This window comes from uncultured Sphingomonas sp. (assembly GCF_913778135.1).
Classification (GTDB): Bacteria; Pseudomonadota; Alphaproteobacteria; order Sphingomonadales; family Sphingomonadaceae; genus Sphingomonas.
In genome coordinates, this window is sequence record NZ_CAJYVU010000017.1 from 1 (window position 1) to 51,391 (window position 51,391).

54 protein-coding genes and 1 tRNA gene are annotated in these 51,391 nt (G+C 66.8%); 32 read left to right on the forward strand and 23 right to left on the reverse strand.

Annotation, left to right across the window (positions count from 1 at the left end):
• The first annotated feature begins 77 nt into the window (after positions 1-77).
• From secB to QZ847_RS01525, 4 genes are all read left to right on the forward strand, one after another.
• Positions 78-590 carry a protein-export chaperone SecB gene (secB, locus tag QZ847_RS01510; protein ID WP_294352451.1) on the forward strand — a complete coding sequence of 171 codons (513 nt, stop codon included), beginning with the start codon at positions 78-80 and terminating at the stop codon, positions 588-590.
• 29 nt (positions 591-619) lie between these two features.
• Positions 620-2,209 carry a murein biosynthesis integral membrane protein MurJ gene (gene murJ, locus QZ847_RS01515; RefSeq protein ID WP_294352453.1) on the forward strand — a complete coding sequence of 530 codons (1,590 nt, stop codon included), beginning with the start codon at positions 620-622 and terminating at the stop codon, positions 2,207-2,209.
• 5 nt (positions 2,210-2,214) lie between these two features.
• Entirely contained in the window at positions 2,215-3,222 is a 1,008-nt protein-coding gene (gene trpS, locus QZ847_RS01520; RefSeq protein ID WP_294352535.1) for a tryptophan--tRNA ligase, read from the forward strand.
• 154 nt (positions 3,223-3,376) lie between these two features.
• Positions 3,377-3,679 (forward strand): PspC domain-containing protein, encoded by a 303-nt coding sequence (locus QZ847_RS01525; protein ID WP_294352455.1) that lies wholly within the window; start codon positions 3,377-3,379, stop codon positions 3,677-3,679.
• Positions 3,680-3,684: 5 nt separating this feature from the next.
• Here QZ847_RS01525 and dnaA read toward each other — a convergent pair whose 3' ends face one another.
• The 3 genes from dnaA to mutM form a co-directional block, all read right to left on the reverse strand.
• The gene (gene dnaA, locus QZ847_RS01530) at positions 3,685-5,148 is read right to left on the reverse strand and encodes a chromosomal replication initiator protein DnaA (RefSeq protein WP_294352537.1); all 1,464 of its coding nucleotides are present in this window, start codon (positions 5,146-5,148) and stop codon (positions 3,685-3,687) included.
• Positions 5,149-5,590: 442 nt separating this feature from the next.
• The gene (rpsT, locus tag QZ847_RS01535) at positions 5,591-5,854 is read right to left on the reverse strand and encodes a 30S ribosomal protein S20 (RefSeq protein ID WP_093002412.1); all 264 of its coding nucleotides are present in this window, start codon (positions 5,852-5,854) and stop codon (positions 5,591-5,593) included.
• 96 nt (positions 5,855-5,950) lie between these two features.
• Positions 5,951-6,793 (reverse strand): bifunctional DNA-formamidopyrimidine glycosylase/DNA-(apurinic or apyrimidinic site) lyase, encoded by an 843-nt coding sequence (gene mutM, locus QZ847_RS01540; protein WP_294352458.1) that lies wholly within the window; start codon positions 6,791-6,793, stop codon positions 5,951-5,953.
• Positions 6,794-6,915: 122 nt separating this feature from the next.
• Between mutM and QZ847_RS01545 the strand changes: the two genes are divergently transcribed.
• Genes QZ847_RS01545 through QZ847_RS01575 form a run of 7 tightly spaced genes read left to right on the forward strand, consistent with a single transcriptional unit; the run spans position 6,916 to position 12,984 of the window.
• Entirely contained in the window at positions 6,916-7,653 is a 738-nt protein-coding gene (locus QZ847_RS01545; RefSeq protein ID WP_294352460.1) for a class I SAM-dependent methyltransferase, read from the forward strand.
• A complete protein-coding gene (gene ubiB / locus QZ847_RS01550; RefSeq protein ID WP_294352462.1) occupies positions 7,650-9,188 on the forward strand; it encodes a 2-polyprenylphenol 6-hydroxylase in 1,539 nt (512 codons plus the stop codon). Before QZ847_RS01545 ends, ubiB begins: the two co-directional genes overlap by 4 nt.
• Before the next feature lie 38 nt (positions 9,189-9,226).
• Positions 9,227-10,216, forward strand: a complete 990-nt coding sequence (locus QZ847_RS01555) for a hypothetical protein (RefSeq protein ID WP_294352464.1) — start codon at positions 9,227-9,229, stop codon at positions 10,214-10,216.
• A gap of 24 nt (positions 10,217-10,240) precedes the next feature.
• Positions 10,241-11,419 carry a bifunctional phosphopantothenoylcysteine decarboxylase/phosphopantothenate--cysteine ligase CoaBC gene (gene coaBC / locus QZ847_RS01560; RefSeq protein WP_294352466.1) on the forward strand — a complete coding sequence of 393 codons (1,179 nt, stop codon included), beginning with the start codon at positions 10,241-10,243 and terminating at the stop codon, positions 11,417-11,419.
• On the forward strand, positions 11,409-11,858 hold the full coding sequence (gene dut, locus QZ847_RS01565) for a dUTP diphosphatase (RefSeq protein WP_294352468.1): 450 nt from the start codon (positions 11,409-11,411) through the stop codon (positions 11,856-11,858). Before coaBC ends, dut begins: the two co-directional genes overlap by 11 nt.
• On the forward strand, positions 11,858-12,217 hold the full coding sequence (locus tag QZ847_RS01570) for a hypothetical protein (RefSeq protein ID WP_294352470.1): 360 nt from the start codon (positions 11,858-11,860) through the stop codon (positions 12,215-12,217). The genes dut and QZ847_RS01570 overlap by 1 nt, the downstream gene beginning before the upstream one ends.
• A complete protein-coding gene (locus QZ847_RS01575; RefSeq protein WP_294352539.1) occupies positions 12,214-12,984 on the forward strand; it encodes a HesA/MoeB/ThiF family protein in 771 nt (256 codons plus the stop codon). Before QZ847_RS01570 ends, QZ847_RS01575 begins: the two co-directional genes overlap by 4 nt.
• A gap of 4 nt (positions 12,985-12,988) precedes the next feature.
• On the opposite strand, the gene galU is transcribed toward QZ847_RS01575, so the two are convergent.
• Entirely contained in the window at positions 12,989-13,858 is an 870-nt protein-coding gene (gene galU, locus QZ847_RS01580; RefSeq protein ID WP_294352471.1) for a UTP--glucose-1-phosphate uridylyltransferase GalU, read from the reverse strand.
• Positions 13,859-14,073: 215 nt separating this feature from the next.
• Between galU and QZ847_RS01585 the strand changes: the two genes are divergently transcribed.
• Positions 14,074-14,766: a metallophosphoesterase family protein gene (locus QZ847_RS01585; RefSeq protein WP_294352473.1), complete on the forward strand. Its 693-nt coding sequence runs from the start codon at positions 14,074-14,076 to the stop codon at positions 14,764-14,766.
• Between the two features lie 106 nt (positions 14,767-14,872).
• Positions 14,873-15,112, forward strand: a complete 240-nt coding sequence (locus QZ847_RS01590; RefSeq protein WP_294189913.1) for a hypothetical protein — start codon at positions 14,873-14,875, stop codon at positions 15,110-15,112.
• A 454-nt stretch (positions 15,113-15,566) separates the two neighbouring features.
• On the opposite strand, the gene QZ847_RS01595 is transcribed toward QZ847_RS01590, so the two are convergent.
• The 3 genes from QZ847_RS01595 to QZ847_RS01605 form a co-directional block, all read right to left on the reverse strand.
• Positions 15,567-16,121, reverse strand: a complete 555-nt coding sequence (locus QZ847_RS01595) for an FKBP-type peptidyl-prolyl cis-trans isomerase (RefSeq protein ID WP_294352475.1) — start codon at positions 16,119-16,121, stop codon at positions 15,567-15,569.
• A 105-nt stretch (positions 16,122-16,226) separates the two neighbouring features.
• Entirely contained in the window at positions 16,227-16,433 is a 207-nt protein-coding gene (rpsU, locus tag QZ847_RS01600) for a 30S ribosomal protein S21 (protein WP_007404630.1), read from the reverse strand.
• A 111-nt stretch (positions 16,434-16,544) separates the two neighbouring features.
• Positions 16,545-17,369, reverse strand: a complete 825-nt coding sequence (locus QZ847_RS01605) for a carbon-nitrogen hydrolase family protein (RefSeq protein ID WP_294352477.1) — start codon at positions 17,367-17,369, stop codon at positions 16,545-16,547.
• A gap of 105 nt (positions 17,370-17,474) precedes the next feature.
• On the opposite strand from QZ847_RS01605, the gene cysS reads away from it, so the two are divergent.
• The 12 genes from cysS (at position 17,475) to QZ847_RS01665 (ending at position 28,311) form a co-directional block, all read left to right on the forward strand.
• Positions 17,475-18,902 (forward strand): cysteine--tRNA ligase, encoded by a 1,428-nt coding sequence (cysS, locus tag QZ847_RS01610; RefSeq protein ID WP_294352479.1) that lies wholly within the window; start codon positions 17,475-17,477, stop codon positions 18,900-18,902.
• Positions 18,899-19,837 (forward strand): D-2-hydroxyacid dehydrogenase, encoded by a 939-nt coding sequence (locus tag QZ847_RS01615; RefSeq protein WP_294352481.1) that lies wholly within the window; start codon positions 18,899-18,901, stop codon positions 19,835-19,837. Before cysS ends, QZ847_RS01615 begins: the two co-directional genes overlap by 4 nt.
• 753 nt (positions 19,838-20,590) lie before the next feature.
• Positions 20,591-21,961 carry a class II 3-deoxy-7-phosphoheptulonate synthase gene (locus QZ847_RS01620; RefSeq protein WP_294352483.1) on the forward strand — a complete coding sequence of 457 codons (1,371 nt, stop codon included), beginning with the start codon at positions 20,591-20,593 and terminating at the stop codon, positions 21,959-21,961.
• 109 nt (positions 21,962-22,070) lie between these two features.
• Positions 22,071-22,145, forward strand: a tRNA-Glu gene (locus QZ847_RS01625).
• A 96-nt stretch (positions 22,146-22,241) separates the two neighbouring features.
• Positions 22,242-22,946 carry a response regulator transcription factor gene (locus QZ847_RS01630; RefSeq protein ID WP_294192332.1) on the forward strand — a complete coding sequence of 235 codons (705 nt, stop codon included), beginning with the start codon at positions 22,242-22,244 and terminating at the stop codon, positions 22,944-22,946.
• Entirely contained in the window at positions 22,915-24,489 is a 1,575-nt protein-coding gene (locus QZ847_RS01635) for an ATP-binding protein (protein ID WP_294352485.1), read from the forward strand. Before QZ847_RS01630 ends, QZ847_RS01635 begins: the two co-directional genes overlap by 32 nt.
• The gene (locus QZ847_RS01640; protein ID WP_294352487.1) at positions 24,486-24,926 is read left to right on the forward strand and encodes an HPr kinase/phosphorylase; all 441 of its coding nucleotides are present in this window, start codon (positions 24,486-24,488) and stop codon (positions 24,924-24,926) included. Before QZ847_RS01635 ends, QZ847_RS01640 begins: the two co-directional genes overlap by 4 nt.
• A 2-nt stretch (positions 24,927-24,928) precedes the next feature.
• Positions 24,929-25,828, forward strand: a complete 900-nt coding sequence (gene rapZ / locus QZ847_RS01645) for an RNase adapter RapZ (RefSeq protein WP_294352541.1) — start codon at positions 24,929-24,931, stop codon at positions 25,826-25,828.
• A gap of 17 nt (positions 25,829-25,845) precedes the next feature.
• The gene (locus QZ847_RS01650; RefSeq protein ID WP_093003730.1) at positions 25,846-26,253 is read left to right on the forward strand and encodes a PTS sugar transporter subunit IIA; all 408 of its coding nucleotides are present in this window, start codon (positions 25,846-25,848) and stop codon (positions 26,251-26,253) included.
• Complete coding sequence (locus QZ847_RS01655) at positions 26,250-26,519, forward strand: HPr family phosphocarrier protein (protein WP_294189509.1); 270 nt, start codon at positions 26,250-26,252, stop codon at positions 26,517-26,519. The genes QZ847_RS01650 and QZ847_RS01655 overlap by 4 nt, the downstream gene beginning before the upstream one ends.
• 22 nt (positions 26,520-26,541) lie before the next feature.
• Positions 26,542-27,339, forward strand: coding sequence for an RNA methyltransferase (locus QZ847_RS01660; RefSeq protein ID WP_294352489.1), 798 nt, complete (start codon positions 26,542-26,544; stop codon positions 27,337-27,339).
• Between the two features lie 48 nt (positions 27,340-27,387).
• A complete protein-coding gene (locus tag QZ847_RS01665; RefSeq protein ID WP_294352491.1) occupies positions 27,388-28,311 on the forward strand; it encodes an arginase family protein in 924 nt (307 codons plus the stop codon).
• A 3-nt stretch (positions 28,312-28,314) separates the two neighbouring features.
• Here QZ847_RS01665 and rmuC read toward each other — a convergent pair whose 3' ends face one another.
• From rmuC to recR, 3 genes are all read right to left on the reverse strand, one after another.
• Positions 28,315-29,733, reverse strand: coding sequence for a DNA recombination protein RmuC (gene rmuC / locus QZ847_RS01670; RefSeq protein ID WP_294352493.1), 1,419 nt, complete (start codon positions 29,731-29,733; stop codon positions 28,315-28,317).
• 161 nt (positions 29,734-29,894) lie between these two features.
• Positions 29,895-30,452 (reverse strand): peptide deformylase, encoded by a 558-nt coding sequence (gene def, locus QZ847_RS01675; RefSeq protein ID WP_294352495.1) that lies wholly within the window; start codon positions 30,450-30,452, stop codon positions 29,895-29,897.
• Positions 30,453-30,485: 33 nt separating this feature from the next.
• Positions 30,486-31,082: a recombination mediator RecR gene (gene recR / locus QZ847_RS01680; RefSeq protein ID WP_294352496.1), complete on the reverse strand. Its 597-nt coding sequence runs from the start codon at positions 31,080-31,082 to the stop codon at positions 30,486-30,488.
• A gap of 81 nt (positions 31,083-31,163) precedes the next feature.
• On the opposite strand from recR, the gene fmt reads away from it, so the two are divergent.
• Positions 31,164-32,078 (forward strand): methionyl-tRNA formyltransferase, encoded by a 915-nt coding sequence (gene fmt, locus QZ847_RS01685; protein WP_294352498.1) that lies wholly within the window; start codon positions 31,164-31,166, stop codon positions 32,076-32,078.
• Positions 32,075-32,812, forward strand: a complete 738-nt coding sequence (truA, locus tag QZ847_RS01690; RefSeq protein WP_294352500.1) for a tRNA pseudouridine(38-40) synthase TruA — start codon at positions 32,075-32,077, stop codon at positions 32,810-32,812. The genes fmt and truA overlap by 4 nt, the downstream gene beginning before the upstream one ends.
• On the opposite strand, the gene QZ847_RS01695 is transcribed toward truA, so the two are convergent.
• The 11 genes from QZ847_RS01695 to dapA all read right to left on the reverse strand — a co-directional run bounded on the left by QZ847_RS01695 (position 32,806) and on the right by dapA (position 44,885).
• Positions 32,806-33,978, reverse strand: coding sequence for a class I SAM-dependent RNA methyltransferase (locus QZ847_RS01695; protein WP_294352502.1), 1,173 nt, complete (start codon positions 33,976-33,978; stop codon positions 32,806-32,808). The genes truA and QZ847_RS01695 overlap by 7 nt on opposite strands.
• A 31-nt stretch (positions 33,979-34,009) precedes the next feature.
• Entirely contained in the window at positions 34,010-35,392 is a 1,383-nt protein-coding gene (locus QZ847_RS01700; protein WP_294352504.1) for an NAD(P)H-hydrate dehydratase, read from the reverse strand.
• Positions 35,389-35,799: a hypothetical protein gene (locus QZ847_RS01705; RefSeq protein ID WP_294352506.1), complete on the reverse strand. Its 411-nt coding sequence runs from the start codon at positions 35,797-35,799 to the stop codon at positions 35,389-35,391. The genes QZ847_RS01700 and QZ847_RS01705 overlap by 4 nt, the downstream gene beginning before the upstream one ends.
• On the reverse strand, positions 35,780-37,501 hold the full coding sequence (gene ilvD / locus QZ847_RS01710) for a dihydroxy-acid dehydratase (protein WP_294352508.1): 1,722 nt from the start codon (positions 37,499-37,501) through the stop codon (positions 35,780-35,782). The genes QZ847_RS01705 and ilvD overlap by 20 nt, the downstream gene beginning before the upstream one ends.
• A gap of 91 nt (positions 37,502-37,592) precedes the next feature.
• On the reverse strand, positions 37,593-37,940 hold the full coding sequence (locus tag QZ847_RS01715) for a response regulator (RefSeq protein ID WP_093002355.1): 348 nt from the start codon (positions 37,938-37,940) through the stop codon (positions 37,593-37,595).
• A gap of 63 nt (positions 37,941-38,003) precedes the next feature.
• Positions 38,004-40,376, reverse strand: coding sequence for an ATP-binding protein (locus QZ847_RS01720; RefSeq protein WP_294352510.1), 2,373 nt, complete (start codon positions 40,374-40,376; stop codon positions 38,004-38,006).
• A gap of 13 nt (positions 40,377-40,389) precedes the next feature.
• Complete coding sequence (locus QZ847_RS01725; RefSeq protein WP_294352512.1) at positions 40,390-42,441, reverse strand: M13 family metallopeptidase; 2,052 nt, start codon at positions 42,439-42,441, stop codon at positions 40,390-40,392.
• A gap of 72 nt (positions 42,442-42,513) precedes the next feature.
• The gene (locus QZ847_RS01730) at positions 42,514-43,047 is read right to left on the reverse strand and encodes a DUF2062 domain-containing protein (protein ID WP_294352513.1); all 534 of its coding nucleotides are present in this window, start codon (positions 43,045-43,047) and stop codon (positions 42,514-42,516) included.
• A gap of 14 nt (positions 43,048-43,061) precedes the next feature.
• A complete protein-coding gene (gene smpB / locus QZ847_RS01735) occupies positions 43,062-43,544 on the reverse strand; it encodes an SsrA-binding protein SmpB (protein ID WP_093002347.1) in 483 nt (160 codons plus the stop codon).
• Positions 43,545-43,645: 101 nt separating this feature from the next.
• Positions 43,646-43,951 carry a hypothetical protein gene (locus tag QZ847_RS01740; RefSeq protein ID WP_294352516.1) on the reverse strand — a complete coding sequence of 102 codons (306 nt, stop codon included), beginning with the start codon at positions 43,949-43,951 and terminating at the stop codon, positions 43,646-43,648.
• Positions 43,952-44,003: 52 nt separating this feature from the next.
• On the reverse strand, positions 44,004-44,885 hold the full coding sequence (dapA, locus tag QZ847_RS01745; RefSeq protein WP_294352519.1) for a 4-hydroxy-tetrahydrodipicolinate synthase: 882 nt from the start codon (positions 44,883-44,885) through the stop codon (positions 44,004-44,006).
• Positions 44,886-44,973: 88 nt separating this feature from the next.
• On the opposite strand from dapA, the gene QZ847_RS01750 reads away from it, so the two are divergent.
• The 5 genes from QZ847_RS01750 to QZ847_RS01770 all read left to right on the forward strand — a co-directional run bounded on the left by QZ847_RS01750 (position 44,974) and on the right by QZ847_RS01770 (position 50,259).
• On the forward strand, positions 44,974-46,959 hold the full coding sequence (locus QZ847_RS01750; protein WP_294352521.1) for a lytic transglycosylase domain-containing protein: 1,986 nt from the start codon (positions 44,974-44,976) through the stop codon (positions 46,957-46,959).
• A 32-nt stretch (positions 46,960-46,991) separates the two neighbouring features.
• Positions 46,992-47,474, forward strand: a complete 483-nt coding sequence (locus QZ847_RS01755) for a GreA/GreB family elongation factor (protein WP_294352523.1) — start codon at positions 46,992-46,994, stop codon at positions 47,472-47,474.
• A 48-nt stretch (positions 47,475-47,522) separates the two neighbouring features.
• Positions 47,523-47,750 (forward strand): hypothetical protein, encoded by a 228-nt coding sequence (locus tag QZ847_RS01760; protein ID WP_294352525.1) that lies wholly within the window; start codon positions 47,523-47,525, stop codon positions 47,748-47,750.
• Positions 47,751-47,824: 74 nt separating this feature from the next.
• Positions 47,825-48,634: an NYN domain-containing protein gene (locus QZ847_RS01765; protein WP_294352527.1), complete on the forward strand. Its 810-nt coding sequence runs from the start codon at positions 47,825-47,827 to the stop codon at positions 48,632-48,634.
• The gene (locus tag QZ847_RS01770; RefSeq protein ID WP_294352529.1) at positions 48,634-50,259 is read left to right on the forward strand and encodes a M28 family metallopeptidase; all 1,626 of its coding nucleotides are present in this window, start codon (positions 48,634-48,636) and stop codon (positions 50,257-50,259) included. Before QZ847_RS01765 ends, QZ847_RS01770 begins: the two co-directional genes overlap by 1 nt.
• 6 nt (positions 50,260-50,265) lie before the next feature.
• Here QZ847_RS01770 and QZ847_RS01775 read toward each other — a convergent pair whose 3' ends face one another.
• Together QZ847_RS01775 and QZ847_RS01780 are read right to left on the reverse strand one after the other, a co-directional pair.
• Entirely contained in the window at positions 50,266-50,652 is a 387-nt protein-coding gene (locus QZ847_RS01775) for an Hpt domain-containing protein (protein ID WP_294352531.1), read from the reverse strand.
• A partial coding sequence (locus tag QZ847_RS01780; protein WP_294352533.1) for a response regulator transcription factor occupies positions 50,649-51,391 on the reverse strand: 743 nt, incomplete at its 5' end. The genes QZ847_RS01775 and QZ847_RS01780, both read right to left, overlap by 4 nt.

Sequence of the window (51,391 nt, forward strand, 5' to 3'; positions counted from 1 at the left end):
CTGCTAATCGCGCCGCAACTGGGCCAGGCGCGCGGCATTCGGCGCGACGGCGCTCTTTTCTCGCAAGGATCAGGATCATGGACGAGCAGGACAACGGCGTAACGCAGGACGGCAACCCGTTCGAGAACGGCGCCGACCAGACGCCCACCGCCGGGCTCATCTCGCAGTACGTGAAGGACCTGTCGTTCGAGAACCCGAATGCGCCCGCGATCTACCAGAACGAGACCCCGCCCGAGATCAACGTCCAGTTCGATATCGGTGCGAACCAGGTCGGCGAGGAAGTGCACGAGGTCGTGCTGAAGATCGAGGTCAAGGCGACCTCGAACGGGCAGACCGCCTTCATCACGGAACTTAGCTACGCCGGCCTGTTCGGGTTGCGCAACATCCCGGCCGAGCATGTTCAGCCGTTCCTGCTGGGCGAAGGGCCGCGCCTCCTGTTCCCGTTCGCGCGCCGCGTCGTGTCGGATGCGATCCGTGACGGCGGCTTCCCGCCACTGGTGCTCGAGCCGATCGACTTCAACGCGCTGTTCCTGCAGCAGGCGCAGCAGCAAGGCATCCAGTTCGGCGACGGTCAGGTCGGCCACGCCTGATTCCTGACGGGCCGGGAGCGACGTAGGCGATGAACCTGGCCCGTGCCCTCGGCTCGGTCGGCGGGCTGACGCTTGCCAGCCGCGTGCTGGCGCTGGTGCGCGACACGTTGCAGGCGACCTATGTCGGCGCGAGCTTCGCGTCGGACGCCTTCTTCGTCGCGTTCCGCCTGCCCAACATGTTTCGCGCGCTGTTCGCGGAAGGTGCCTTTTCCGCCGCGTTCATTCCGCTGTTCAACCGCAAGGTGGCGGACGGCGGCGGTACCGCGGCCGGTGTCGACTTCGCCGAGCGCGCGCTGGCAGTGCTCTTCCCGGTGCTGGTCGCGTTCACCGCGATCATGCTGATCGCCGCTTACCCGATCACCTGGGGGCTGTCGGGTGGGTTCGAGCGGCAGCACCCGACCTCGGCGCAATTCGCGTTCGCGGTGACGCTGTCGCGCTTCACCATCCCGTATCTGATGCTGATCTCGCTGGTGTCGCTGCTGGGCGGCATCCTCAACTCGCTCAACAAGTTCTGGGTCAACGCCGCGGCGCCGATCCTGCTCAATGTCGCGATGATCGCCGGGCTGCTGTTCTTTCACGGCGACAATGCGTACGAGACCGCGCGCGCACAGGCGATCTCGGTCACCGCGGGCGGCGCGCTGCAGCTTCTTTGGTTGATGTGGGCGTGCCGGCGCGCTGGCGTGTCGCTGCGGCTGCGCTTCCCGAAGCTCGACGACGACGTGAAGCAGCTGATGAAGCTGATCGTGCCCGCCGCCGCTGGTGCAGGTGCGGCGCAGATCAACCTCGCTATTTCCACCGCGCTGGCAGGCGGGTTGCTGTCGGCAGGGTCGATTTCGGCAATCTATTATGCCGACCGGTTGAACCAGTTGCCGCTTGGCATGATCGGGATCGGCCTCGGCACCATCCTGCTCCCGGTCGTATCGCGTCTGCTCAGTGAGGGGCGTGAGGCCGAGGCGCTGGAGACGCAGAACCGCGGCCTCGAACTCGCGCTGTTCCTCACCCTCCCCGCCACCGCCGCCTTCGTCTTCGCGGCCGAGCCGATCGTGCGCGGGCTGTTCCAGCACGGCGCCTTCGACGCCGCCGACACGGCGCGCGCGGCGCTGGCGCTGTCGGCCTTCTCGATCGGCCTGCCGAGCTACGTGCTGGTCAAGGTGCTGACCCCCGGCTTCTACGCGCGCGCGGATACGAAGACGCCGGTGCGGCTGGCGCTATGGTCGGTCGCGATCAATCTGGTCGGCAATCTGATCCTGATCCCGGTGCTGGGCCGCTACGACATCGGGCAGGTCGGACCGCCGCTCGCCACTGCGATCGCGTCGACCGTCAACGTCACCTCGCTCTACGTCACGCTGGCGCGACGCGGTCACTTCACGCTTGACGCGCAGGTGCGGCGGAAGGCTCCGCGCCTGGCGATCGCCGCCGCGCTGATGGGTGCGACGCTGCTGCTCGTCACGCGGCGGATCGATCCCTATCTGACGGGAAGCCTGCTGACGCGTGGACTAGCTTTAGCGGTGCTGGTCGGCGCGGGCGTCCTCGTCTACGCGCTCGCCTGCTTCGCGACCGGCGCGTTCCGCGTCGCCGATCTTCGCTCCCTCCTTCGCCGCAGAGCCTCCTCCCGATGACGAATATGCGCGTTGTTTCCGGCATCAAGCCGACCGGCAACCTCCACCTCGGCAACTACCTTGGCGCGGTGAAGCAGTGGGTCGCGATGCAGGATCAGATCCTGTCGCAGGGCGGCGAGACGATGTATTTCATCGCCGACCTTCACGGCCTGACCGAGTGGATCGCGCCCGCGGACCTGCGCGCCAACACGATCGAGATGACCGCGACCTTGGTCGCCGCCGGGATCGATCCCGAACGTTCGATCCTGTTCAATCAGGCGCGGGTGCCGCAGCACAGCGAGCTGTCGTGGCTGCTGAACAACGTCGCGCGCGTCGGCTGGCTGAACCGCATGACACAGTTCAAGGACAAGGCGGGGAAAAACCGTGAAGGCGCGAGCGTCGGGCTGTACGACTATCCCGTGCTGATGGCCGCCGACGTGCTGCTCTACAATGCGACGCACGTTCCGGTGGGCGAGGATCAGAAGCAGCACCTCGAGCTCGCGCGCGACATCGCGACGAAGTTCAATGTCGATTACCAGACCGAACTCTTCACCCTGCCAGCTCCGCTGGTGAGTCAGGCTGCGCCCCGGATCATGAGCCTGCGCGACGCGGGCGCCAAGATGTCGAAGTCGAACCCGTCGGAGCAATCCGTCGTCAAACTGATCGACTCGGACGAGTTAATCGCGGACAAGTTCCGCCGCGCGAAGACCGACCCCGACCTGTTGCCCGAAACGTGGGAGGAGCTGGAGGGTCGACCCGAGGCGCGCAACCTCATCACGATCTTCGCCGCACTGGCAGACCGCACGACGGCCGAGGTCGTGGCGGATTATGCCGGCAAGGGGTTCGGCCAGTTCAAGCCCGCGCTTGCCGACCTGGCGGTGGCGAAGCTCGGACCGATCCGCGACGAAATGACGCGGCTTCTCGCTGATCAGGGCGCGATCGACGCGATCCTCGAGCGCGGGGCGGAGCGTGCGCGGGACCTGGCCGCACCGCTGCTTTGGCGGGCACAGGAGGCGATGGGGCTGCTCATCTGAGCGTGTCCACACGCCAGATATTGGCGCATCGCACCACATCAAATTCCGCAAACGCCTGTCATTACCGGTGAGTCAATGACTTAGCGACTTGGCACGATTGGTGCTCAGCAATCCGCATCGAGGCTGCGGCCTCCCATGATGCGGAGCGAAGACCATGACCGATCAGGCGAACTCGACTAGCGTAAAGCCCGGACGCGACAGCATCTTCGGCGTCTGCGCCGCGCTTGCCGCCGATTTCGGCTTCAATCCGCTGTGGCTGCGCCTCGCGATCGGGGCGGGACTGATGGTGAACATGGAAGCAGCGCTCGCTGCTTATGTAGTGTTAAGTGCGATCGTGGTGATCAGCCGCGTCGCTGCGCCCGATGCCAAGACGCGCCCGACGCCTGCCTCGAACGTTGCCGCAGTCGCCTCGCCCGAGCAGGACGTCGAAGAAGTATCGCTCGCCCGCGCCGCCTGAGCGCGTCAGGCCTCGAGCTGGTGGATCAGCGTGCGCACCGCACCGTCGACGTCGCGGTCGGTGTCGCGCAATTCCTCGATCCGGCGGACCGCGTGGATTACCGTGCTGTGATCGCGTCCGCCGAACTTGCGGCCAATCTCGGGCAGCGAGCGCGTCGTCATCCGCTTGGCGAGGTACATCGCGATCTGTCGCGGCCGAGCAACGGCGCGCGCGCGGCGGGCGGAGAGCAGGTCGATCTGCTTGATCTCGAAATGCTCGGATACGAGCTTCTGGATCTCATCAATCGTTACCCGTCGCTGAACGCCGCGCAACGTGTCGCCGAGCACGCTCTGCGCGAAGCCGAGATCGATCACCTCGCCGGTGAGCGAGGCATAAGCGACGACACGGTTGAGCGCACCCTCGACTTCGCGAATCGAGGAAGCGATCCGGCACGCGATCATGTCCACGACCTCTTCGGGCACGATCGCGTCGGGTAGCTCGGCCAGGCGCTGCGCCAGCACGGCGCGGCGCAACTCAAGCGTCGATCCCTTCACGTCGGCGACCAGCCCCGCGCTCATCCGCCCGAGGATGCGCGACTCGACCCCGTCGAGTGCCTGTGGCGCGCGATCAGCGGAAATCACCAGCCGCTTGCCCGCAGCCATGATCTCGTTGATCGTGTGGAAGAATTCCTCCTGCGTCGCATCCTTGCCGGCGATGAATTGAAGATCGTCGATCAGCAGCAGGTCGCAGCCGCGCAGGCGAGACTTGAAGGCGTGGGTGTCGCGCGCGCGCATCGCAGCGACGAAATCGAACATGAAGCGCTCGGCCGACATGCACAGCACACGTGCATCGGGGCGGGCTTCGAGAAAGGCGTGTCCGATCGCGTGCATCAGGTGCGATTTGCCCTGCCCGGTGCCGCCATGGATGAAGAGCGGGCTGAACCGGACCGGACCCGGCTCGGCGAGGGCGCGCGCGGCGTTCAGCGCGACGCGGTTGGACGGATCGGCAACGAAGCGCTCGAACGTGTAACGCGGGTCGAGCTGCGGCCGCTCGATGTGGAGGACCGGCTCCGAGGCTGTGCGCGGTGCGGGGGTGACGGGCGCGGTGGCGAAATCAAGCAGCGGGGCTGCCGCCGCCGCCGCCGCCGCGTGCTGCGCAGGCGCGGGCGCAGGCACCGCAATCGTCATCACCTCGGGTGTCGTTGTCGCGCGGCGCGTCTCGATCGCGACGCTGCGCACTCGCGGCAGCAGCGCGCGGAATTCGTGTACCAGCCGCTCGGCATAGTGATTGCGGACCCAGTCGGTCATGAACGCGGAGGGCAGCGCCAGACGCACATCCTCGCCGTCACACGGCTCGACCAGCGACATCGGGGCGAGCCATTGATCGAACAAGCGTGCACCGGCGGACAGGCGCAGGTTGGCGCGGACGCGGGCCCATGCCCGGCCCGTGTCGCTCAACCCCGTCTGATCACCGCCGTGAAGCACGCACAACTCTCCCGTTGCCGCGAACGAGTGTCCGCAGCGCCCAGTCTTCAAAGGTCAGAACTGCCCAAACGCGGTCCCCACCACGTCGGGTCGCCAAGCTGATCCGTTTGCCCCAACCGAGCGAACGCCGGCTTGGAGCAACAGGATTAGGAACAAGGGCGTGAGTCGATCAAGTCCGCGCGCGGACACAAAAACGAAATAAAGCGGATTGACACGGAATTCGGCGCTGAAACGCGTCGAAAATCTAATAAGCTACTGTTTGAACGCGATTTTCTAGCTGCGTGCGTGAGTGCGCCCAACACGAATCGCGGACTTCCCTAGCTTTTCAAATCCGCGACGAAATGGCGGCCTTTCCGATCACGGAATGTTCCATTTGATCAGCAACAGGCATGAAAAAAGGCCCGTCGGGTCACCCCGACGAGCCTTTAACAATCGCTTAAAACGCGCTTCAGGCGAGCGCGGTCAAACGCTTCGTCAGGCGCGAGAACTTGCGCGACGCGGTGTTCTTGTGAAGCACGCCCTTCGCGACGCCACGCGCGAGCTCAGGCTGCACCGCCGCGAGTGCCGTGGTCGCCGCAGCCTTGTCACCGGCCGCAAGCGCTGCCTCAACCTTCTTCACGAAGGTGCGGATGCGGCTGACGCGGGCACCGTTCACTTCGGCCCGGCGCTCGTTGCGGCGGATGCGCTTCTTGGCTTGCGGCGTGTTCGCCATGTAGGTCCTCTGATCTGCTGAAACGTTGACAAAGGGCGCGGGAACGGCCCGCCACCCTCGTGAAGGTGCCGCGCATAGCGATCCGCCGTGGTAGCGTCAACTCTTGCGACGACTTGGCCGCGGCTGTCCCGCCTGACAGGCCGGGCACCAGAAGGTCGACCGACCACCCTCTGCGTAGCGCGCGACCGTACCACCGCACCCGCACGGTTCGCCTTCACGACCGTAGACGGCGAACTGTTTGGAAAAGTAGCCGAGCTCGCCGTCGGGTCGCGCATAATCGCGCAAGGTCGAACCGCCCGCGATGATCGCCGCATTGAGCACCAGGCGAATCGCATCGATCAGCCGGACCAGATGCGCGACGCCGATCTCTCCTGCGGCGCGATGCGGATCGATCCGGGCGTCGTACAGTGCTTCGCACACGTAGATATTGCCAAGGCCCGCCACGATACGTTGGTCGAGCAGCACGAGCTTGATCGAGGTCCGCTTGCCCGTGAGTGCGGCGCGGAGATAATGCGCGTTGAACGAGGGGTCGAGCGGCTCCGGCCCGAGCAGTTGAAAGGCCGGGAACGCCGTCAGCGCGTCGGTCGCGACCAGATCAACCGAACCGAAGCGTCGCGCATCGTTGAGCGCCAGCCGCCTGCCCTGCCCCGTCTCGATCACCAGATGGTCGTGGGTCTGCAACTCCTCGGGATCGACGCGCCAACGTCCCGACATGCCGAGATGAAAGACCATCGTGTCGCCGCGGTCTGTGCCGATCAGCCCGTACTTGGCGCGACGGCCAAGCGAGACGACGCGCGCACCGGTCAACCGCTGTCGCAGGTCATCGGGAAAGGCGCGGCGCAGGTTGGCGCGGCGCGCCTCGACCGTGGTGATCACCTGATCCTGCAGCACGGGGCGCAGTCCCCGCACCGTGGTCTCGACTTCGGGAAGCTCTGGCACGCCCAGCGAGCTAGGTTGCGTTTGCCCGACCGGCAAGGCTTGGCTAGAGCGGCGTCATCTGCCCCGCACAGCGTGCGCATCCGCGCCACGCCCGCTGGCACCGACGACGAACGGATGAAACGTTGAGCGAGCAAGAAACCGTCTCCTTCGGGTACGAAGACGTGTCCCCGACCGAGAAGACGCAGCGCGTGCGCGGCGTGTTCTCCAACGTGGCGAGCCGATACGACCTGATGAACGATGCGATGTCGGGCGGCATGCACCGGTTGTGGAAGGACCGCTTCGTACGCCGGGTGAAGCCGCGCCACGGCGAGCAGATCCTCGATATGGCGGGGGGCACCGGCGACATCGCGTTCCGCATGGCGCCGTCTGGGGCGGCGATCACGGTTGCCGACATCAACCCGGAAATGCTCGGCGTCGGCATGAAGCGCGCGCAGGAGCGCGGACTGACCGGGCTGGTCTGGACCGAGGCGAATGCCGAGACGCTGACGTTCCCGGACAAGTTCTTCGACGCGTACACGATCGCGTTCGGCATCAGGAACGTGACCGACATTCCGAAGGCGCTGCGCGAGGCACACCGTGTGCTTCGCCGCGGCGGCCGTTTCTTCTGCCTCGAATTCTCGACCACGACGTGGCCGGGCTTCGGCGAGGTTTATGACGCTTACTCGCACAAGGTCGTGCCGCAACTGGGCAAGCTGCTGGCGAACGATCCCGACAGCTATCGCTACCTGATCGAGTCGATCCGCCGCTTTCCCGACATGCCGTCGTTCGAACGGATGATCGGCGAGGCGGGCTTCGTACGCACGCAGGTCGAGCCGATGCTGGGCGGGCTGGTCGCGATCCACAGCGGCTGGAAGATTTGACCTCCGCCATCGTTCACACCTGGCGACTGCTCAGCTGGGGCCGCACACTGGCGCGCCACGGCGCGCTGCGCGGGATCGAGCGTGACCCCAACACGCCCGCACGGTTGCGCCGCCTGCTCCGCCTCGCCCGGTTTGGTGCCCGTGTGCCCGAACAGCCGCGCTACGCCGACGCGTTCGAGGCGCTGGGGCCGGCGGCGATCAAGTTGGGGCAGACGCTCGCGACGCGCCCCGACATCGTCGGCGAGGATGCCGCAACCGGCCTGCTGCGGTTGCAGGATGCGGTGCCGCCGATCCCCTTCTCGGTAGTGTGTACGCAGCTGAAGGCGAGCTTCGGCAGACCACTGGACGAGCTGTTCGCCGAGATCGAAGAGGTCCCAGTCGGCGCCGCGTCGATCGCGCAGGTGCATCGCGCAACCACGACCGACGGGCGGCGCGTCGCGGTCAAGGTGCTGCGCCCCAACGTCGAGGAAGATTTCGCGCGCGCGATCGACACCTACGAATGGGCGGCGGCGCAGATCGAGCCGATGGGCGGCGAGCTCGCGCGGCTGCAACCGCGGCTCGTCATCGAGACGTTCAAGCGCTGGACCGCGCGCGAGCTTGATCTCAGGCGCGAGGCGGCGTCGTCGTCCGAGCTCGCCGAGAACATGTCGGCCGAACCCGGCTTCCTCGTTCCCGCAATCGACTGGCAGCGCACGACGGGGAAGGTACTGACCAGCGAGTGGATCGACGGCATCAAGCTGTCGAACCGCGCGGCGCTGATCGCGGCGGGATACGACCTGCGCGAACTGGCGCGCGTGCTGATCCACGCCTTTCTTCGGCAGGCGATCGCCGATGGCTTCTTCCATGCCGACATGCACCAGGGCAATCTGTTCGCGGTGCCGGGCAATCGCGTCGTCGCGATCGATTTCGGCATCATGGGGCGGATAGACCGGCGCGCGCGCGTCTGGCTGGCGGAGATCCTCTACGGGCTGATTACCGGCAATTACCGGCGCGTCGCCGAGATCCATTTCGAGGCAGGCTACGTGCCCGCGCACCACGATGTCGGTGAATTCGCAACCGCGTTGCGCGCGGTCGGCGAGCCGATGCGTGGGCTGCCGGTCAAAGAGATGTCGATCGGCATGATGCTCGACTCGCTCTTCTCAATCACGCGCGACTTCGACATGATCACGCAGCCGCACCTGCTGCTGCTGCAAAAGACGATGGTGATGGTCGAGGGTGTCGCGACCAGCCTCGACCCCGACATCAACCTGTGGGAAACGGCAGGTCCCTTCGTCGAAAATTGGATCCGCAACGAACTGGGTCCAGAGGCCGCGATCGCCGACCGCATCGTCGCCGATGTACGCACGCTGGCGCGACTTCCCGAGCTCGTCCGCCGGATCGAGGCGCGCTACCCGGCCCCAGGCGGCGCGCCGCCTGCCCCGCCGCTGCGCCAGATCGAGGTGGTGCGGATCGGCGCGGGCTGGCGCTACGTCGTGGTTGCCGTGGCAAGCGCGGCAGTCGCGGTCGGCGCGATGCTCATCGGCACGGCGTGGTAGCGACTGACCATCGCCGCGGCTCGCTGCCAGTGAGCCGCATGGCCGAGCTGCGCCGCACGACCGCGCGGATCGCGCTGGCCGCGGTCGCCTTCCTGATCGTCGGAGCCGCGCTGCTGGCCGGACCTGCGCTCACGCTCGGTGATCAAGACCATGTCGCGATGGTGTCGGCGATGCGCGACGGGAGCGGCTTCTACGGACTGATCGCCGGGATCGTGCCTGCTGGCGCGTTTGCGGGACGGCTGGTGCCGCTGCCGACTCTGGCGGTCGTCGAGAGCAGCGTCGGCGTGCTCACGCTGACGATCCTGCTCTGCGCGGTGCTCGCGTCGCTTCTGCTGGTCGGGTGGAACCGACTCGGCGAGCTCTTCACGCATCTGCCTGCACGTCTGACCGCCGGATTGCTGTTACTTGGTGGGAGCAGCGTGGGAGCGCTTCTGACCATCGTCGAGCCGCACGCAGGCTGGACCGCGCTTCTGGTTGCCTGGTCGCTGCTGCTACGGCGTCGCGACCGCTGGGTAGAGGCGGTAGCGCTCGGTGCCGCGGCGACGACGATCGATCCTGCCGCGCTGCCATTCGTCATGGTCATGGCAGCGGCCGCGATGCACGAGGGTGAAGCTAGCGAGGCGGGCGGTTGGCTGCTCGCGGCGGTGCTCGGCTTGGCGACGTGGATCGCGCACCGCGCCGCGTTGTCGAACCTGGCCATAGCGAGCGTCGGTATCGGCGCACCGTCACCCCCGATCGACCTCGCGGCCGCAGCGTTCCTGCCCGGCATGCCGGCGTGGCTGAGCGCGGCAAGCTGGATGTTGGCTGTGCTCGGTTGGTTTTCGGTGCGAGACCCACTCGCTACACGTGTCGCAGTCACGACTGCAATTGGGGTACTGCTAGCACTTCTGCCAGGCATGCAATCGGCAGCTACCCTCACCATCGTGCTGCTTCCCCTCGGGCTGATGTTTGCGGTAGATGCGATCGCGTCGCTGATCCGTCAGGCATCGAGCCGGCGCCGCATTACGGTGACGCGCGTGGCGCGTTGAGCACGAGCGAGGTAGGTTAGGCACGTGAGCCGGATATTGCTGATCGTCGGTGGCGGCATCGCGGCCTACAAGGCGTGCGAGATCGTGCGCGGCCTGCGCAAGCGCGGCCATTCGGTTCGCTGTGTGATGACAGACGCGGCCGGACATTTCGTCACGCCGATGACGCTGGCCGCTCTCTCCGAGGACAAGGTCTACACAACCCTGTGGGACCTAAAGGATGAGACGGAGATGGGCCATATCCAGCTCAGCCGCGAGGCAGACCTGGTCGTGGTCGCGCCCGCCTCTGCCGATCTGCTCGCGCGTATGGCGGGCGGGATCGCCAACGATCTGGCGACGACGCTGCTGCTCGCCACCGACAAGCCCGTGCTCGCCGCGCCGACGATGAACGTGCGCATGTGGCACCATGCCGCCACGCAGCGCAACGTCGCGCAGCTCCGCGCCGACGGTATTGACGTCATGGAACCCGATGAGGGTGCGATGGCGTGCGGCGAATGGGGTGCGGGCCGCCTGCCCGAGCCGGAAGCCATTGTCGCAGCCATCGAGGCTGCGTTGGCCCCCTCATTTGACCGACCGCTCGCCGGCAAGCGCGTGATCGTCACTGCGGGGCCGACGCACGAGCCGATCGATCCGGTCCGCTACATTGCCAATCGATCCTCGGGAAAACAGGGTTTTGCAATTGCCGGAGCCTTGGCGGCGCTCGGCGCCGGCGTGCGACTGGTCGCCGGACCGGTAACGCTCCCGACGCCAGCGGGCGTGACGCGCATCGACGTGGAAACGGCGCGCGAGATGGCGCTCGCGGTCGATCACGCGCTTCCCGCCGATGCCGCCGTGATGGTCGCCGCTGTCGCCGACTGGCGCGTCGACGCCGCTGCGGGACAGAAAATCAAGAAAGGCGAGGCACAGCCGGCACTGACGCTGGTGGAGAACCCCGACATTCTTGCCGCGCTCGGGCAAAGCGATCGTCGTCCCGGATTACTGATCGGCTTTGCGGCCGAAACCGAGCGCGTGGTCGAGCATGCCACCGCCAAGCGTCTGCGCAAGAATGCCGACTGGATCGTCGCCAACGACGTGTCTGGCGATGTCATGGGTGGTGACGCCAACACCGTTCATCTGGTGACTGCGGACGGTGTGGAGAGCTGGACCAGACTGCCGAAGCGCGATGTGGCGCAACGGCTCGCACGAAGGATTGCCGATGCCCTCTGAGCCGATCCGCATCGCGGTGCAGCGCCTGCCAAACGGTGATGATCTGCCTTTACCCGCCTACGCGACGAATGGGGCGGCCGGCATGGATGTTGTCGCGGCGGAGGACATCGTGCTCGAACCGGGAACACGGGCCGCGGTCGCGACGGGTTTTGCACTCGCGATCCCAACGGGTTATGAGGTCCAGGTGCGTCCACGCTCCGGCCTTGCCCTGAAACACGGCGTCACGTGCCTGAACACGCCCGGCACGATCGACAGCGATTATCGCGGAGAGGTGAAGGTGATTCTCGCCAACCTCGGTCAGGAGTCGTTTGCCGTGCGCCGCGGGGACCGGATCGCGCAACTCGTGCCCGCCCCCGTTCTGCGCGCCGAGCTGGCCTTGGCAGAGACACTCGACGATACTGCGCGCGGCGCCGGCGGGTTTGGCTCGACCGGGCGCTGATGCTGTTCGCGCTCTTCCTACAGGTCGCCGCGACGATCAACAGCCCGCCGGCTGACTGGAGGACGCTGCCGCCCTTGCGTGCGCCGACCGCCGAGGCGGCGGAACTCGTATCCGACTACGTGCGCGACGAAGTTCGCGCGGGACGCTGCGCAGCGCCGCAGCCAGGCACGCTGTCGATTGATCTGGCGGTTTATGTCGCCGAGTCGGGGCGTGTGCGTCGCATCGTCCCACGCGCGATCAATTGCCCCACCGTGGAGCAATATGCCTCCGGCGTCGCGTTGCGCAGCCTTCGCGGCCAGATCGAGCCGCCCGAGATGGTCGGCTGGCACCGGATGACGATCGCCTTCACATGGCGGTGACGCTCTCCACGGACGAAGTCGCCCGCTACGCGCGCCATGTCGTCCTTCCCGAAGTCGGTGGCCCCGGTCAGCTTCGGCTGAAGCGCGCGCACGTTGCCGTGGTCGGCGCGGGGGGCATCGGTTCGCCTGCACTGCAATATCTCGCCGGGGCTGGCTTCGGCCGCATCACCGTCATCGACGACGACCGGATCGATACGTCGAACCTTCATCGCCAGACCCTGTTCTCGGGCGACGAGCGCGGTCAGGCCAAGGCTGCGCGCGCGGTAGAGGCGATCGGGCGGATCAATCCTCACGTCGAGGCGCATGCTGCGGTCGAGCGGATCGATGCTAGCAACGCCGACGGGCTGCTCGACGGTGCCGATGTCGTGATCGACGGGAGCGATAACTTCGCGACCAGGCTCGCCGTGGCGGATGCGGCGCTGGCGCGGCGTGTTCCGCTCGTCTCCGCTGCGGTCAGCCGGTTCGAGGGTCAGGTCGCAGTGTTCCGCGGCTGGGAGGCAAACAAGCCGTGCTATCGCTGCTTCGTTGGCGACGATCCGGCGCGGGAGGGGCTGACCTGTGCCGAAGAAGGCGTGCTCGGTCCCGTGACCGGCATACTCGGCAGCATGGCCGCGCTGGAGGCGATTCGAGCGGTCGCACCATTCGGTGACGATAGCGCGGGCACGTTGCTGTTGGTCGATCTGCTCGCGCTACGCTTTCGAACCCTTCGCCTGCCTAAGGACCCTGGATGCCGTGCGTGTGGCGGCGCGGGCGTGCGCGCCGCCTGACGCATCAGCCGAGCAACTCACTCGCGAATTTGCGCACTGCCGGCCCGATATCCTCACGCGCGAGCGCCAGCGCGAGATTGGCCTGGATGAAACCTTCCTTGCCGCCACAGTCGTAGCGCTCGCCGTCGAAGGTGAAGCCGTGGAACGGTTGCCGGCCGATCAGCTGCGCCATTGCATCGGTCAGCTGGATCTCGCCGCCCGCACCTGTCTCTTTTGCATCAAGGATGCGCATGACCTCGGGCTGCAAAATATAGCGGCCGGGGATCATCAGGTTCGAGGGCGAGGTGCCTTCAGCGGGCTTCTCGACCAGTGCGGTGACTTCGGTCAGCCGACCGTCGACCTTGCCCGGCGATATGATGCCGTACTTGCTCGTTTCCTCGTCGGTGACCTCGAGCGCGCCGATAACGTTCCCACCGACCTGATTGTACGCATTGACCATCTGCGCCGTGAAGTTGGGGCTGCCGACCATCAACTCGTCAGGCAGCAGCACCGCAAAGGGTTCGTCGCCGACGATCTCGCGCGCGCACCACACGGCGTGGCCGAGACCCAGCGGCTCCTGCTGGCGCACGTAGACGGGTGAGCCGGGCTGCTGGCGTATGCTCTCGATTGACGACAGGCTCTTGCCACGCTCGCGCATCGTCGTCTCGAGCTCGTAGGAGATGTCGAAGTGATCCTCGAGAGCGGCCTTGCCGCGACCGGTGACGAAGATGATCTGCTCGATCCCCGCCTCCAGCGCTTCCTCGACCGCATACTGGATCAGCGGCTTGTCGACGACCGTTAGCATCTCCTTCGGCATCGCCTTGGTCGCCGGCAGGAAGCGCGTTCCCAGCCCCGCCACTGGGAACACCGCCTTGCGGACCCTCTTGATCGTCATGCGTATCCCCGTTTCGATGTATTGCCGTGGCGCTCTAACGGTCGTCGCGAGACCGGGCAAACGCCATATCATCCAACGCGATACGTCCTGATCGCCGGGCTTGCCGGCTGCGATGACTCCCGTTAACCGGCTGACCTTCGTCTATGCTGCGTAAATTCTTTCGCGGCGGCCGTGCGTCCGCTGCTCCGCCCCCGATGATTCCCGCAGGCCAACGCGTGTACGCGATCGGCGACGTGCACGGCTGCGTGGTCCAGCTGCGGCAATTGCTGACGATGATCGCCGCCGACGATGCCGGGCGCGGCAACGCCGAGACGACGATCATCCTCCTCGGTGATCTGGTCGATCGCGGTCCGGGATCGGCCGAGGTCATCGATGAGCTGATCGCGTTGCGTGAGCGTGCGCCTGCCACGCGCTTCATCGCCGGAAACCATGAAGAGGTCTTTCTTCATGCACTGCAAGGCGACGAACAGGCCTTGCGCATGTTCTGTCGCATCGGCGGGCGCGAGACGATCATGAGCTACGGCCTGAGCGGTCCCGAGTATGAGCGGCTCGATTATGTCGAGCTCGCCGGGGAGCTTCAGCGGATCGTACCGCCTGCACACACCGCCTTTCTCCAGTCGTTCGAGGATGTGATCGCGATCGGCGACTATGCGTTCGTGCACGCCGGCGTCCGACCCGGCGTCGCTTTGTCGGAGCAAAAGGTGTCCGACCTGCGCTGGATCCGCAGCACGTTTCTCGACCATGCCGGCCGGCACGAGAAGATGATCGTGCACGGTCACACGATTGCACCCGAGGTGGAACGAAAAGCCGGGCGAATCGGGATAGATACGGGAGCTTATGCCGGCGGGCCGCTGACTGCGCTTGGGCTTGAGGGCGAGGATCACTGGATCCTGCAGGCGACCGCCTAGTCTGTTTTCACCATTGCCAGTTGCGAAACGTCACAAGCCCTGTCGCAGGGGTTGATTTTGCCGGATCGGCGCTATATCGGCCAGCGGGAAGCAAAGGGAGTTTCACATGCGTCTTGCTAAGTACATGCTCGCCGCCGCTGCGGCGTCGGTTTCGGTTGCTCCGGCGATGGCCGCTCCGGTAAACCCGGCGAGCAGCCTGTCGGTGTCGCGCGCCGCTGCGCCGTCGGCGAAGAAGAACGAGCTCGCTGGTGGCGGCGTAATCATCGCTATCATCGCGGCTGCTGCCGTTGTCGCAGGCATCGTGGTTGTCGCAACCGACGGCGATGACCGCCCCGACAGCAACTAAGTTCAGCCAAAAGCTGAAAGAAATAGCGGCCTTCGGGCCGCTATTTTTTTGTCTGACGATCACCGATACTCGTCGCGGCGCGCTAGCTTCACCCAGCGCACGTTGGCTCTCGGTAAGTAGACGTTCGCGGACAGCGCTGCACCAACTATAACGGATGGCTTGCTGACCGGAACGCGCGCGGCGTCCAGTTGCGACTGTGGCAGAGGACTTGATCAGCGCGGAGGGCTGACCTGCACGCCGGCAGTACCCAGCCACGAAGGTACGACAGACGCTCGGATAAGAAGCGTTGACCTGTACGCGCCCGGCATCAAGCCGCCGCTTGGGCCGGTGCGGCGAATGCGTTGACATGCACGCGCGCGGCACCGAGGCTAAAAAGTAGTGGCCTGACAGGCACGAAAAAGGCGGGCTCGACCATGTCGAACCCGCCTCATACATTCGCATGATCGAAGCGTGATCAGCGGCCCTGCGGCTCGCCTCCCGGAACGGTGCTGCCCGCTGCCGCGCCACCAGGCACGCCGCCCTGCTGCTGCATCATCATCTGCTGCATGGCGCGGATTTGTTGCTCCGACATGAAGTCGACCAGTTCGACGTCAAACTGCAGCGTCGAATTCGCCGGGATCGGCCCCTTGTCCTCGGCACCGTAGGCTAACTCGGGCTTGATCCAGAAGCGGTACTTCGCGCCCTTGCTCATCAGCTTCAGCCCTTCGGTGAAGCCGGGGATCATGCGCGCGACCGGCAGTGCTGTCGGCTGATCGGCCTTGTCGAAGACAGTGCCGTTCATCAGCCGACCTTCGTAGCGGACCAGCGCCACGTCAGCATCGGTCGGGTTCAGTCCGCTGCCTTGCCTCAGCACCTTGTAGCGAAGCCCCGAAGCTGTGGTCTGGATACCGGTCGAGCCCGCCTGCGCGAGCGCCACTCCAGCAACCAGCGCGAAGACAAGCCCGAGCCACAGCCACAGCACATAGGCGCGCTTGACGGGAGCAATCGGCACGGCGGTGACGGTCGACATGGATCAGAGCACCTGCATTTGGCGCGATCCTGACCGGACCGCCATCACCCATAAAGGTAAAAAGGCCGCACCCCCACGCCTTTGCGCGAGGCGCGCCCCTGACGATTACCGTGCGCCGTCGCGCTCGGCGCGCTTGCGCTCCAGCTTGCGTGCGCGACGGACTGCGGCCGCACGCTCGCGCGCGCGCTTCTCCGACGGCTTTTCGTAGTGACGGCGCAGCTTCATCTCGCGGTACACACCCTCACGCTGCAGCTTCTTCTTGAGCGCGCGAAGGGCCTGGTCGACGTTGTTGTCGCGAACGATGATCTGCATAAAACCAATGAACTCCGGGAAAACGGCTACAGCGGCGGCAGGCAGGCCTGCGCCGAACGCGCCGCGTCTATCAGCTAGGTAGCGGCTCCGCAAGGCGCTAAGCACGCACGTTCACTCGATGCGTAACACCTCGCTGATCGCACGGCGATGGCGCAGTGCCGGAACGCGCGCCTGAACGCGATCGACTGAGGCAAGATCGAGATCGACGTAGCCGATGCCCGGCTGATCGCCCATGTCGAGCAGTACCTCACCCCACGGATCGACCACCAGCGAGTGCCCAAAGGTTTCGCGTCCATCCTGATGCATGCCTGTCTGTGCCGCGGCGATCACGAACGCGCCGGCCTCGATCGCGCGGGCGCGGAGCAGCACGTGCCAGTGTGCCGCCCCGGTCGGGCGCGTGAAGGCGGCCGGGACCGACAGCACGCGCGCGCCGGCGTCGCTCAAGGCGCGAAACAGGTCGGGGAAACGTATATCGTAACAGATCGTCACGCCCAGCGGTCCGACCGGGCTACCCACCACCACCGCCTGCTCTCCGGCCGCGTATGCAGCGGACTCACGCCACGACTCACCCGTGGGCAGATCGACGTCGAACAGATGCATCTTGTCGTAGCGCGCCCTGATGCCGCCGGTCGCATCGATGACGAAGGCACGGTTGGCGAGCATGCCGTCGGCTCGTCGCAGCGCTAGCGAGCCGAGGTGAACCCAGATGCCGGCGGATCGCGCCGCTTGCCTGACCGCCGCGAGAACCGGGTCGTCTTCCTCAGAATGGATCACGCTGGCAGCACGGGCGCGGTCGCGGTCGAGCAGGCCCGACATCTCGGGCGTGAACAGCATGGCGGCGCCTGCCCTGCGCGCTTCCTCGATCGCGGCGACGAGCGCGGCGGCGTTGGCATCGGGATCGATGCCGGTAGTCGTCTGGACGAGTGCTATCTTCATGAAGTCGCTTGTGCCACGTGGCGCATTCAAGCGCGCGTGCTTTCGACGCGCATGAACGAGAGCGAGCGGCTTGGCGCATGCGCGTGCCTGCGTTTAAGAGGTCGCATGACCGGCCCCACCCTCACCCTCTACAACAGCCTTACCCGCGCCAGCGAGCGGTTCGTGCCGATCGATCCCGGCAACGTGCGGGTCTATTCGTGCGGGCCGACCGTCTACCATTACGCGCATATCGGCAATCTTCGCGCCTACGTCTTTACCGATACGCTCTCGCGCGTGCTGACGTGGAAAGGCTATCCGCTGACGCACGTCATCAACATCACCGATGTGGGGCATCTAACCTCGGACGCGGACGTAGGCGACGACAAGATGGAGGCCGCGGCACGCGCGAGCGGGCGCGACATCTGGGAGATTTCGCGACACTATACCGCGGCGTTCAAGCGCAATCTTGCCGACCTAAACATTCGCGAGCCGAGCCGCTTTCCACTCGCGACCGATCACGTCGCGGAAATGATCGCTTGGGGCAAAGCGATCGAGGCGAAGCACTGCTACCGGCTCGATGACGGGCTCTACTTCGACGTGACCACCGTCCCCGATTACGGCGCGCTGGCGGGCGCGGCAGACGATGCCGCCGCCGGACGGATCGACGCGGTCGCAGGCAAGCGCCATCCGCAGGATTTCGCGATCTGGCGCACCACGCCCGCCGGCGAGACGCGGCAGATGGAGTGGGACTCGCCTTGGGGTCGCGGTGCGCCGGGATGGCATCTCGAATGTTCGGTCATGGCGGCGAAATACCTCGGGCCATCGTTCGACATTCACACAGGTGGCATCGATCACCGCGAGATCCACCACCCGAACGAAATCGCGCAGAACCAGGCGCATTGCGGCTGTACAGATACCGGCGCGACCTTCTGGATGCACAACAACTTCCTGGTCGATCGTACGGGGAAGATGAGCAAATCCTCAGGCGAGACACTGACGCTCGACCTGCTGGTGTCGCGCGGCTTTCACCCACTAGCCTATCGCCTGATGTGCCTGCAGGCGCATTATCGATCCGAACTGGAATTCTCCTGGGACAATCTTGCCGCGGCGCAGGTGCGATTGAAGCGGCTGGTTCACGCCGTCGGCGCGCTACGCGACCGTCCGCCCAAGCCCGGCGCGACCACGACCGCTTACCTTGAGCAACTAGATGCCGCGGTGTCGGACGACCTCAACACCGTGCGTGCGTTGCCGGTGCTAGACGCGATGCTCGCCGACAAGAAAGTGGCGCCATCCGATCGCCTCGCCGCGCTCGCCGACTTCGACGCGGTGCTGGGGCTCGGCCTTACGAAACTGACGCGTGAGGCACTGCGGGTGCGTCCCGTCGCCGCCACGATCACTGCCAACGAGGTTGAGGCACGACTGGCTGAGCGTCGCGAAGCGCGCGCGGCGAAGGACTTCCCTCGCTCCGACGCGATCCGGGATGAACTTGCGGCGGTCGGCGTCGAGGTGATGGATGGTGACCCGCTCGGTTGGGATTGGAAGGTGAAGCTATGAAGGCCGTTCTCCCTGCCATCGCGCGTCCGCTGCTAGAGTCGCATCTTCCTGCCGACATCGAGGCCGCGTGGTTTACATCGCCCGACGAGGCGAAGGCGATGATCGCCGACGCGGAGATCGCCTGGGTCGACATGCAGCCGACCGAGCACGTCGCCGACGCGATCCGCGCATCGGGCGATGCGCTCAAGTGGGTGTCGACGATCTACGCCGGTCTTGACGCATTTCCACTCGATCTGCTGCGCGAGCGCGGCGTGACCGTCACCAACGGTAACGGCATAAACGCGATCGCAGTGGCCGAATATGCCGTCATGGGCGTGCTGGTTGCAGCCAAGCGCTTCGACGAGGTCGTGCGCGCAAAGGATCGGTGCGAGTGGCCGAAGGATGCGCCGGGCAAGGTGGAACTCGCCGAGACACGCGCGCTGATCGTCGGCATGGGTGCGATCGGTCGCCTGATTGCGGAGCGGCTAGCGGCGTTCGGGGTGGAGGTGACGGGCGTCACCCGTTCCGGTCGCGACGGAACCCTGACACCTGACACGTGGCGAAACCGCCTCGGTGAATTTGACTGGGTTGTCCTCGCCGCCCCATCGACCGACGAGACAAAGGCCATGATCGGCGCCGACGAGCTCGCCGCGATGAAGCGGGGTGCGTGGCTGATCAATATTGCGCGCGGCGACATGATCGACGACCACGCGTTGCTGTCGGCGCTGAGCGAGCGACGGATCGGCGGCGCGTTCCTCGACCCGACCAGTCCCGAGCCGCTGCCGGCGGATCATCCGCTATGGCGCGCACCGAATTGCATGATCACCATGCACCTGTCGGGACGCAGCCAAACCAAAATGTTCCAGCGCGCGGCCGCCCTGTTCATCGATAATCTCGCTGCTTATCGCTCCGGCGACAGGCTCAAGAATGTAGCCGATCTGGACGCAGGTTACTGATGTGCCGGGCAGTCTGGGAGCGTTCCTAGACCATTCGCCTATGGCTCAAGCAGTATATCTCGCATCCGATCATTGCAGCCAGCGAATATTCTTCCTACGACGGTCCCGCTTTGAACCGGGAGTTTGGAGTTGGAAGCTAGATTAATCTTCGCTTACGGCCTGATCGCCGCGATCGCGATCGTCGGAAGCATTGCGGGCCTGATATGGTCGCGTAAGAATAAGGCACGCAAGCTGCGGCTGCGCGGGATCAAATCGTACACGCCGGTGAGTAATCGCTCGGCCGCGCGGTAATCCCTTCATCGTCTGGGAAAGCCGTCACTTCGGCGCTGCGAGCTGTTAAGCAGACAGGCGCATAGACAATCGGCTTCCCTTTAACGTCATGTGCTTCGATCCAGCTTGCACGCCTGCGTGGCGTGGTTGTGACGCGGTCGTGGACATAACCAACGTGACGTGGCGGCGGGTCTAGCATCTGCTCAGCCGTGGTTCAGCAAAACGGGTTCACCTGACACCTGCCGGGACAGGCAGGCGATCGATCATGCGACGCGGTACGCAGTGGACGTTGTTGTGGGCCTTTTGCCTTTGCGGATGGGCGATCGCGATTGCGTACATCATCTTCGATGTCCGCGGCGGTGCGCTGGACCTGTTCTGATGCGTCGCAACATCAGGGCGTGAGCATCTGCAAGGTTTCCTTCGTTGCGCGTAGAGCGTAACGCACACACGGATTGTTGCTCGAACATCAAGATGGAATTGAACATGGCCGCGAATTGGGCCCCCGACAGCTGGACCCACCACGAGGCACGCCAGCTTCCCGTATACCCCGACACCGCGCGCTTGCAGGATGTGACAGACCGTTTGTCCAACTTCCCGCCGCTGGTCTTCGCGGGCGAGGCGCGCAATCTGACCGGCGATCTTGCCCGTGTTGCGGAGGGAAAAGCATTTCTGCTTCAGGGTGGCGATTGCGCGGAGAGTTTCGCCGAATTCCATCCCAACAACATCCGCGACACGTTCCGCGTCATCCTGCAGATGGCGGTGGTGATGACCTTCGCCAGCAAGCTGCCAGTGGTCAAACTGGGGCGCATGGCGGGCCAGTTCGCCAAGCCACGCTCTGCGCCGAACGAGGTGATCGATGGCGTCGAACTGCCGAGTTACCGCGGCGACAACGTCAACGACATCGCCTTCACGCCCGAGTCGCGATTGCCCGATCCGGAGCGCATGGTGCGCGCCTATGCGCAGTCTGCCGCGACCCTAAACCTGTTGCGCGCATTTGCGCAGGGAGGGTACGCCAACCTGCACCAGGTGCATCGCTGGACACACGACTTCATGGGCCGCAGCCCGTGGGCGAAAAAGTACGCCGAAACTGCTGACCGGATCGGCGAAGCGCTCGACTTCATGGAAGCGTGCGGGATCAGCCCCGACACCGTGCCGCAGCTGTCGCAGACGACCTTCTACACTAGCCACGAAGCGCTGCTGCTGCCGTTCGAGCAGGCGATGACGCGGCAGGACTCGCTGACCGGCGACTGGTACGACACATCGGCGCATTTCCTGTGGATCGGTGATCGCACGCGCTTTGAAGGCTCGGCACACGTCGAGTTCCTTCGCGGGATCGGCAATCCGATCGGGATCAAGTGCGGACCGAGCCTCGAGCCCGACGCGCTGCTGCGCATGCTCGACACGCTTAACCCCGCGCGCGTACCCGGCCGCATGACGCTCATCACGCGCTACGGACACGATAAGATCGAGGCGCATCTGCCCCGGCTTGTCCGCGCGGTAACGCGCGAGGGCCATCCGGTGATCTGGTCATGCGACCCGATGCACGGCAACGTCGTGAAGGCGGCGAACGGCTACAAGACGCGGCCGTTCGATCGCATTCTGACCGAGGTGCGCGGCTTCTTCGCCGTCCATCGCGCGGAGGGAACGCATGCCGGCGGCATCCACGCCGAGATGACGGGGCAGAACGTCACCGAATGCACCGGCGGCGCAATCGACGTGACCGAGCAGAGCCTCGCCGACCGCTACCACACGCATTGTGACCCGCGCCTCAATGCAGGTCAGAGCTTGGAACTTGCCTTCCTTTTGGCAGAAATGCTCAACACCGAAATGGCGCAGCGTCGCAAGGCTGCCTGATCGCCCACGCTGGCGGAGAACGGCGGTGCCGCTCTTCGCCAACGCGCGTCCAAAAGGATGCTTGACGAGGGGCACAGGCGCCCGTATCAGCGCGCCTCACACCGCGCACGGCCCCTTCGTCTAGCGGTTAGGACGTCGCCCTCTCACGGCGAAAACACGAGTTCGATTCTCGTAGGGGTCACCAGCACAGACGCACGGTTCACGTCTCCATTATGCAACGGCCTGCTCGGCGCATCGTAGCGCATTGAGCCTCGCCGTCGTTTGGACTAGCGAGCGCATCATGAGTGCAACGATCGCCCTGGTCGACGACGATCGCAACATCCTGACCTCGGTCTCGATCGCGCTGCAGGCGGAGGGTTTCCTCACGCGGCTCTATCCCGACGGCGAGGCGGCGTTAAAGGCGTTGATCGAGAACCCGCCCGATCTCGCGATCCTTGACATCAAGATGCCGCGGATGGACGGGCTCGAGCTGCTGCGACGACTGCGCGAGAAACAGACGACACCGGTCATCTTCCTGACCAGCAAGGACGATGAGCTGGACGAGGCGCTCGGTCTCGCGCTCGGTGCAGATGATTACATCGCCAAGCCGTTCAGCCAGCGGCTGCTGATCGCACGTATCCGTGCGATCCTGCGGCGTACCGAATTGTCGGCCGGCCACGACGCCGACCAGACCGAGGCAAACGGACCGATCGAGCGCGGCCGCCTGATCATGGATCCGGCTCGGCACCGCGTGTCGTGGAACGGCACGCCGGTCACACTGACCGTCACCGAATTCCTGATTCTGGAAACGCTGGCGCAGCGCCCCGGCATCGTGAAGACGCGCAACCAGTTGATGGACGCGGCGTACCAAGACGACATCTACGTCGACGATCGCACGATCGACTCGCACATCAAGCGCGTTCGACGCAAATTCCGCGAGGTCGACCGCGACTTCGACTCGATCGAGACGCTGTATGGCGCCGGCTACCGCTTCTCCGAGGAGTGATCCGCGCGATCCCACCGCTCGGTGGTCGGATCAGGTATCGCTGACGCCGCGCATCCTCGCGGTCAACGTCTTCGCGCTGCTGCTGCTCGGCGGCGGGTTCTTCTACCTCGACTCGTTCCGCACGCGCATCCTTGACAGCCGCATCGATCAGGTCCGGCGCGAGGCCGGGCTGATGGCCGAAGCGCTCGCCACCGCGCCGAAGGCGGCGCGGCCCGCCTTGCTGACGCGACTGGCGCGCGACACGGGGGCACGGTTGCAACTGCTCGCGCCCGACGACGCGGTCCTGCTTGACAGCGAGCGGCTGGGCGGTCCCGCCTTCACGCTGGTCAATCCGCGTACTGACGGGCTGAGCCAGCGCGCCGCACGGTGGCTCGATGCAGGCATTGACTTCATAGTTCGCGCGCCGTCATCTCCGACCTACGATCCGGCACGAAATGGGATGCCGCCCGATCCTGATGTGGCACGCAGCACGCGCGCACTGTCGGCGACGGTGTGGCGAGCGCCCGATCGTACCCCGGTTATCACCGCCGCTGCCGTGCTTCCAAACCGATCGACGATCCTGTCGACGATCAACGCGCGCGACATCACCGAGCGGGTTCGCGTCGAGCGATACCGTCTGAGCCTGGTAGTGCTGACCGCGTTGTTGATCTCGGTCGCCCTCTCCCTATTCCTCGCGCGCACCATCGTTGATCCATTGCGCCGCCTGGCACGCGCCGCAGTACGTGTCCGGCTCGGCCGCGCGCGCGAGGTTGTCGTACCGCGCCTGCCAGAACGGCGCGACGAGATTGGTATGCTCGCGCGCGCGCTGTCGGACATGAGCCTTGCGCTGCGTGCGCGGATCGACGCGACCGAGGCGTTCGCCGCCGACGTGACGCACGAATTGAAGAACCCCCTCGCCTCGCTCCGCAGCGCGGTCGACGTGCTAGCGCGGGTCGGCGACCGCGACGCGCAGGCGCGCCTTCTCGCGATCGTCGCCGACGACGTGCATCGGCTCGACCGCCTGATCACCGACATCTCCGAAGCATCTCGACTCGACGCCCAGTTGAGCCGCGCGAAGTTCGAGCGGATCGACCTAATTGCGATGATCGAGGGCCTGCTCGCGCAGCGCAATCAGCGCGGGTCGACGCGCGGCATTCGACTTCATCTCGACCTGTTGCCCGGCGCTGAGGCGCCGGTGATGGCGGAGGGCGCGCGGTTGGAACGCGTGTTCGACAATCTGCTCGACAACGCGCTGTCCTTCTCGCCCGACGGCGGTGTTATTTCGATCGCAGTCCGGCGTATCGATCACGACGTCGAGGTGCGCGTGGAAGACGAGGGGCCAGGCGTCCCCGCCGAGGCCCGCGAGGCGATCTTCCGCCGCTTCCACTCCGTCCGGCCGAGCGAGGAGGCGTTCGGCAAGCACTCGGGTCTGGGCTTGGCGATCGCGCGCACGATCGTCGAGGCGCATCAGGGCAGCATCGCGGTCGAAAGCCGCGAGGATCGCCTGAGTGGTGCCCGCTTCGTGGTGCGTCTGCCGATCGCCGAGCGCGAGGATCCGGCATGAGCACCAAGCCGCCTAGCTCGTGTGTCCATGCAACCACGATCGCGATCAACGGGCACGGCGTGATGCTAGTCGGTCCCTCAGGCGCGGGCAAATCCGACCTAGCGCTACGCTTGATCGATCGCGGCGCATTGCTGGTCAGCGACGACTACACTGATCTGGTTCGCGCCGGCGACGCGGTGATCGCCGCTCCGCCGTCCACCATCGCCGGCAAGATCGAGATACGCGGCCTAGGCATCGTCGAGCGCGCGTTTGCAGCCTCCACAACCGTCAAATTGGTGGTAACCCTCGGCGATGAAATCGACCGTATGCCCGAAGCGCGCTGGCGCATGATCGCGGGGCTTCGCATACGCGAGGTCGTGATCGACCCCTGCCCTCCCTCCGCACCGATCAAGGTCGAAGAGGCACTCCGGCAGGTCATCGCCGAGGCGAACGCGTGACGATGCAAGTGCTGCTGGTCGTCGGCATGTCGGGAGCGGGCAAGTCGACGGTGCTGAAGACGCTGGAAGACATCGGCTGGGAGACGGTCGACAATCTGCCGCTGACGCTGCTGATGCGCTTCCTGCACGGCACGCAGCCCGACGCCGATGGACAGAACCGCCCGCTTGCGCTCGGCTTCGGATCCCGCACGCGCGACTTCGATCCCGACGCGTTCATCACGCAGGTGACGGCGCTGCGCGAGCGTGCCGATCTGGACATCGGGCTGCTGTTTCTCGACTGCTCCAGCGACGAGCTCGCGCGTCGCTACGCCGAGACGCGACGCCGCCACCCGATGGCGGAGGATCGACCGGTACGCGACGGGATCATCGCCGAGCGCGGTCTGCTCGCGCCGCTGCGCCGCTGGGCCAACCGGCTGGTCGACACGACCGATCTGAAGGCGAATGCGCTGGCACAACAGGTGCGCACGCTGTTCGGCCGTCGTGCAGAGGCCGCGACGACGCTGACGATCGAGTCGTTCGGCTTCTCACGCGGTGTCCCGCACGAGGCCGATCTGATGTTCGACATGCGCTTCCTGCGCAATCCGCACTGGGAGCCGAGCCTTCGCCCCAGAACGGGACGCGATCCGGCGGTGGCCGCCTATGTCGCCGCCGACCCGGCGTATGAAGAGGCGGTGAGCCGGATCGAGGACCTGCTGCTGTTGCTGCTGCCGCGCTACCGGGCGGAGGGAAAGCCCTATGTTACGGTCGCGTTCGGGTGTACCGGAGGGAAACATCGATCGGTGCACGTGACGGAGCGAGTAGCGGCGCGGTTGCGCGACGCGGGGTTTTCGCCCACCATCCTGCACCGCGATCTGGCGGTAGCACCGCAGGACACGCTTGAGGGGCGACCGCAGGGTCAATGAACGGTAAGTCAATGCAGATTATCGGGCTGGTGCTCGTCACGCATGGCCGTCTGGCCGATGAGTTCGTCACTGCGATGGAGCATGTCGTCGGACCGCAGAAGCAGGTGGCGACTGTCGCGATCGGTCCCGACGACGACATGGAAGCGCGCCGTGCGGATATCGCGCGCGCGATCGCCGATGTCGATGGCGGGCGAGGCGTGATCGTGCTGACCGACCTGTTCGGCGGTACACCGTCTAATCTGGCGATCTCGCTGATGGAACGTGGCCGTATCGAAGTGATTGCAGGTATCAACCTGCCGATGCTGATCCGGCTCGAATCGGCGCGCAAGGCGATGTCGGTCGTCGCCGCGGTCGCCGCCGCGCGTGAGGCGGGGCGCAAGTATATCTCGGTCGCATCCGAAGTACTCGGCGAGGCGGCGGCATGACCGCGTCGCGCACCGTGGAGATCACCAACCGTCGCGGGCTGCACGCGCGTGCCAGCGCCAAGTTCGTGACGCTCGCCGCCGCACAGCCGGTCCCGGTCGAGGTCGCGCGTGGCGGCTCCACCGTCACCGGCACGTCGATCATGGGGTTGATGATGCTGGGCGCGGCAAAGGGCGACACGATCACGATCAGCGCTGCCGGCGACGATGCGGAAGCGGTCGTCGCAACGATGTGCGCGCTGGTGGAGGACAAGTTCGGCGAGGATTGATCCCGCCTGACGACCGCACGCGATGCCACGCACGATCACCGCTTATTCGAATCCTCTGATCAAGCAGGTCCGCGACCTGCGCGACAAGCGTCACCGTCGAGAACAGGGCCTCTTCTTGGCGGAGGGGCTGCGCATTCTGACCGAGGCGCGCGAGACCGGTCGCGTGCCGCGCTACCTGTTCTTTGCCGCGGCATCGGCTCGCCACCCGCTCGTCGAGGCTCTGATCCACGCCGTCGAAGGCGCCGGGGGTGAGGCGATCGAGACGACGCCCGACATCCTCTCCAAACTATCCGGGAAAGACAATCCGCAGGCAGTCGTGGGCGTCTTCGCCGCGTTCGAGACCGGGCTTGCCGACCTCGATTGCAGTGCCGCGCCGATCTGGCTGGTGGCGGAGCGTCTGCGTGATCCCGGCAACCTCGGCACTATCCTGCGCACCGGCGACGCGGTCGGTGCAGGCGGGCTGATCCTGATCGGCGAGTGCGTCGATCCTTTCTCGGTCGAGGCGGTGCGCGCTAGCATGGGGGCGCTGTTCACGGTGCCGATCGTGCGGACCGAGTGGACGCCGTTCGTCGAATGGCTGCGCCGCGGCCCCGGCCAGCTTGTCGGATTGAGCCTGCAGACCGAGCATGATTATCGCAGCGCCGACTATGCCGCGCCGACGTTCCTGCTGACCGGCAACGAGGCGCAGGGACTGCCCGAAGCTTACGAGGCCGAGTGCGACCTGCTGGTCAAGCTGCCGATGTTGGGCAAGGCCGACAGCCTGAACGCGGCGGTCGCAACCGCGGTGATGGCCTACGAGGTGCTCGCCCGTCATCGCTGAACCGCAAGGCAGCGGCAACGAAGCGGCCGGCCATCGGTTTGCAGCGGCGTGACAACTGGCTTTCCCACGTTCCTCCGCCTTCCCGCCGCCACGCTCGACGACCTGCCCGACACGCCGGTCGTGGTGCTGGGTGCGGCGGAAGCGACGCCGTACGATCCCGCCCGCCGCAGCCACTCGGCCGACGCGCCCGGCGCAATCCGCGCAGCATCGCAGCAGTTTGCGGGGCAGGTCTTCCAGCACGATTTCGACCTTGATGCGACGCTGCTGGTGAAGGGTGAGCGCCGCGAGGCGATCGGCGTCGACGCAGGCGATGTCGTGACCAAGGTGCAGGACGCCGCAGGCAATCGCCACCGTATCGCCGCCGCGGTCGAGCAGGTGCTGGCGGCGGGCGCGCTACCGGTGGTGCTCGGCGGGGACGATTCGGTGCCGATCCCTGTGATCGCCGCCTATGACGGTTATGGTCCGATCACCGTCGTGCAGATCGACGCGCACGTCGACTGGGGCGGGACTATCCAGGAAGAGGATAATGGCTACGGCTCGCCGATGCGGCGCGCGGCCGAGATGCCGTGGGTCACCGGCATGGTGCAGGTCGGCATTCGCGGGCTGGGCAGCGGCGAGGCGTGGCAGCACGACGACGCGCGGGCATTCGGTGACCAGGTCGTCACCGCGCGCGAGTGGCACCGCCGCGGCGCCGAGGCGGTGCTGGCGGAACGTCCCGCGGGTGAGCGGTACATTGTCTCAATCGACTGCGACGGGATCGATCCGGCGGTGTTTCCGGCGGTGGCGATGCCGACGCCGGGCGGGCTCACTTACGAAGACTGTCTCGACCTGCTGCACGGACTCGCCGCGCGCGGCACGATCGTGGGTCTGATCCTCGCCGAATACGTCCCGGATCGCGACGATCCACACCGATTGTGCGCGCAGATCGCGGCGCGACTGGTGACGGTGGCGATGGGGCTGATGCGGCGCTGACGCTTACTCGGCCGCAGCGTCGTAGCTGAGCTTTGTGAGCGGGCGTACCGCCTGCTCGCCGACGGGTAGCGTCTCGATCGACTTGGTGCCGGTGTCGATGTTGAGCGCCTCGAACCGCCGCGCGCTGGTCAGCACCTGACTCTCCAGGCTGCCGACGAACGAATTGTATGCACCCATCGCAGTGTCGAGGTTCTTGCCCAGCTTGGCGACGTGCCCGCCCATAACCGCCAGGCGGCTGTACAGCTCCTTGCCCAGCGTGGCGATCTCCTGCGCCTGCGCGGCGAGCTTCTCCTGCCGCCACACCGCCGAAACGGTACGCGCGATCGCAATCAGGTTGGTCGGCGTCGCCAGCAAGACCTTGCGGTCGAATGCATCGTCCCAAAGCTTCGGATCATGCTCGAGCGCCGCGCCCAGGAAATGCTCGCCGGGCACGAACATGATGACATAGTCGGGGGCGTCGTCGAACTGGCTCCAATAGGCCTTGTTGCCGAGCGAGGTGACGTGGTTGCGCATCGACAATGCATGCGCGGCGAGGCCCAACTGGCGCTCGTTCTCATCCACCGCGCCGAAGGCGTCCTGATAGGCATTTAGCGACACCTTGGCGTCGATGATCAACGACTTACCGCCCGGAATGCGGACGATCGCGTCGGGGCGCAGCCGCGCGCCGTCGTCGAGCGCGACGCTGACCTCCATCTGGAAATCGGTGTGCTCGGCAAGACCGCACGACTCGAGCACGTTGCGCAACTGCTGCTCGCCCCAGCGCCCCCGCGCCTTGGGCGCGTTGCGCAGGGCGTTGACGAGCTTTGCCGCCTCGCCCGAGACACGCTCCTGCCCAGCACGCATCGCCTCGATCTGACCGTGAAGCTGCCCGAAGGCATCGCGGCGCTCGGCCTCGATCCGCTGGACTCCTTCCTCGTAACGCAGCAGGCGATCGTTGACTGGCTGTAGTAGCGCCTTGATCCCCTGCCCCGTCGCTTCCTCGCTCTGGCGCAGCCGGGCCTCGGCGCGTTCGAGGAACTGCTTCTGCGCGTCCCCCAGCGCTGATTGCGCGACTTCCTTGAAGCGCAGGCTCATCTCGTCGGCGGCGAGTTTCAGGTCGGCGATCCGCTGCTCGGCGGCGCGCCCTTCCGCCTCCAGCCGCGACACGTGGAGCCGCGCCGCCTCGCGCTCGTCGCGGGCTTGCGCGAGATCGTGGCGCAATTGCTCGGCGGCGCGTGCGCGCTCCTCCGCGCCCGCCAGATCGGCGATTGCACGGCGGAACTGCTCGGCCTGCGCGTCGCGCTCGGCGCGTGCGGCGTCACGCTCGACACGGACCTGATCGCGCTCCGCCATCGCCCCGCTCGTCCCTTGCCGCGACAGGAACCAGCCGAGCGCCACGCCGACGACCAGAGCAACGAGGGCGATCAGCAATGTCTCGGCCATGCGGCACTCCGGTGGAAAGTCACAAAGGTCACAGCCCTACGCAGGTGCGCGCGCGGGCGTACGCGCGCGAACGCGCCGCGCGAGGGGGAACATAGATCGAACGTTTGTCGTAGGAAAGCGCGAATGTGCCGGCGGCTTCGGCCACCGGATCGCGGCGGCACTCAGCCGTTGCGGCGCATCTTCTCGAGTTTCTTCATCAACATGCCGCGCTTCAATCGCGAGATATGGTCGGTGAAGAGCACGCCGTTCAGATGATCGATTTCGTGCTGCATGCAGGTCGCCATCAGCCCGTCGAACTCCTGCTCGCGCGGCTGACCGTCGGTGTCGAGCCAGCGAACGTGGCAGCGCGCGGGGCGGGTCACCTCGGCATATTGCTCGGGGATCGACAGGCAGCCCTCGTTGTAGGTCGAGGTTTCTTCACTGACCGACACCAGCTCGGGGTTGATGAAGGCGTGCGGGTTGCGCGTACCGCCGGCGTCGGCCTCCGCAGCGTCGTCGGCCGGCTCACCCTCGCCCTCTGGCCGCTCCTGCAGGTCGATCACGACGATCCGCTGCAGGATGCCGACCTGGCTCGCCGCCAGGCCGATGCCGCGCGCGTCGTACATCGTGTCGAACATGTCGGCGACGATGCCGCGCACCTCGTCAGTGACCTGCGCGACGGGTTCGCACACCTTGCGCAGGACGGGGTCGGGAACTTCGACGATCGGGAGAATGGCCATGACGGCGGCAGCTAGGTCGCTGTCATTCCAGCGTCAAGCGACAGGACGGCGCGCGCGCAGCGCCTGCGCGAGCGTACCCTCGTCGAGATAGTCGAGCTCACCGCCCACTGGCAGGCCGTGCGCCAGCTGCGTCAATCGTACCGGATAACGCTCCAGCCGGTCGGCGACGTAATGCGCGGTCGTCTGCCCCTCCAACGTCGCGTTCATCGCGAGCACCACCTCGTCGATCTCACCTTTCGCGACACGCGTGACCAGCGGCTCGATCGCGAGATCTTCGGGGCGCACGCCCTCGAGCGCGGAAAGCCGCCCGCCCAGCACGTGGAAGCGACCGGGGAACAATCGCGATCGCTCAAGCGCCCACAGGTCGCTCACGTCCTCCACCACACACAGCGAGCGTGGATCGCGGCGCGGGTCGGCACAGATCGCACAGGGATCGCTGGTATCGACATTGCCGCACGTCGAGCAGGTCGTTAGCCGTTCCTCGACCGCCGCGAGCGCGGTGCGCAAGGGGACAAGCGCATTCTCACGCTTCTTGACCAGGTGCAGCACCGCACGCCTTGCGGATCGGGGACCGAAGCCGGGCAAACGGGCGAGCGCCTGCGTCAGCGCCTCGATCTCGGGGGATGCCATAGCGGGTATATGGCAACGCGGCGGCGTTCGCGCCAGCGTGTGGGGTGACGCGACCCGCGCGTTGTGGAAAAGGCGGCGCTTATGCGGATCGTCTTCATGGGAACTCCCGACTTTGCGGTGCCGACGCTCGACGCGCTGGTCGAGGCGGGACACGAGATCGTCGCGGCCTACAGCCAGCCGCCGCGACCAGGCGGGCGACGCGGACGCGAGTTGGTCGCCTCGCCGGTGCAGCGCCGGGCCGAAGCGCTCGGCATCTCGGTGCGCACGCCGGTATCGCTGAAGGGCGCGGAGGAACAGGCGGCGTTCGCCGGCCTGAACGCCGATGTCGGCGTCGTCGCGGCCTACGGGCTGATCCTGCCGCAGGCGGTGTTGGATGCACCGCGGCTTGGATGCCTGAACGTCCACGGCTCGCTTCTGCCACGCTGGCGTGGCGCGGCGCCGATCCAGCGTGCGATCATGGCGGGTGACGCGGAGACGGGTGTCGGCATCATGCAGATGGAGGCCGGGCTCGATACCGGACCGGTGCGGCTGGAAGGGCGGACGGAGATCGACGGAAAGACCGCGCGCCAGCTGACGGTTGAGCTGGCCGACATGGGGGCGAGGCTGATGGTCGAGGTGCTCGCCGACATCGACGCGCATCCGCCAATGCCGCAACCCGACGAGGGCGTGACCTACGCTGCGAAGATCAGCAAGGCCGAGGCGAAGATCGACTGGACGCGCAGCGCGCGCGAGATCGAACGCGTTGTGCGTGGGCTGAACCCGGCGCCCGGAGCGTGGTTCGAGGTTTCTGGTGAGCGAGTAAAGGTGCTCGCCGCCGACGTGCTGCCCTTTACCTTCCCGGGCGGCGAGGGCGTGACGGTCGACGCGGCGCTGACGATCGGCTGCGGCGACGGCGCGCTGCGGCCTAGGCTGGTGCAACGCGCGGGCCGCGGGGTGACGAGCGCGGAGGAGATGTTGAGGGGCTTTCCGGTTCGATCGGGAACCGAGTTGACGTGACGCGCTTCGCGCTCACGGTCGAGTACGACGGGCGGCCGTTCATGGGGTGGCAGCGCCAGCCGCACGGCGCCAGCGTCCAGGGCGCGATCGAGGATGCGTTGCACTCGGTGACCGGCGAGGCGGCGACGGTTCACGCCGCCGGGCGGACCGACGCGGGTGTCCACGGCCTCGCGATGCGCGCGCACGTCGACGTCGCGAAGGCGATCACGCCCTTTCGCCTGATGGAGGCGCTCAACGCGCGGCTCAGGCCCGCTCCCGTCGCAGTGCTGGCGTGCGAGGAAGTGACGGACGACTGGCACGCGCGCTTCTCGTGCCTGGGGCGTGCTTACGAATATCGCATCGTCAACCGCCGTGCGCCGCTGACGTTCGAGCGCGGCCTCGCGTGGCAGGTGCCGCAGCCGCTCGACGCCGAGGCGATGCAGGCGGGCGCGCAGGTGCTGGTCGGCAAACACGACTTCACCACCTTTCGCTCGGTCCACTGCCAGTCGGCGAGCCCGATCAAGACGCTCGCGCGACTCGGCGTGCGACGCGTCGGTGACCGCGTGATGGTGGAGGCGGCGGCACGATCGTTTCTCCATCATCAGGTACGATCGATGGTCGGCTGCCTCGTCCTCGTCGGCCTCGGGCGGTGGAGCGTCGAGCGGTTGCGCGAGGCGCTGGTCGCGGCAGACCGCGCGCAGCTCGGGCTCAACGCGCCGCCCGATGGGCTGTTCTTCGTCGCCGCCGATTATTGACGCGAGAAGCGCGCGGCGAGTTCGGTATGGGTCGACCAGCGGAACTGGCCGACGGGCACGATCCAGTCGAGGCGATATCCACCCTCGCACATGATCTTCGCGTCACGCGCGAAACTACTGGGATTGCACGAAACATACGCGATCACCGAAATGCGCGCAGCGGCCAGCGCGTCGATCTGCTCGCGTGCGCCGGCGCGCGGCGGGTCGAGCACCACCGCGTCGAAGCGATCGAGCTCGGCGGTGGTGAGCGGGCGGCGATACAGGTCGCGGTGCTCGGTAAAGACCAGCCGTTGCGCACGGTCGGCGCCGGCCTTGAGTGACAGGATAGCGTCGCGCCCGCCTTCGGCGGCGTAGACGCGGCCGGACAGTGACAGCGCAAAGGTGCCGAGCCCGGCGAACAGATCGGCGGTGATCCGCGGGCTGCCGATCGCTTCACGTACGGCAGCGACCAGCGCCGCCTCTCCCTCGCGCGTCGCCTGCAGGAACGCGGCGGGGGGCAGCGGGACGGGCGTGCCGCCGAGCGTGATCGTGACCGCGTCGGGTTCCCAGTGCGTCTCGGGGCCGAGGCCATCGTTGAAGGCGATACGCGCGATGCCGTGCGCCTGCGCGAAGTCGGCGATCGCATCGGCGTGCGCCAGTCCCGACGGTGTCACGCCGGTGATCAGCACGTCGACGCCCTGATCAGCGAGGATCAGGTGAAGGTCGAGCCGGCGCTTGGGCTTGAACACCGGCAGCAAGCGCTTGAGCGGGCGCACCAGTGCGAAAAGTTCGGGCGCGAGCACGTGGCATTCGTGCAGGTCGATCAATTGGTGGCTCTTCTCGGCCGCGAAGCCGAGGCGACCGGCGGGGTCGTAGTGGAGCGTCGCGCGGCGGCGTGTGCGCGGCGGGGATAGCTGCGCGGCGCGAACCTCGGTCGACAGGCCCTGCGCGGCGAGTGCGCCGGCGATACGATCGGTCAGGAACGCGGACCAGCTGGCGTCGTCCAGATGCTGCAACTGGCATCCGCCGCAGGTCGGAAAGTGGCGGCACGGCGGGGTCTGATGGTGCGGGCCGGGCGTAATCGCGCCATCGAGGCCGAGCGTGTCGCCGGGCGCGGCAAAGGGCACGTGGCGGCCATCCTCGGCAACGCCCTCGCCGCGCGCTGCGACGCGTATAATCGTGGTCATGCCGGCGCCCTAGAACGGTTTAACCGGCGCGTCACGCCAGCGCGGCGCGTGCCTGCGGCAGCGCGCGCGCGAGATCGTCGGCGATGAAGGCCGCACCGCAGCGCTTTGCCGCCTCGCCGTGAAGCCATACGCCCGCCGCTGCCGCGTCGAGCGGGTCGTGACCGGCTGCCAGGCAGGCCGCAATCGCGCCTGCGAGCACGTCACCGCTGCCCGCCGTCGACAGCCAGTTGTTCGCCGCCGGAGCGAGCCGCGCACGGCCGTCTGGCGCAGCAATCACCGTGTCCGCCCCCTTGAACACCACGGTCGCGCCTGACGCGCGTGCGGCGGCGCGGACGCGGTCGAGCTTGCTGCCCTGCGCGTGGCCGAACAAGGCGTCGAACTCGCCGGCATGGGGCGTCAGGATGATCTGCCCGCCGCGTGCGCGCAATTGTTCGGAGGTGACGAGATGAAGCGCGTCGCCATCGATGACGAGCGCGTGCACGCTGGCGAGCGCACGTTCGATCAGCGAGTGCATCCCGTCATCTCGGCCTAACCCTGGGCCGACGACCAGCGCGCCGATGCGACGGTCGGCAAGCGCCTCGTCGTCGAACTTGCGCCGGACCAAGGCGTGCGGTTCACCCGGCATCGACGCGCCGAGTAGCGCGACATAGCCTGCCCCCGCGTGCATTGCCGCCGTGGCGCAAAGCTCCGCTGCACCCGCCATCCGCCCGCGCACGACCGCGACCATGCCGCGGTTGAACTTGTGCGACTGCGGTCCGGGCGCCGGCAACGTGGGAGGTGCGATGACCCGCGCCTCAGCCGACTCGTCGACGCCGATGTCGAGCAGGCGCACCGTGCCACATAGCGCCGCAGCGGGTTGCAGCAGGTGTGCGGGCTTGAGCGCGCCGAGCGCCAGCGTGATGTCGACCGGTGCCGGACAGCCGAGCCGCGCGCCGCTGTCGCTAGCGACGCCGCTGGGCAAATCGATCGCGATCGTCAGCCTTGCCGTTTCGCGCAGGCGCGAGAGCGCAGCCACAACCTTGTCATCGAGCGGACGCGACAAACCGATTCCGAACAGCGCATCGACCAGCACCGGCGCCGCGGAGACTTCATCGAGCGCCTCGACCGGACCACGCCATCCAGTCCCCGCCTGCACCGCTGTGTCGCCGGTCGGCGTACCCAGTGCGGCGACCCGCACCGGCTGCCCGGCAGCCGCCAGGCTTGCCGCGATCACGTAGCCGTCACCGCCGTTATTGCCCGGCCCACACAGCACCAGCACCTCCGCGCCCGCGGAGAGACGGCGGACCGCCGCGGCGCACGCGTGCCCCGCGCGCTGCATCATCGCGAAGGCGTCATCGCCGCGGTCGAACGCTACCGCCTCCGCCGCGCGCATCTCGGCTGCGGTCAGCACCGCGGCGCCTGCGATCAGCCTCACTGACGCTTGAGGTCGGTCGGCTTCACCGTGACCGGCAGTCGGTAGATGTCGTCGCCGAGCGCGACCTCGATCTCGTTCGTGCCGACGAGCGTCACCTGCGCCGGCTGCGCGCCGTCCGCTGCGACCACGCCGTGCCCGTCCTTGGTCACCAACAGACGCCGGAAACCTCCGTCCGGGTGCCGCACCGTCAGCAGCAGCCCGCGGTCGCTGTCTTGCCGCTCGACGCTGCACACGCGCGACAAGGTCGCCGCCGCGCCGACCGCGCAGTTGATCAGGCCGTCATCGGCCGCTTCCTGGTCCTGCGCCGCCTCGACATTTGCCAGCACCTGCGTGTTCGCCGTCTGCTCAGGCGAGCAGGCGGCGGCGACCGTGGCGAACAGCAGAGCGCTAGATATCCGCGTAGACATGCGTTTCCGCAGCGGCGCCGGGGTGGGTGACAGCGCCCTTGCAGGCAGGACCGACGTTCTGAGCATAACGCCACAATGCGCCCGAGCCATAGTCGTTGCGCCGCGCCTGCCAGCCAGCGCGCCGACGTTCGAGCACGTCATCGGCAACGTCGAGGTCGATCGTTCCTGCGTCGGCGTCGATACGGATCGTGTCGCCGTCCTCGACCAACGCGATCGGCCCGCCATCGGCCGCCTCCGGCCCGACGTGGCCGATGCAGAAGCCGCGGGTACCACCGGAAAAGCGCCCGTCGGTGATGAGCGCGACCTTCTCGCCCAGCCCGAGCCCGTAGAGCGCAGCGGTGGTCGACAGCATCTCGCGCATGCCCGGTCCGCCCTTCGGTCCTTCGTAGCGGATGATGACTACCTCGCCCTCATTGATCGCGCGCGCCTCGACCGCCGCAAAGGCGTCCTCCTCGCAGTCGAAGCAGCGCGCCGGTCCCTCGAATTGCAAGCGGTGCATGCCGGCGACTTTCACGATCGCACCATCGGGCGCGAGGCTGCCGCGCAGGCCCACAACGCCGCCGGTCGGGGTAATTGGCGTCTTCGCGTCGTAGATCACCTTCTGATCGGGATTCCACGTCACTTGGTCGATGTTCTCGGCCAGCGTCCGGCCCGTTACCGTCAGGCAGTCGCCTTGGAGCAAGCCTTCGGCGAGCAGCGTCTTCATCAGCATGTAGACGCCGCCGGCCTCGTACATGTCCTTGGCGACATACTTCCCGCCGGGTTTGAGGTCGGCGACATAGGGCGTGGTTTTGAAGATCTCGGCGACGTCGAACAGGTCGAACTCGATCCCCGCCTCGTGCGCCATTGCGGGCAGGTGCAACGCGCCGTTGGTCGATCCGCCGGTCGCCGCGACGATGCGCGCGGCGTTGACGAAGGCGTCGCGCGTGCAGATGTCGCGCGGTCGGATGTTGGCGGCAAGCAGCTCCATTACCTGCGCACCGGCCGCGACCGCGATCTGCTCGCGAGATGTGTAAGGTGCGGGCACCATGTTGCTGTTTGGCAACGACAATCCGATCGCCTCGCCCACACAGGCCATCGTGTTGGCGGTGTACTGCCCGCCGCATGCGCCGTGGCCCGGGCAGGCAACCTTTTCGAGCGCGTGCACCTCGCTGATCGGACACGTTCCGGCGGCGTAGCGGCCAACGACCTCAAACACGTCGACGACGGTCACGTCGCGATCCTCGAACCGGCCGGGCAGGATCGACCCACCGTAGACGAAAATACTGGGCACGTTGAGCCGCAGCATTGCCATCATCATGCCGGGCAGCGACTTGTCGCAGCCAGCGAAGCCGACCAGCGCGTCGTAGCAATGACCGCGCACCGAGAGTTCGACCGAATCGGCGATCACCTCGCGGCTGACGAGGCTGGACTTCATGCCCTGATGGCCCATCGCGATGCCGTCGGTGACGGTTATGGTGTTGAAACGTCGCGGCATGCCCCCGCCCTGCTCCACGCCGCGTCGTGCGGCATCGGCCTGTGCGTCGAGCGTGGTGTTGCATGGCGCGCTGTCGTTACCCGCTGAAGCGAGAGCCACGAACGGCCGCGCGATTTCCTCCTCGGTGAGCCCCATCGCGTAATAATAGCTGCGGTGCGGCGCGCGTTCGGGTCCGACCGAGACATGGCGGCTCGGCAGGCGGTTCTTGTCGAAGCGGGTAGTCATGGCGCGCGCTATGCTGCGCCCGCGCAAGCTATGGCAAGCCTAGAAGCGGATCGATGACAGAAAAGTTCGTCGAAGCCCCGACGCCGGCACGTCAGCCGAGCTTTGCCAAAGCCTGTTCGACGCCTTCCATCGTGTATGGCTTGGGCAGCATCGGCCGATCGCGGTACTCGGGCGCGATGTCGTCGCCGCCGCCGCCGCTCGCGAAGACGAATGGAATGTTCTTCGCCGCCAGCGCGTCGGCGATCGCGAAGCTCTTCTCGCCGCCACGCAGATTGACGTCGAGGATCGCGGCGTCGAGCGCGCCCTCCTCAACCATCGGCAGCGCCGCCGCGACGCTGTCGGCGGTACCGGCATGCTGGCGGTCGAGTGCGTCGAGGAAATCCTCGAGCATCATCGCGATCAAGGGTTCGTCTTCGACCAGGAGCACGCGCATTGTCATCGCGCGAAGCCATAACGTCCGCTCGGGCGAGTGCAACTGCCGCCCCCACAGCCTTGATCCAGATCAACCATTCGCGAGCGCGTCGCGCGCAGCCTCGGCTAATTGCTGGACCGAGAAGGGTTTGGGAAGGAAGGCGACGTGATCGAGGTCGATCGAGCGACGCAGCTGCTCCTCGGCATAGCCCGACATGAACAGGATCGGGATGTCGGGATAACGCTCCCGTACCGCACGTGCGAGTGTCGGGCCGTCCATCACCGGCATCATCACGTCGGACACGATCAGGCTCGGCCGCTCGGCGGTTTCGAGCAGCTCCAGCGCCGCCTCGCCGTGATCGGCGGAGAGCACCGTGTAGCCCTGCCGCGTCAACGCGCGCTCCGCGATCGCGCGGACCATATCCTCGTCCTCGACCAGCAGGATGGTGCCGCTGCCCCAAGTATCAGTCGTTTTGGTCCGCACCGGCGCGCGCGGCGTGGCCGCCTCGTCCCCGGCGGCATGGACCGGGAAATAGATCGTGAAGGTTGCTCCCTGTCCGGGACGCGAATCGGCGAAGATGTACCCGCCCGACTGTTTGACGATGCCGTAGACGGTGGAGAGACCCAGCCCGGTACCCTTGCCGACTTCCTTGGTGGTGAAGAAGGGCTCGAATATCTTCGGCAGCACTTCGGGCGGGATGCCCGTGCCGGTGTCGGCGATCTCCAGCGCCGTATAGTCGCCGATCGGCATGATGTCGGTGCCGCGCTGGCGGAGTTCTGCGATCGTCGCGGCGCGCGTCTGAATGGTGACGCGCCCTCCTGCGCCCTTCGCCAGCATCGCGTCGCGCGCGTTGACCGCCAGGTTGACGACGACCTGTTCCAGTTGCCCTGGATCGGCGCGCACCGCGCCCAGGTCGCGACCGTGCTTGACCTCCAGCACCACCGTTTCACCGAGCAGGCGGCGTAGCAGCGTTGACACTTCCGACACAACGTCGGGCAGCTGCAAGATCTGCGGCCGGAGCGTCTGCTGGCGCGAAAAGGCGAGCAATTGTCGCGTCAGGCTCGCTGCGCGGTTTGAGTTGGCGCGGATCTGCTGAATGTCATCGTAATCGCTGTCGCCGGGCGAATGGCGCATGAGCATCAGGTCGCAGTGACCGATGATCGCGGTCAGGATGTTGTTGAAATCATGCGCGACGCCGCCCGCCAGCTGGCCGACCGCCTGCATCTTGGTCGCCTGCGCGACCTCGCGCTTCAGGCGGTTCTCCTCGCCATTGTCCTTGAACGACAACAGCACCGACGCGCCGCCGAAGCCGCGGGTCGCCGCGATCGACAGCGCCACCGTCTCGTCGGGATGATCCTTCAGCCGAATTGCGAGATCAGCGGATTGCGCGCCCCCGGTCGTGAAGCGGCGGACGGCGTCGGCGACGGCGGCCTTGTCCTCGCGAACGACCAGATCGCCGGGATAGAGCGGCGGCGCGGCGGGTTCTGCGCCGGCCATGCGCGCGAAGGCCGCGTTCATCGCGAGAAAGCGTCCCTCACGATCGACCAGCGCCAGCCCGAACGGGATCACCGACAGCAATGTCTCGACATCGTGTGGATCGCCGACCGCGGCGGCGCTGCCCGCATCGTCGATCAGCGCAATGAGGGTCGGCGAATGATCGCCACTGCCCAACGCTACCTGCAGCAGGCGCATTGCCCCCGCATCCTCTTCGTCGCGCGTGAAGCGGATGCCGCGCTGCGCGTCGCCGACGAGCAGGTTCGCCAGATCCTGTCCCTCGATCGGCGCGTTGGCACGTCCGAAGGCGCGCGCCCGCAGTGCACGGTTGCCGGCGACGACCTTGCCATCGGCGTCGAGCAGCGCGGCCATCAGCCCCGCCTCACCCATGCGATCACCCATGACGCCGTCGAGCTCGTCGGCGATGCCGCCCAGCATGTCGGTCGTGCGCTGCCCGGTGAAGCGCCAGACGAGATGATCGCCCGCGTGGCCCGAGCGTGTCACCTCGACCGAGACCGGCTGTCCCGCAATCTCGATCCGCGCAGCTGCGGCATGGCCGTCGCGCCACGCGTCGCGCCCCGTCGCGGTCAGCCGCGCCAGGTCGGGGTCGGACAGCGCGAGGGCGGGCGGCGTCGGGAACCCGCCGCACATGGTCTCGTAAGCCTCGTTCGCGCAAACGAGATGACCCGTCCGCCCCGTCACCGCGACCGCATCTGTGTTGGCACTCGCCAGCGCCGCGGCGAGCGACCAATCGGCGGTCTGCTGGCTGACCGGCGGCTTCGCGAGCGCGACACGCAGCGCAATCGCCACGCCTGCGACAACGACCGCCGCAGCAAGGAATGCGCTCGCCACGACGATGCTGCCGATCAGCCACAGCACGATGCCGCCCGCGACCACCCCGGCGGCGAGCGCGATCAGCAGCGCGACGCGGGGTCCGCCGATGATCTCTCCTGTTTTGCCGCCGCGCATCGACGCGTGATCGTTACCAGATCTTCACGCGCGCGTCGGGCGCGAGGTACAGCTTGTTGCCGGGCTTGGGCTGGAACGCGGGATACCACGGGTCCATGTTGCGGACGATGTCGGTGCGCTGCTCCGATGGCGCATGCGGGTCGGTCAGCAGCCGCTGGCGCAGGTTTGCCTCGCGGTAGTTGCGCCGCCACACCTGCGCCCAGCCGAGATAGAAGCGCTGGTCGGCGGTGAAGCCGTTCAGCACCGGCGCGGGCTTGCCACCGAGCGAGGCATGATAGGCGTCGTACGCTGCCGACAAGCCGGCGAGATCAGCCGAGTTCTCACCCAGTGTCAGCGCACCCTTCACGTGCATGCCGGGCAGCGGTTCATATGCGTCATACTGTTTGACGAGCCGCTGGCTGAGCGCGTTGAACCGCTGCACGTCAGCATCGGTCCACCACTGCGTCAACCGGCCGTGCACGTCGTACTTCGCGCCCTGATCGTCGAAATGGTGGCTCATCTCGTGGCCGATCACCGCGCCGATCCCGCCATAGTTGACCGCCGGATCGGCCTTGGGATCGAAGAACGGCGGTTGCAGGATCGCCGCGGGGAAGGTGATCGCGACGAGCCCGAAGTCGGCCTGCGCGTTGACCGTCATCGGGGTCATGCCCCATTCCCAGCGATAGATCGGCTTGCCCAGCTTGGTCGCGTTGTAATCGTGGCGCCACTGGTTCGCGCGGAGCTCGTTGCCGAACGCGTCGCCCGCCTTGATCTCGAGCGCGGAATAATCGCGCCATTTGGACGGATAGCCGATCCGCGGGGTGAAGGCGGCGAGCTTCGCGTGCGCCTTGACCTTGGTCTCGGGCGCCATCCAGGTCAGCGCGTCGATCCGGCGGTTCATCGCCTGAATGACGTTCCGGACGAGCTGGTCCGCCGCCGCCTTGGTCTCGGGCGGGAAGTAGCGCGCGACATAGACCTTTCCGACCTCGTCGGCGAGCGCTCCGCTGGTGAAGTCGACCGCGCGCGTCCACCGCTCCTGCTGCTGCGGCGTGCCGCTCAGCGTGGTACCGTAGAAAGCGAAGTTCTCCTGATCGACCGCGCGCGGCAGCACGTCGGCGAAGCCGTCAAGGCTGCGCACCAGCAACTGATCGCGCAGCACCGCGATCGGTGCCGCAGCCAACGCCTGTGCGATGCCGGTGATAGCGGTCGGCTGGGCGACGATCAGCGTGCCGGCCGCGGTCCCGTTCGCACGCATGAAACTCGCGAAATCGAACCCGGGCGCGGACTGCTGCAGCTGCGCCAGCGTCATCTTGTTATAGGTCTTGTCGGCGTCGCGGCTGTCGACGCGGGTCCAGCTGACCTGCGCGATCTGCGTCTCGAACGCGACCAGCGCGGCGGCGCGTGCCTCCGCGTTCGGCTCGCCCGCGAGCGTCAGCAGCTTGGCTAGATGTGCCTGATACGCGGCCTTGGTCTGCGCCAGCTTCGGGTCGGTGCTGAGGTAATAATCGCGGTCAGGCATGCCGAGCCCGGCCTGCGACAGGCTAACTGCGTAAGTGTCAGGGCTCTTGTCGTCCTGCCCAACGTAGACGCCGAACGGCGTGTCGACGCCGTTGCGGTTCGCCTCTGCCAGCAGTGCGGCATAGCCCGCCTTGTCGGTCGCCTTGATCTTCGCGAGCCACGGCTGGATCGGCGCCAAACCGGCGCGCTCGATCGCGGCGGTGTCGAGATAGCTCGCATAGGCGCGGCCGATCTTCGATCCCCCATCCGTCCGCGCCGCCTCAAGCAGCCCGCGGGTACGCTGGCGCGACAGGTCGGCGAGCACAGAGAAGGCGCCGTAATTCGCCTCGTCGGCCGGGATCGCGGTCGTCTTCGCCCAAGTGCCGTTCGCATAGCCGTAGAAATCGTCGCCGGGCTTGACCGAGCGATCCATGCCGGCGGTGTCGAAGCCGAACGTACCATAGCGCGGACCGGCGCGCGGCGCCTCGTCGGCGGCCGGTGCGGGCTGCTGCGAGGCCGATTGGGCGAACAACGCGGCCGGGATCAGCGCCGCGGTGAAGAGTGCAGGAAACAGGATCGAACGACGCATGAACAATCACCCGTACGAGGAATGATCATTCCTTAGGCGCGCCCGCGAGGCCGCGCCAGCCTGCCCGCATGCTCAATCGCGCTGGTGGCGCGCCTTCCACTTGCGTGCGATCCACAGTCGCCAGCCGAGCGCCGCGAGACCATAGCCCAGCAACGCGCAGACGGTGGTGATCAGCAGCAATCCGAGCACCAGCGGTGGGCCTGCGTTCCACAACCATTGCAGCCAGCCGGTCGCCGCCTCTGCCACCGGCTGCGCCACCGTCGGCGCGTTGGTCCGCAGCAGCCAAGCGCCGATCTGATAGGCGGCGAACAGGATGAACGGCGTCGTTAGTGGATTGGTGATGAAGGTGGTCAGCGCCGCCACCGGCACGTTGGCGCGGAACGGCAGCGCGATCAGCGCCGCGATCGCGATCTGCCCGACCGGGAACAGGATGCCCGCAACCATGCCGAGTGCGACGCCGCGCGGCACCGAACGCCGGGTGAAGCGCCACAATTCGGGCGCGAGCACGCGGTGCGCGACCGGGCGAAGTATGCGGCTCTTTTCCATCGACTCGCGCGTCGGCAAGTTGCGCCTGCTCCACGCCGCGAACCGGTCCCACGTCGTCATCGGCCGCGTCGCCATCAGCCGTGGTCGCGCATGATGCGCCCGGCATCACGCTTCCACTCGCGCTCCTTGATGTGTTCGCGCTTGTCGTGCGCCTTTCTGCCCTTCGCCAACGCCAACTCCACCTTCGCGCGACCCTGCCCGTTGAAATACACGGTCAGGGGAACGAGCGTCATGCCCTCGCGCGCGACCGCACCGTGCAGCTTGTTTATCTCGCGCTCGTGAAGCAGGAGTTTACGTGGGCGCTTCGCTTCGTGGTTGAAGCGGTTGCCGTGGCTGAACTCGGGCACGTTGGAATTGACCAGCCACACCTCGTCGCCTCGCACCTCGGCGTAGCTTTCCGCGATCGATCCCTCGCCGAAGCGCAGCGACTTCACCTCGGTACCGGTCAGGACGATGCCGGCCTCGTACACGGTGTCGACCGCATAATCGAACCGCGCGCGGCGATTCTCGGCAACGATCTTCTTCTTATCGAAGGTGGCAGGCTTGGGACGCGACATGCCCGCGATGTAGGCATAAGGGCACGCGGCGGCAAAGGGCGTTCGTTACGATTGGCCGCGTTCGCTGACCGACCGGACCCGCAAGCGTGGGTACCCGCCAATCAGAACGGACGCTTCAATCTGAGCATGACGCGGTTGCTGGTGAAGCCACCGACACTACCCTGCTCTGTATCGGCGGAAACCGTGTTGTCGCCGATCTTGATCGCGGCCTTTGGCAGCGCCTGCGGGTCGGTCGAGTAGCGCTCGGGCGTGACGCGCAGGCGGAACTCTTCCTGACTGCGCGCGCAGACGACGATCGACGTGTCGCCGGGCTCAGCCTTCGGACACTCACGCGGCAGCACCGATCTCGGCTTTGGGAGGACGGGGCCGGACACCGCGACCTGTAGGAACAAGGCCGCGATCAGCATTGGATCATCCTCCATCGGGAAGGCTGCTGCATCGCTTCCTTCCCAATCATCATTACAGTCCCGCGTGCGCGAGGCCGGCGTCGACCGCGTGGCGTGATGCCTCTCCCGGCCATGTCATCGGCAACCTCAGGCCGCGCGGGAAGTCGGGCCGCACCTTGCTCACCGCATACTTGACGGGCCCCGGCGAGGCATCGGTGAACAACGCGGTGTGGAGCGGGAACAGCCGGTCGTGCAGCGTCCGCGCGGTCGCGTAATCCCCGCTGGCGCATGCCGCCTGGAAGTCGGCGCAGAGCCGCGGCGCGACGTTGGCACTGACGGAGATGCAACCGACGCCGCCGGTGGCGTTGAAGGCGAGCGCGAGATCGTCGTTGCCCGACAACTGGCAGAAGCCCTCACCCAGGCTGGCGCGGTGCTGCGACACGCGGGTGATGACGCCCGACGCGTCCTTGACCGCAACGAACACCTGCGGGAACGCCTGAACGATCCGCGCCAGCGTGTCGGGCAGGATGTCGGTCACCGTGCGCGCGGGCACATTGTAGAGCACGATCGGCAGCGGGGCGTCGTGCGCCAGCGCCTCGAAGTGGCGGAAAATACCCTCCTGCCCCGGGCGATTGTAATAAGGCGGCACCATCAGCGCAGCGTCGGCGCCGGCCTCCTTCGCGGCGATCAGATTGGCACGAGCGACCCGTGTATCGTTTGATCCGGCGCCCGCGATCACGGGCACGCGCCCGCGCGCCTGATCGACGCAGACGCGCACAATTGCGAACTGCTCCTCCTTGGTCAGCGTCGCCGCCTCGCCGGTCGTCCCGCACGGCACCAGCGCGGATGATCCTTCGGAAATCTCCCACTCGATGAAGTCGCGATAGACCTGCTCGGCGAACGCGCCATCATCGTCGAACGGGGTGACCAGCGCGGGGATCGAACCTGTGAACATAAGACGGACGCTCTCTCCGGCGCGATGAATATTCGAAGTCGTTCAGGACAGATACGGGTTGGATCGCTATCCTGTCCACCGATCTGGAATGGTGATGAAGGCGGGCGTGTTGATCGGTATCGTGGCGGGAGTTGGGGCGGCGCTGTTGCTCGCGCAGGGCCAGGTCGGTTCTGTGGGGCAATATCCGGCGAGCGTGCAGCCGAACGCGCAGGCGCAGGCGGCGGGGCTGGCGCAGGCGATCGCGCAGTGGAAAGTGTTGCAGCAGAGCGACTCACTGCCATTCGACACCTACGCCAATTTCCTGCTCGCGCATCCCGGCTGGCCCAACCAGACCGCCAACCGCCGTGCTGCGGAGAAGCAGGCGGCGAGCCCATACGCCTCGCCCGCGAACGTCATCGCCTTTTGTCGCCGCTTCCCGCCGCTGACCGGCGGCGGCTGGGTGGCGTGCGCGCGTGCCTATCAGGCGAGCGGCAATCAGAAGGAGGCCTATGCGGCGGCGCGGGCGGCGTGGCGCAGCGGCAGCCTTTCGCCGACCGACGAGAGCGCGGTGCTGACGAGCTTTTCGGGTGCGCTGACCCCGGCCGACCATGACGCGCGCATGGATACTTTGCTTTGGCAGGGACAGACCGGCGCGGCGGCGCGGCAGATCGCGTTGACGAGCGCCGGCGCGCGGCCGTTATTCGAGGCGCGGCTCGCGTTCCGCACCGGCGGGGAGAATGCGTCCGCGCTCGCCTCGGTCAACGATGCGGCGGGTGCGGCGGACGCAGGATACATCGCCGACAAGGCGGTGTGGCTGCGCAACAGCGGCGCCTCGCCCAGTGCGCGCAGCTGGCTGGCGCGGGCGCGGCAGGGCATGATCCGGCCGGGCAATGTCGAGAAATTCTACGAGGTGCTGCTGACCAACGCGCGCGGCGCGGCGGCGGATCACCAGTGGCAGACCGCCTACGACATCGCGCGCCAGATCGACGACGCTTATCCGACCGGCACCGACATTTCGACCAAGCCGTACGGCGAGCGCGACGATTACACGAGCCTCGCCTGGCTGGCGGGGCAGACCGCGCTCAAGCAGCTCAACCGGCCAGCTGACGCGGCCTTCCTGTTCCAGCGCTACGGCGAGGCGAGCCAGTCGCCGCAGACGCGCGCCAAGGGGTTCTACTGGGCAGCACGTGCAGCGGAGGCGGCCGGCAAGCCAGAGGCGCAGGGATTGTTCGCGCGTGCAGGCAGCTACCGCGACCAATATTACGGTCAGCTCGCGCTCGAGCACCTGCGCCAGCCGCTGGTCGCGCCGCCGGCGGTGCCGCAGCGCGCGATCGATCCCGCGGTGCGCGCCGCGTTCTTCAACCAGGAGACGGTGCGTGCGGCGCAGTTGCTGGGGCAGACCGGGCAGCGGCAGGACCAGACCGCGTTCATCCGCCTGATCGCCGCGGACGCGACCAGCGACACCGACCATCTGCTCGCCGACGAACTGTCGCGCCAACTCGGCCGCCCCGATCTGGCAGTGCTGGTCGGGCGCAGCGCGATGCAGAACGGGTTGACGCAATATAGCGCAGTTGCCTTCCCGACCGTTCCGGTGCCCGGCGGGTACGAAAGCCAGTGGACGATGATTCACGCGGTCAGCCGGCAGGAAAGCCAGTTTGATCGCGAGGCGCGCAGTCCCGTGGGGGCAAGCGGGCTGATGCAACTGATGCCCGCCACCGCGCGCGAGCAGGCGGGCAAGCTGGGACTGCCGTACGACGCGGGCCGGCTGACGACCGATACGAGCTACAACGTCATGCTGGGGTCGAGTTACTTCCAGCGTATCTTCGGGCTGTACGGCAGTTATCCGCTGGCGATCGCGGCGTATAATGCGGGGCCGGGCAACGTAAACAAGTGGCTGCGCGCAAACGGCGACCCGCGCACCGGCGGGGTCGACATGGTCGATTGGGTCGAGGCGATCCCGTACAACGAGACGCGCAACTACGTGCAGCGCGTGCTGGAGAATGCGGTCGTCTACGACCTGATGAACCCGGCACGTGCCAAGAGCCGTGGCCCGGCGAACCTCAGCTGGTATCTGGGGCGCAGCCGCATGGGGTGACGCCGCCGCTCCCGGTCGGCTAGTCGGGCGCGATGGATCGACCCAATTACATCACCCCGGCAGGCTATGCCGTACTGCGCCGCGAATACGAGCAATTATTCGCGACCGAGCGACCCAAGCTGGTCGAGACGATCTCCTGGGCGGCGGGCAACGGCGACCGCAGCGAGAACGGCGATTACATCTACGGGCGCAAGCGACTGCGCGAGATCGACCGGCGGCTCGGCTGGCTGTCCCGGCGGATGAAGGCGGCGAAGGTGGTCGATCCCGCCGCCGCGCCTGACCGCTCGCGCATCTTCTTCGGCGCGACCGCGCGGATCGTCGACGAGGACGATCACGAGCGCGAGCTGACGCTGGTCGGCGACGACGAGGCGGACGCGGGCAAGGGGCTGGTCGGGTGGAACGCGCCTCTCGCCCTCGCGCTGCGCGGGGCCGCAGTCGGCGACGTGCGCCGCGTGACGCTGCCCGCGGGCGAACGCGAATATGAGGTCTTGTCAGTCACCTATCCCGATCCTTGAGGAACGCGGGCGCGCGCCCGTCCGTTCGTGTGCGTGAAGGAGACGACCATGACCGAACAGACCCGCACCGACACCGCGCGCGACCACGATGACAAGGAGCTGATTGAAGGCATGATCCCCGCTGGAGAGGCGCAGACCGGCACCAGCGGCGGCGCGCTCGCCCGCGATGTCGGATCGCAGGCCGACATGAAGACGGTGACCGATCCCGATGGCACCACGCGTGCGACCAAGCGGGACGACATCGACGCAGGCGTCGCGTACGACAGCGATCGATAAGAAGCGTCGGCCCGCGCGTTGAACCACGACGCGCGGGTTGACCTCGCTGCCCCGCCGGTCGACACCGCTGAACGATGCCGACTGACGACACCCCCACCCGCAACATCGCGCTGCTGATCGACGCAGACAATGCGTCGTGGCACGCGCTTGACCCCGTGCTGACCGTGCTGGCGGAGCTTGGCACCGTCAACATCCGCCGCGTCTACGGCAATTGGTCGAAGCCGGGACTGAAGGGCTGGCGCGACATGAGCGTGCGTCACGGCATCGAACCGCAGCAGCAGTTCGACCTGACCAAGGGCAAGAACGCGACCGACATGAAGATGACGATCGACGCGATGGACCTGCTGTTCCGCGGCCGCGTGCAGGGCTTCGGGATCATGTCGTCGGACAGCGACTTCATGCCGCTCGCCACACGCATCCGGCAGGACGGCCTGCCCGTCTACGGGTTCGGCACCGCCAAGACGCCGCAGGGTTTTCGCCAGGCGTGCAGCCGCTTCATCGACGTGGCCGCGCTCGAACAAGCGAATGGCGCTGAGGCAGCGCCTGTCACGGCCGCAGAGCCGATCGCCGACACGCCCCCCAGCGACCTTGGGCTGACCGATGCGCTACCGCCCTCGATCGGCGCGAAACCTGCTGCGGCGAAGAAGGCCAAGCCGCCGGTCGATCAGGAACTGCTCAAGCTGCTGATCGATGCCTATGACGCGTCGAAGCGCGACGAGAAGGGCTATGTCAGTCTGTCGGCGATGGGTCAGCTCGCCGCCAATCGTTCATCGTTCGATGTTCGCAACTACGGGTTCAAGCGGCTGTCCGACCTGGTCGAGTCGGTGCCCAATTTTCAGATCGAGCGGCGTGATGGCCGCGCTCTCGTCAAAAGGGTTCGTTGATGCGCTCCATCCTGCTCGCCGGCGCCGCGGCGCTGCTGTCGACTGCCGCCGCGGCGCAGACCGATCCGGCACGCCTGTCGGAGACGGTGAAGACGCTCGCCTCCGATCGCTTCGGCGGCCGCGCGCCGGGCACCGTGGGCGAAAAAGTCACCGTCGACTGGCTGGTCACGCAGCTCAAGGCACTGGGGCTGGAGCCCGGCGGCGAGAACGGCGCGTGGACGCAGGCGGTGCCGATGATCCACACACAGATCGGCGCCGAGGCCGCGATGCGCGTGGGCAAGACCGTGCTGGCGCAGGGCAAGGAGATCGCGGTCACCACGGTGCGCGCCGCGTCCGACATCGCGATCCGCGACGCGCCGATGGTCTTCGTCGGCTACGGCGTGTCCGCACCCGAGGCGAAGTGGGACGACTTCAAGGGCCAGGATCTGCGCGGCAAGGTCGCGGTGTTCCTCGTCAACGATCCCGACTTCGAGGCGCAGGCGGGCGAGGACGCGAAGGGCCGCTTCGGCGACCGTCGCATGACCTATTATGGGCGCTGGACCTACAAGTTCGAGGAAGCCGCGCGGCGCGGCGCGGTCGCGGCGCTGATCGTCCACGACACCGAAGGTGCGGGCTATCCGTGGTCGACGGTAAATGCCTCGAACGGCGAGAATTACGACATCGTCCGCGCGGCGAACGATCCGCGCGTGCCGTTGCAGGGCTGGATCGAGCACGACACCGCCGATCGCCTGTTCAAGGATGCGGGGCTAGACCTCGCCACCCTGCGCGCCCAGGCGAGATCGTCGTCGTTCCGGCCGGTCGATATGAGGACGGGCTTTTCTGCCGCCGCCAAGGTCGCGGTGGAGCGTATTCAGAGCGCCAACGTCCTCGCCAAGATCCCCGGCAGCAAACGTCCGCGCGAGAGCGTGATGTTCGGCGCGCACTGGGATGCGTACGGCGAAGGTCCGGCGGACGCGAGCGGCGCGACGCTGCGACCGGGCGCCAACGACGACGCGCTCGGCATCGCCGGGATCATCGAGCTGGCGCGGCAGTTCAAGGCGATGCCGGCGCCCGACCGCACGTTGGTCTTCGCTGCATGGACGGGTGAGGAGCGCGGGCTGCTCGGTTCGGAATATTACGCGACGCATCCGGTCTACCCGCTCGGGCTCACCGCCGCCAATCTGACGCTGGATATCTTGCAAACTGCGGGCCCGGCGCGCGACGTGATCCTGGTCGGCAAGGGGCAGACCTCGCTCGACGAGCTGCTGGCGCGCGCGGCGGCGGGACAAGGGCGCACGATCACGCCCGAGACATTCAGCGAGCGCGGGTTGTTCTACCGTGCCGACCATTTCTCGGTCGTGCGGCGCGGCGTGCCGTCGCTGCTGCTGATGGCGCTGGGCGGTGCACCCGACCTGCGGACCGGCGGCGCGGTTGCGGGGCAGAAGTGGCTCGACGGCTACATGGCCTGTTATCACAAGACGTGCGATCGCTGGTCGGCCGATTGGAACCTCGTCGGTGCGGCGCAGGACGTCGACCTGTTCCGCGACATGGGTGAGCGGTTGAGCCACGCCGGCGTCTGGCCGACGTGGAGCGCCGGATCGGAGTTCGCGGCGACGCGCGCGCAGACCGCGTCCGAGCGGCGCTAGCCCGTCTCAGGCGGCGTCGCGCAACCCGGCCTGCACCGTCTCCAGCTCTGCCAGCGTGTCGAGCGCGCAGGCCGGCAGCTCCTGCGCCTGAGAGATGATCGCGTCGTCGCTGGCATGTTCGACCGTGTCGGCAATCAGTGCGATCCGGCGTGCACCGATGCTGAGCGCGGCACCTTTAAGGAAGTGCGCGGCCGCACGCGCGTTGGCGAGGTCACCTTGCCGCGCCAGATGAAGCACCATCGACGGCCGCGTTTCCAGCTCCTTGGTGAAGGTGCGGATCAGTTGGAGGACCTGCGCGCCCGGCAGAAATTCCGCATAGTCGCGCAGCTGCGCCGGATCGATCAGCGGAGCTTGTTCGGCCTCGATCGTGGCAGGATGGGTGATGACGGTCACGATTGTGCTCGCTGTAGCATGAGGATGGCCTGCGTGCGGTTGGGCACCGCCAGCTTCTTCAGAATGGCTTTGACGTGCGCCTTCACCGTGATCTCCGACAGTCCCAGGTCAAACGCGATTTGCTTGTTGAGGCGCCCGCTCTCCATCGCATTCAGCACGCGCGACTGCGCGCCGGTCAGCGACGACAGTCTGGCGAAGTCGCTGTCGGCGGGCATGGCGGCGTCCGCGACCGGAAAGGAGAACCATGCCTCCCCCGCGATCACCGCGCGGATCGCATCCACCATCACCGAGATTGGCGTCGCCTTCGACAGATAGCCGTGCGCGCCGGTGGCGGCGACCTGCTGCTCGACATCGGGGTTGAGCGCTCCGCTGATCACCAGCATCCGCAGGTGCGGGAAGCGCTTCAGCAAGGCAGGCACCCCCAGTACCGACTTGTTGTCGGGCAGCGCCAGATCGAGCGTCATCAGCGTCGCATCGGCCGCATGCTCGCTCGCCTCGGCCAGTGACGCCGCCTCTACCACCGTCAGCTCCGGCGCCGCCACGCCCAGCGCCATCGCGGTCGCCTGTCGGCACATCGGATGATCATCGACGACGATCGCGAGTGCCGGGGTAGGGTGAGATGCGAGAGAGACGGCGGACATGTCGAGCGGCTCCGATAGGCTCGCACCCGTGCGGCGGTGCGATCGATCGGCGGTTAGGGCAGCAATGGTAAGCAAAGCGGTAACGATGCCCGGAAGCG

Coding starts and splice junctions, on each gene's coding strand:
- ilvD (WP_294352508.1), bottom strand. CDS start 37,501: ATGACTACCCGCTTCGACAAGAACCGCCTGCCGAGCCGCCATGTCTCG.
- cysS (WP_294352479.1), top strand. CDS start 17,475: ATGACCGGCCCCACCCTCACCCTCTACAACAGCCTTACCCGCGCCAGC.
- QZ847_RS01605 (WP_294352477.1), bottom strand. CDS start 17,369: ATGAAGATAGCACTCGTCCAGACGACTACCGGCATCGATCCCGATGCC.
- QZ847_RS01620 (WP_294352483.1), top strand. CDS start 20,591: ATGGCCGCGAATTGGGCCCCCGACAGCTGGACCCACCACGAGGCACGC.
- QZ847_RS01740 (WP_294352516.1), bottom strand. CDS start 43,951: ATGCTGATCGCGGCCTTGTTCCTACAGGTCGCGGTGTCCGGCCCCGTC.
- QZ847_RS01730 (WP_294352513.1), bottom strand. CDS start 43,047: ATGACGACGTGGGACCGGTTCGCGGCGTGGAGCAGGCGCAACTTGCCG.
- QZ847_RS01755 (WP_294352523.1), top strand. CDS start 46,992: ATGGATCGACCCAATTACATCACCCCGGCAGGCTATGCCGTACTGCGC.
- QZ847_RS01635 (WP_294352485.1), top strand. CDS start 22,915: ATGGCGCCGGCTACCGCTTCTCCGAGGAGTGATCCGCGCGATCCCACC.
- QZ847_RS01760 (WP_294352525.1), top strand. CDS start 47,523: ATGACCGAACAGACCCGCACCGACACCGCGCGCGACCACGATGACAAG.
- rpsU (WP_007404630.1), bottom strand. CDS start 16,433: ATGCAGATCATCGTTCGCGACAACAACGTCGACCAGGCCCTTCGCGCG.
- rapZ (WP_294352541.1), top strand. CDS start 24,929: ATGCAAGTGCTGCTGGTCGTCGGCATGTCGGGAGCGGGCAAGTCGACG.
- rmuC (WP_294352493.1), bottom strand. CDS start 29,733: ATGGCCGAGACATTGCTGATCGCCCTCGTTGCTCTGGTCGTCGGCGTG.
- def (WP_294352495.1), bottom strand. CDS start 30,452: ATGGCCATTCTCCCGATCGTCGAAGTTCCCGACCCCGTCCTGCGCAAG.
- rpsT (WP_093002412.1), bottom strand. CDS start 5,854: ATGGCGAACACGCCGCAAGCCAAGAAGCGCATCCGCCGCAACGAGCGC.
- QZ847_RS01750 (WP_294352521.1), top strand. CDS start 44,974: ATGGTGATGAAGGCGGGCGTGTTGATCGGTATCGTGGCGGGAGTTGGG.
- dut (WP_294352468.1), top strand. CDS start 11,409: ATGCCCTCTGAGCCGATCCGCATCGCGGTGCAGCGCCTGCCAAACGGT.
- murJ (WP_294352453.1), top strand. CDS start 620: ATGAACCTGGCCCGTGCCCTCGGCTCGGTCGGCGGGCTGACGCTTGCC.
- QZ847_RS01705 (WP_294352506.1), bottom strand. CDS start 35,799: ATGTCTACGCGGATATCTAGCGCTCTGCTGTTCGCCACGGTCGCCGCC.
- trpS (WP_294352535.1), top strand. CDS start 2,215: ATGCGCGTTGTTTCCGGCATCAAGCCGACCGGCAACCTCCACCTCGGC.
- QZ847_RS01630 (WP_294192332.1), top strand. CDS start 22,242: ATGAGTGCAACGATCGCCCTGGTCGACGACGATCGCAACATCCTGACC.
- QZ847_RS01770 (WP_294352529.1), top strand. CDS start 48,634: ATGCGCTCCATCCTGCTCGCCGGCGCCGCGGCGCTGCTGTCGACTGCC.
- QZ847_RS01725 (WP_294352512.1), bottom strand. CDS start 42,441: ATGCGTCGTTCGATCCTGTTTCCTGCACTCTTCACCGCGGCGCTGATC.
- QZ847_RS01570 (WP_294352470.1), top strand. CDS start 11,858: ATGCTGTTCGCGCTCTTCCTACAGGTCGCCGCGACGATCAACAGCCCG.
- QZ847_RS01640 (WP_294352487.1), top strand. CDS start 24,486: ATGAGCACCAAGCCGCCTAGCTCGTGTGTCCATGCAACCACGATCGCG.
- QZ847_RS01590 (WP_294189913.1), top strand. CDS start 14,873: ATGCGTCTTGCTAAGTACATGCTCGCCGCCGCTGCGGCGTCGGTTTCG.
- galU (WP_294352471.1), bottom strand. CDS start 13,858: ATGACGATCAAGAGGGTCCGCAAGGCGGTGTTCCCAGTGGCGGGGCTG.
- fmt (WP_294352498.1), top strand. CDS start 31,164: ATGCGGATCGTCTTCATGGGAACTCCCGACTTTGCGGTGCCGACGCTC.
- QZ847_RS01660 (WP_294352489.1), top strand. CDS start 26,542: ATGCCACGCACGATCACCGCTTATTCGAATCCTCTGATCAAGCAGGTC.
- QZ847_RS01715 (WP_093002355.1), bottom strand. CDS start 37,940: ATGACAATGCGCGTGCTCCTGGTCGAAGACGAACCCTTGATCGCGATG.
- QZ847_RS01555 (WP_294352464.1), top strand. CDS start 9,227: ATGGCCGAGCTGCGCCGCACGACCGCGCGGATCGCGCTGGCCGCGGTC.
- smpB (WP_093002347.1), bottom strand. CDS start 43,544: ATGTCGCGTCCCAAGCCTGCCACCTTCGATAAGAAGAAGATCGTTGCC.
- dapA (WP_294352519.1), bottom strand. CDS start 44,885: ATGTTCACAGGTTCGATCCCCGCGCTGGTCACCCCGTTCGACGATGAT.
- QZ847_RS01525 (WP_294352455.1), top strand. CDS start 3,377: ATGACCGATCAGGCGAACTCGACTAGCGTAAAGCCCGGACGCGACAGC.
- QZ847_RS01720 (WP_294352510.1), bottom strand. CDS start 40,376: ATGCGCGGCGGCAAAACAGGAGAGATCATCGGCGGACCCCGCGTCGCG.
- QZ847_RS01765 (WP_294352527.1), top strand. CDS start 47,825: ATGCCGACTGACGACACCCCCACCCGCAACATCGCGCTGCTGATCGAC.
- QZ847_RS01655 (WP_294189509.1), top strand. CDS start 26,250: ATGACCGCGTCGCGCACCGTGGAGATCACCAACCGTCGCGGGCTGCAC.
- recR (WP_294352496.1), bottom strand. CDS start 31,082: ATGGCATCCCCCGAGATCGAGGCGCTGACGCAGGCGCTCGCCCGTTTG.
- secB (WP_294352451.1), top strand. CDS start 78: ATGGACGAGCAGGACAACGGCGTAACGCAGGACGGCAACCCGTTCGAG.
- QZ847_RS01595 (WP_294352475.1), bottom strand. CDS start 16,121: ATGTCGACCGTCACCGCCGTGCCGATTGCTCCCGTCAAGCGCGCCTAT.
- QZ847_RS01615 (WP_294352481.1), top strand. CDS start 18,899: ATGAAGGCCGTTCTCCCTGCCATCGCGCGTCCGCTGCTAGAGTCGCAT.
- QZ847_RS01695 (WP_294352502.1), bottom strand. CDS start 33,978: ATGACCACGATTATACGCGTCGCAGCGCGCGGCGAGGGCGTTGCCGAG.